54 protein-coding genes, 1 other RNA gene and 1 pseudogene (2 of these 56 running past the window's edge) are annotated in these 56808 nt (G+C 56.0%); 23 read left to right on the forward strand and 33 right to left on the reverse strand.

The genetic code is table 11. From position 1 onward, the window contains the following. From EU557_RS05015 to EU557_RS05030, 4 genes are all read left to right on the forward strand, one after another. Nucleotides 1-719, forward strand: the 3' portion of a protein-coding gene (locus tag EU557_RS05015; RefSeq protein ID WP_135529296.1) for an AraC family transcriptional regulator. The gene continues 208 nt to the left of window position 1, outside the view; only the last 719 of its 927 coding nucleotides appear in the window; its start codon lies off the left edge, out of view; its stop codon occupies nucleotides 717-719. A 143-nt stretch (nucleotides 720-862) separates the two neighbouring features. Then, entirely contained in the window at nucleotides 863-2098 is a 1236-nt protein-coding gene (locus tag EU557_RS05020) for an MFS transporter (protein WP_245326165.1), read from the forward strand. Nucleotides 2099-2268: 170 nt separating this feature from the next. Next, a complete protein-coding gene (locus EU557_RS05025; RefSeq protein WP_135529297.1) occupies nucleotides 2269-2592 on the forward strand; it encodes a hypothetical protein in 324 nt (107 codons plus the stop codon). 288 nt (nucleotides 2593-2880) lie between these two features. Further along, a complete protein-coding gene (locus EU557_RS05030) occupies nucleotides 2881-3963 on the forward strand; it encodes a fatty acid desaturase family protein (protein WP_135529298.1) in 1083 nt (360 codons plus the stop codon). 102 nt (nucleotides 3964-4065) lie between these two features. On the opposite strand, the gene rfbD is transcribed toward EU557_RS05030, so the two are convergent. From rfbD to EU557_RS05055, 5 genes are all read right to left on the reverse strand, one after another. Further along, entirely contained in the window at nucleotides 4066-4923 is an 858-nt protein-coding gene (rfbD, locus tag EU557_RS05035; protein WP_135529299.1) for a dTDP-4-dehydrorhamnose reductase, read from the reverse strand. A 226-nt stretch (nucleotides 4924-5149) separates the two neighbouring features. Then, nucleotides 5150-6085, reverse strand: a complete 936-nt coding sequence (locus EU557_RS05040; RefSeq protein ID WP_135529300.1) for a TIGR03915 family putative DNA repair protein — start codon at nucleotides 6083-6085, stop codon at nucleotides 5150-5152. A gap of 10 nt (nucleotides 6086-6095) precedes the next feature. Further along, nucleotides 6096-6977 (reverse strand): alpha/beta fold hydrolase, encoded by an 882-nt coding sequence (locus EU557_RS05045; RefSeq protein WP_135529301.1) that lies wholly within the window; start codon nucleotides 6975-6977, stop codon nucleotides 6096-6098. A 51-nt stretch (nucleotides 6978-7028) separates the two neighbouring features. Then, nucleotides 7029-7214 carry a hypothetical protein gene (locus tag EU557_RS05050; protein ID WP_135529302.1) on the reverse strand — a complete coding sequence of 62 codons (186 nt, stop codon included), beginning with the start codon at nucleotides 7212-7214 and terminating at the stop codon, nucleotides 7029-7031. 135 nt (nucleotides 7215-7349) lie between these two features. Continuing rightward, nucleotides 7350-8615, reverse strand: coding sequence for a putative DNA modification/repair radical SAM protein (locus tag EU557_RS05055; RefSeq protein ID WP_135529303.1), 1266 nt, complete (start codon nucleotides 8613-8615; stop codon nucleotides 7350-7352). A 221-nt stretch (nucleotides 8616-8836) separates the two neighbouring features. Between EU557_RS05055 and EU557_RS05060 the strand changes: the two genes are divergently transcribed. The 4 genes from EU557_RS05060 to EU557_RS05075 all read left to right on the forward strand — a co-directional run bounded on the left by EU557_RS05060 (nucleotide 8837) and on the right by EU557_RS05075 (nucleotide 13286). Further along, on the forward strand, nucleotides 8837-10750 hold the full coding sequence (locus EU557_RS05060; protein WP_135529304.1) for a BamA/TamA family outer membrane protein: 1914 nt from the start codon (nucleotides 8837-8839) through the stop codon (nucleotides 10748-10750). 142 nt (nucleotides 10751-10892) lie between these two features. Next, entirely contained in the window at nucleotides 10893-11726 is an 834-nt protein-coding gene (locus EU557_RS05065) for a CvfB family protein (RefSeq protein ID WP_135529305.1), read from the forward strand. Between the two features lie 245 nt (nucleotides 11727-11971). Further along, on the forward strand, nucleotides 11972-12634 hold the full coding sequence (locus EU557_RS05070; protein WP_135529306.1) for an NAD-dependent epimerase/dehydratase family protein: 663 nt from the start codon (nucleotides 11972-11974) through the stop codon (nucleotides 12632-12634). Between the two features lie 79 nt (nucleotides 12635-12713). Further along, nucleotides 12714-13286 (forward strand): hypothetical protein, encoded by a 573-nt coding sequence (locus EU557_RS05075; RefSeq protein ID WP_135529307.1) that lies wholly within the window; start codon nucleotides 12714-12716, stop codon nucleotides 13284-13286. 75 nt (nucleotides 13287-13361) lie between these two features. Here the strand turns inward: EU557_RS05075 and EU557_RS05080 are convergent, their stop codons facing one another. From EU557_RS05080 to EU557_RS05110, 7 genes are all read right to left on the reverse strand, one after another. After that, entirely contained in the window at nucleotides 13362-13679 is a 318-nt protein-coding gene (locus EU557_RS05080; RefSeq protein ID WP_135529308.1) for a hypothetical protein, read from the reverse strand. Nucleotides 13680-14041: 362 nt separating this feature from the next. After that, nucleotides 14042-14698, reverse strand: coding sequence for an OmpH/Skp family outer membrane protein (locus tag EU557_RS05085; protein WP_135529309.1), 657 nt, complete (start codon nucleotides 14696-14698; stop codon nucleotides 14042-14044). A gap of 90 nt (nucleotides 14699-14788) precedes the next feature. After that, complete coding sequence (locus tag EU557_RS05090; protein WP_135529310.1) at nucleotides 14789-15865, reverse strand: succinylglutamate desuccinylase/aspartoacylase family protein; 1077 nt, start codon at nucleotides 15863-15865, stop codon at nucleotides 14789-14791. Between the two features lie 330 nt (nucleotides 15866-16195). Next, nucleotides 16196-17140 (reverse strand): 30S ribosomal protein S6--L-glutamate ligase, encoded by a 945-nt coding sequence (gene rimK, locus EU557_RS05095; protein WP_135529311.1) that lies wholly within the window; start codon nucleotides 17138-17140, stop codon nucleotides 16196-16198. Between the two features lie 78 nt (nucleotides 17141-17218). Further along, nucleotides 17219-17683 (reverse strand): ATP-dependent zinc protease family protein, encoded by a 465-nt coding sequence (locus tag EU557_RS05100; protein ID WP_135529312.1) that lies wholly within the window; start codon nucleotides 17681-17683, stop codon nucleotides 17219-17221. A gap of 93 nt (nucleotides 17684-17776) precedes the next feature. Further along, the gene (locus tag EU557_RS05105) at nucleotides 17777-18904 is read right to left on the reverse strand and encodes a PQQ-dependent sugar dehydrogenase (protein ID WP_135529313.1); all 1128 of its coding nucleotides are present in this window, start codon (nucleotides 18902-18904) and stop codon (nucleotides 17777-17779) included. A 120-nt stretch (nucleotides 18905-19024) separates the two neighbouring features. Continuing rightward, a complete protein-coding gene (locus EU557_RS05110; RefSeq protein WP_135529314.1) occupies nucleotides 19025-19309 on the reverse strand; it encodes a 2TM domain-containing protein in 285 nt (94 codons plus the stop codon). 190 nt (nucleotides 19310-19499) lie between these two features. Between EU557_RS05110 and EU557_RS05115 the strand changes: the two genes are divergently transcribed. After that, complete coding sequence (locus tag EU557_RS05115; protein ID WP_135529315.1) at nucleotides 19500-20069, forward strand: O-acetyl-ADP-ribose deacetylase; 570 nt, start codon at nucleotides 19500-19502, stop codon at nucleotides 20067-20069. 89 nt (nucleotides 20070-20158) lie between these two features. Further along, nucleotides 20159-20617, forward strand: coding sequence for a DoxX family protein (locus EU557_RS05120; protein ID WP_245326166.1), 459 nt, complete (start codon nucleotides 20159-20161; stop codon nucleotides 20615-20617). 5 nt (nucleotides 20618-20622) lie between these two features. Here EU557_RS05120 and EU557_RS05125 read toward each other — a convergent pair whose 3' ends face one another. From EU557_RS05125 to EU557_RS05150, 6 genes are all read right to left on the reverse strand, one after another. Continuing rightward, the gene (locus tag EU557_RS05125) at nucleotides 20623-21429 is read right to left on the reverse strand and encodes an alpha/beta fold hydrolase (RefSeq protein WP_167855091.1); all 807 of its coding nucleotides are present in this window, start codon (nucleotides 21427-21429) and stop codon (nucleotides 20623-20625) included. 120 nt (nucleotides 21430-21549) lie between these two features. Next, nucleotides 21550-22104 (reverse strand): DUF502 domain-containing protein, encoded by a 555-nt coding sequence (locus EU557_RS05130; RefSeq protein ID WP_135529318.1) that lies wholly within the window; start codon nucleotides 22102-22104, stop codon nucleotides 21550-21552. 135 nt (nucleotides 22105-22239) lie between these two features. After that, on the reverse strand, nucleotides 22240-23127 hold the full coding sequence (locus EU557_RS05135) for a 4-hydroxy-3-methylbut-2-enyl diphosphate reductase (RefSeq protein WP_135529319.1): 888 nt from the start codon (nucleotides 23125-23127) through the stop codon (nucleotides 22240-22242). 47 nt (nucleotides 23128-23174) lie between these two features. Continuing rightward, nucleotides 23175-23918 (reverse strand): (d)CMP kinase, encoded by a 744-nt coding sequence (gene cmk, locus EU557_RS05140; protein WP_135529320.1) that lies wholly within the window; start codon nucleotides 23916-23918, stop codon nucleotides 23175-23177. 35 nt (nucleotides 23919-23953) lie between these two features. Then, complete coding sequence (locus EU557_RS05145; protein WP_135529321.1) at nucleotides 23954-24349, reverse strand: hypothetical protein; 396 nt, start codon at nucleotides 24347-24349, stop codon at nucleotides 23954-23956. A 15-nt stretch (nucleotides 24350-24364) separates the two neighbouring features. After that, the gene (locus EU557_RS05150) at nucleotides 24365-25048 is read right to left on the reverse strand and encodes a hypothetical protein (RefSeq protein WP_135529322.1); all 684 of its coding nucleotides are present in this window, start codon (nucleotides 25046-25048) and stop codon (nucleotides 24365-24367) included. A gap of 302 nt (nucleotides 25049-25350) precedes the next feature. On the opposite strand from EU557_RS05150, the gene ade reads away from it, so the two are divergent. Beyond that, nucleotides 25351-27006 carry an adenine deaminase gene (gene ade, locus EU557_RS05155; RefSeq protein ID WP_135529323.1) on the forward strand — a complete coding sequence of 552 codons (1656 nt, stop codon included), beginning with the start codon at nucleotides 25351-25353 and terminating at the stop codon, nucleotides 27004-27006. 286 nt (nucleotides 27007-27292) lie between these two features. Here ade and EU557_RS05160 read toward each other — a convergent pair whose 3' ends face one another. The 3 genes and pseudogenes from EU557_RS05160 to EU557_RS05170 form a co-directional block, all read right to left on the reverse strand. Next, nucleotides 27293-27712, reverse strand: coding sequence for a response regulator (locus tag EU557_RS05160; RefSeq protein ID WP_135529324.1), 420 nt, complete (start codon nucleotides 27710-27712; stop codon nucleotides 27293-27295). Between the two features lie 39 nt (nucleotides 27713-27751). After that, nucleotides 27752-28726: pseudogene (locus EU557_RS05165) on the reverse strand (PLP-dependent cysteine synthase family protein); the annotation flags it as partial. 103 nt (nucleotides 28727-28829) lie between these two features. Next, complete coding sequence (locus EU557_RS05170) at nucleotides 28830-30218, reverse strand: erythromycin esterase family protein (protein ID WP_210115982.1); 1389 nt, start codon at nucleotides 30216-30218, stop codon at nucleotides 28830-28832. A gap of 372 nt (nucleotides 30219-30590) precedes the next feature. Here EU557_RS05170 and sucD point away from each other — a divergent pair, with 372 nt between their 5' ends. Continuing rightward, the gene (sucD, locus tag EU557_RS05175; RefSeq protein ID WP_135433193.1) at nucleotides 30591-31472 is read left to right on the forward strand and encodes a succinate--CoA ligase subunit alpha; all 882 of its coding nucleotides are present in this window, start codon (nucleotides 30591-30593) and stop codon (nucleotides 31470-31472) included. A 117-nt stretch (nucleotides 31473-31589) separates the two neighbouring features. Then, nucleotides 31590-32729, forward strand: coding sequence for a beta propeller repeat protein (locus tag EU557_RS05180; RefSeq protein WP_135529326.1), 1140 nt, complete (start codon nucleotides 31590-31592; stop codon nucleotides 32727-32729). A 104-nt stretch (nucleotides 32730-32833) separates the two neighbouring features. Here EU557_RS05180 and EU557_RS05185 read toward each other — a convergent pair whose 3' ends face one another. Further along, nucleotides 32834-33598: a hypothetical protein gene (locus tag EU557_RS05185; protein WP_135529327.1), complete on the reverse strand. Its 765-nt coding sequence runs from the start codon at nucleotides 33596-33598 to the stop codon at nucleotides 32834-32836. Nucleotides 33599-33837: 239 nt separating this feature from the next. Between EU557_RS05185 and EU557_RS05190 the strand changes: the two genes are divergently transcribed. After that, nucleotides 33838-34551: a hypothetical protein gene (locus EU557_RS05190; protein ID WP_135529328.1), complete on the forward strand. Its 714-nt coding sequence runs from the start codon at nucleotides 33838-33840 to the stop codon at nucleotides 34549-34551. On the opposite strand, the gene EU557_RS05195 is transcribed toward EU557_RS05190, so the two are convergent. Continuing rightward, a complete protein-coding gene (locus EU557_RS05195; protein ID WP_135529329.1) occupies nucleotides 34552-35289 on the reverse strand; it encodes a porin family protein in 738 nt (245 codons plus the stop codon). A gap of 147 nt (nucleotides 35290-35436) precedes the next feature. Between EU557_RS05195 and EU557_RS05200 the strand changes: the two genes are divergently transcribed. After that, a complete protein-coding gene (locus tag EU557_RS05200) occupies nucleotides 35437-36828 on the forward strand; it encodes a mercuric reductase (RefSeq protein ID WP_135529330.1) in 1392 nt (463 codons plus the stop codon). A 127-nt stretch (nucleotides 36829-36955) separates the two neighbouring features. On the opposite strand, the gene rny is transcribed toward EU557_RS05200, so the two are convergent. From rny to radC, 7 genes are all read right to left on the reverse strand, one after another. After that, complete coding sequence (gene rny / locus EU557_RS05205) at nucleotides 36956-38653, reverse strand: ribonuclease Y (RefSeq protein WP_135529331.1); 1698 nt, start codon at nucleotides 38651-38653, stop codon at nucleotides 36956-36958. A gap of 127 nt (nucleotides 38654-38780) precedes the next feature. After that, the gene (locus EU557_RS05210; RefSeq protein WP_135529332.1) at nucleotides 38781-39071 is read right to left on the reverse strand and encodes a cell division protein ZapA; all 291 of its coding nucleotides are present in this window, start codon (nucleotides 39069-39071) and stop codon (nucleotides 38781-38783) included. 31 nt (nucleotides 39072-39102) lie between these two features. Further along, a complete protein-coding gene (locus EU557_RS05215) occupies nucleotides 39103-39399 on the reverse strand; it encodes a hypothetical protein (RefSeq protein ID WP_135529333.1) in 297 nt (98 codons plus the stop codon). A gap of 124 nt (nucleotides 39400-39523) precedes the next feature. After that, nucleotides 39524-42520: a M16 family metallopeptidase gene (locus EU557_RS05220; RefSeq protein ID WP_135529334.1), complete on the reverse strand. Its 2997-nt coding sequence runs from the start codon at nucleotides 42518-42520 to the stop codon at nucleotides 39524-39526. A 126-nt stretch (nucleotides 42521-42646) separates the two neighbouring features. Continuing rightward, nucleotides 42647-45082 carry a phenylalanine--tRNA ligase subunit beta gene (gene pheT / locus EU557_RS05225; protein WP_135529335.1) on the reverse strand — a complete coding sequence of 812 codons (2436 nt, stop codon included), beginning with the start codon at nucleotides 45080-45082 and terminating at the stop codon, nucleotides 42647-42649. Nucleotides 45083-45301: 219 nt separating this feature from the next. Further along, complete coding sequence (locus EU557_RS05230) at nucleotides 45302-45949, reverse strand: DUF1684 domain-containing protein (protein ID WP_167855092.1); 648 nt, start codon at nucleotides 45947-45949, stop codon at nucleotides 45302-45304. A gap of 306 nt (nucleotides 45950-46255) precedes the next feature. Beyond that, complete coding sequence (gene radC, locus EU557_RS05235; protein WP_135529337.1) at nucleotides 46256-47020, reverse strand: RadC family protein; 765 nt, start codon at nucleotides 47018-47020, stop codon at nucleotides 46256-46258. 112 nt (nucleotides 47021-47132) lie between these two features. Here radC and EU557_RS05240 point away from each other — a divergent pair, with 112 nt between their 5' ends. From EU557_RS05240 to EU557_RS05265, 6 genes are all read left to right on the forward strand, one after another. Further along, the gene (locus EU557_RS05240; protein WP_135529338.1) at nucleotides 47133-48380 is read left to right on the forward strand and encodes a metallophosphoesterase; all 1248 of its coding nucleotides are present in this window, start codon (nucleotides 47133-47135) and stop codon (nucleotides 48378-48380) included. Nucleotides 48381-48560: 180 nt separating this feature from the next. Continuing rightward, nucleotides 48561-49235 (forward strand): hypothetical protein, encoded by a 675-nt coding sequence (locus EU557_RS05245; RefSeq protein ID WP_135529339.1) that lies wholly within the window; start codon nucleotides 48561-48563, stop codon nucleotides 49233-49235. Nucleotides 49236-49425: 190 nt separating this feature from the next. Then, nucleotides 49426-50067 (forward strand): carboxypeptidase-like regulatory domain-containing protein, encoded by a 642-nt coding sequence (locus EU557_RS05250; RefSeq protein ID WP_167855093.1) that lies wholly within the window; start codon nucleotides 49426-49428, stop codon nucleotides 50065-50067. A 163-nt stretch (nucleotides 50068-50230) separates the two neighbouring features. Further along, nucleotides 50231-51157: a UV DNA damage repair endonuclease UvsE gene (gene uvsE / locus EU557_RS05255; RefSeq protein ID WP_135529341.1), complete on the forward strand. Its 927-nt coding sequence runs from the start codon at nucleotides 50231-50233 to the stop codon at nucleotides 51155-51157. A 37-nt stretch (nucleotides 51158-51194) separates the two neighbouring features. Further along, complete coding sequence (locus tag EU557_RS05260) at nucleotides 51195-51560, forward strand: hypothetical protein (protein WP_135529342.1); 366 nt, start codon at nucleotides 51195-51197, stop codon at nucleotides 51558-51560. Between the two features lie 343 nt (nucleotides 51561-51903). Further along, nucleotides 51904-53238, forward strand: a complete 1335-nt coding sequence (locus EU557_RS05265) for an NAD(P)/FAD-dependent oxidoreductase (RefSeq protein ID WP_135529343.1) — start codon at nucleotides 51904-51906, stop codon at nucleotides 53236-53238. 125 nt (nucleotides 53239-53363) lie between these two features. Here the strand turns inward: EU557_RS05265 and EU557_RS05270 are convergent, their stop codons facing one another. Continuing rightward, the gene (locus EU557_RS05270) at nucleotides 53364-53732 is read right to left on the reverse strand and encodes a winged helix-turn-helix transcriptional regulator (RefSeq protein WP_135529344.1); all 369 of its coding nucleotides are present in this window, start codon (nucleotides 53730-53732) and stop codon (nucleotides 53364-53366) included. A gap of 235 nt (nucleotides 53733-53967) precedes the next feature. Here EU557_RS05270 and EU557_RS05275 point away from each other — a divergent pair, with 235 nt between their 5' ends. Continuing rightward, nucleotides 53968-54564 (forward strand): FMN-dependent NADH-azoreductase, encoded by a 597-nt coding sequence (locus EU557_RS05275; protein ID WP_135529345.1) that lies wholly within the window; start codon nucleotides 53968-53970, stop codon nucleotides 54562-54564. Between the two features lie 324 nt (nucleotides 54565-54888). Then, nucleotides 54889-55269 carry a cupin domain-containing protein gene (locus EU557_RS05280; protein ID WP_135529346.1) on the forward strand — a complete coding sequence of 127 codons (381 nt, stop codon included), beginning with the start codon at nucleotides 54889-54891 and terminating at the stop codon, nucleotides 55267-55269. 139 nt (nucleotides 55270-55408) lie between these two features. Here the strand turns inward: EU557_RS05280 and ssrA are convergent. Both ssrA and EU557_RS05290 read right to left on the reverse strand, forming a co-directional pair. Continuing rightward, nucleotides 55409-55778: a transfer-messenger RNA gene (gene ssrA, locus EU557_RS05285) on the reverse strand. Between the two features lie 219 nt (nucleotides 55779-55997). After that, on the reverse strand, nucleotides 55998-56808 hold the 3' end of the coding sequence (locus tag EU557_RS05290) for a prolyl oligopeptidase family serine peptidase (RefSeq protein WP_135529347.1). Its footprint extends 1361 nt past the window's final position; the window shows 811 of its 2172 coding nt (coding positions 1362-2172); the start codon falls outside the window, past its right edge; it ends in the stop codon at nucleotides 55998-56000.

A 56808-nucleotide genomic window follows, 5' to 3' on the forward strand; every position in this document is an offset into this window, starting at 1 on the left:
GGCAACCCGCCTTTGAATACCTGCCCGGCGAGTCGGTGATAGTGGGAGAGAATCAAACCATGGTGATTGATTTCCCGGAGGCCGATGAGGCTCACCCCACGCAGTGTCTGGCCGTGGCCATTCCTACCGATACCATCCGGCAAACCGTTGACCTGCTCAACGAACAACACCCCCGCGCCGAAGAGCACCTCCCCTGGCAGCTCGACACCACCGAGCATGCTCACTTCCAGAACACGCCCGAGCTTACCGGCACCCTAGAGCGCCTAGTGCAGCTCTCCCGCGACACGGGCCGCGTGAAGGATGTGCTGGCGGGCTTCACTATTCAGGAAATGCTGGTGCGCTTGATGCAAACCCAGGCCCGGCAGCTCCTCTTCCATAACTACGCCCAGCACCTCACCTCCCATCGCTTCGCCCACGTGGTGCAGTACATCAAGCAGCACCTCACTGAGCAGCTCACCGTGGAAAAGCTCAGCGAGCTGGCGTGCATGAGCAAAGCCACGTTCTTCCGGGTGTTTAAGCGCGAGCTAGGCCTCACCCCTGTCGAGTATATCATTCAGGAGCGCCTGGCCGAGGCCAAGCGCCTGCTTCGCAACCCGCTTTCAACCGTAGCCGATGTGTGCTTCCGGGCTGGGTTCAACAACACGGCCTACTTTCAGAAGCTGTTCAAGCAATACGAAGGCGTAACGCCTGGGCTGTACAAAAAGCAGTACGGCGTATAGCACCGGCTTCCGGCTTGCTGATACCAGCTTACCATGTTGGGCTAGGCCACCAAGTTGTTGCCAGCTATAACCTTCTGCGTCAGAAACCTGTTACTGAGGCCACGTAGGCCGTTGCTCTTTCTGCAGCGCCTCTTATTTGCCTCATGAAAGAAGTAGCAGCGGCTGAAGCTCAGCCTGTGACAGAGGACGTACGTCCTACCCCTTCCGCCCCCCTGGCTCCGGCACTGGTTTGGCTCATGGCTATTACCTGCGGCCTGGTGGTAGCCAACATTTACTATAACCAGCCCCTGCTGGCCGAAATTGGCCGCACCTTTGGCTTGTCAGAAAGCAACGTCAGCCTCGTGGCTACCATCACGCAGGTTGGCTACACGCTAGGCCTGTTGTTTGTGGTGCCGCTGGGAGATAAGCGGGAGCGTAAAGGCCTGACGCTGGTGCTGCTGCTATGCTCGGCAGTGTGCATGGCTGGAGCGGCTTTCGCTCCTACGTTTGCCCTGCTGGCCGCGGCCAGCCTGCTCATCGGCATTTTCTCGGCGGTACCTCAGCTCCTGATTCCGATGGCCGCCTCCCTGGCCAGCGACGAGGAGCGCGGCCGGGTAGTGGGCAAGGTGATGAGTGGCCTACTGATTGGCATTCTGCTCTCGCGCACCATTAGTGGGTATGTGGGCGCCCACTTCGGCTGGCGCACTATGTTCTGGGCCGGCGCCGGCGTAATGGTGGTGCTTACGGCCATTCTGGCCCGCATGCTGCCGCGCAACCAGCCTCAGTTTGCGGGTAGCTACGGTAGTTTGCTGAAGTCGTTGGGGACGCTCACAACGGAGCTGCCGGTACTGCGACGCTCGGCGCTGGTGGGCGCGTGCATGTTTGCCGGCTTTAGCGCCTTCTGGACTACCCTAGTGTTCTTCCTGGAAAGCCCCGCCTACCGCTACGGCAGCGATATTGCGGGCCTGTTCGGGCTTATCGGGGCCAGCGGGGCGTTTGCGGCGTCCTTCGCGGGCAAAAGCGCCGACACTAAAGGCGCTGACTACGCCCTCAACCTCGGGATTCTGTTGTTCCTCGGGGCTTACCTGTTGCTGGGCTTCGGGGGTTACTACTTGCTAGGCCTCATTGTGGGGGTAATTATTCTCGACATCGGCCAGCAGATGACGCACATTTCCAACCAGGCCCGCATTTTCACGCTGCGCCCAGAGGCTCGCAGCCGCCTAAACACCGTGTACATGACGGCCTGTTTCATCGGGGCTTCTATGGGCTCCTTCCTGGGCGGTATTGCCTGGGACCATTTCCACTGGACCGGCGTGTGTGGTGTAGGGTTGGGTTTTGTGGTGCTGGCCTACCTGCTAAACCGCTTTTATGGGCGCGCTGCTATTAGCCCGGTGGCCTAGGGCTAACTCTTGGTAGAGAAAAGGCGGGAGTAAGACGATAAAACTGCCCTATTGGAAGAGAAGAAAGGCCGGGAGCCCGCCCTGGGCAAGCACACGGCACACGGCTTGCAAGTAGTCAGGCAAGCACACAGTGCTACTTTCCTTTCCACTTCTTCCTTATTTCTTAAGCCATGAAAGCCTCCCTCTTTTCTCTCGTTGCCGCTCTAGGCCTGTTTGCTAGCTCTGCCTCCTTTGCCGCAGCTGCCCCTTCTGATCCTTACAAAGCCCGCAAAGAAGCCATCCGCTACGACCGCAAAGCCGAAGTAGAGCGGGCCCGGCGCGAAGCCGCTCAGCGCAAGTATGAACTGGAGCGCCAGCGCCAAGCTGCCGCCCAGCAGCGGGCCCGCCTAGAAGCCCAGCGTCGGCAGGAGCAACAGCGTGCCGCCGAGCGCGCCCGCTGGGAAGCCCAGCACCGCCACGATGACCACGGCCGCGACTACGGTTACCGTCGCTAATTCTCCCCATCCCTACTGTAACAGCAAAGCCTCGGCTACTCCGCCGGGGCTTTGCTGTATATAAGCCTGCTTGACCTATCGACGAGGTTGTCTGTTTGTTACAGCCTACTTCTTGCCTTGTGTTGATAGCCACCTATAAGCCTAAAAAACAGCATTGGAACTAGGCAATTTCATAATTACCCGCCCTGCTGGACCTTTCTGGCTACTGTTGGGGTTAGAACCAATACATTTACTCTTCTTAATAATGGGCAAGGCAGTGTGCATTGCTTTAGCATAGCATTGTTCCTGATGACCAAACCCCTCAAATTTGTCAACGCCAACCGCTCAACTTTCTTCGCCACCGTGCGCGAGCGGGTTGATGAGTACTTCCACAGCCAGGAGCTCTCCAGGCACGCCAATGGGGCCATGTGGGCTAAAACTATCTTTTTCCTGGTGGCGTTTGCCGGGCTCTATGGCTTGATCATCTCGGGTCAGTTTGGACCTTGGGTACTGCTAGGCCTGGCTGGGCTGCTGGGGGCTTGTTGCGCTTTCATTGGCTTCAATATTTGCCATGATGCCCTGCACGGCGCCTTTTCAGCTAACAAGCGGGTGAATAAAGTATTCAGCCTGCTCTTCAACCTGATTGGCGCCAACCCCTACGTGTGGACGATTACCCACAACATCGTTCACCACACCTATACCAACATCCCTGGCCACGACGAAGATATTGAGGTGGCCCCGGGGCTGATTCGATTGTCAGAAGAAGAGCCCGTGCGACCCTGGCAGCGTTTTCAGCATGTGTACGCCTTCCCGCTGTATGGCCTAGCGTCGCTCTCCTGGGTACTGCGTAAAGACTACATCAAGTTTTTCAAACCCCAAATCGGGCAGCACCCTACCCCACGGCACCCGCGCAAGGAGTACGTCAATCTGTTCGTTTACAAGGCGCTCTACTATCTGCTGTTCATTGTGCTGCCGTTGGTAGTGTTAGATATTACCTGGTGGCAGTTCATCATCGGTTTTTTAACCCTGCATTTGGTAGAAGGGCTGGTGCTAGGCCTGGTGTTTCAACTTGCCCACGTGGTAGAAGGTACGGCCTTCCCCTCTCCCGATGAAACGGGTGATGTACAGGAGGCCTGGGCCGTGCATCAGCTCCGGACCACGGCCAACTTTGCGCCCCGCAGTGCCATAGCTGGCTTCTTGTGCGGCGGCCTAAACCGGCAGATTGAGCACCATCTGTTTCCGCGCATCTGCCACATTCACTATCCGGCCTTGTCCAAAATTGTGCAGCAAACGGCTCTTGAATTTGAGCTTCCGTACCTGGAAAACCCTTCCTTCCTCTCTGCGCTTCGCTCCCACTACCGCATCCTGCACCAGCTTGGCCGTGCCGCCTAAAGCGAGTGTTGCGCACCATCTTCCAGGCCTCTAGTAGTCCTAAACAGCAAAAGCCCCGGCCATTGGTCGGGGCTTTTGCTTTACTCGATACGCTGAAACTGCCTAGGCCTCTAGGCGGCTAATGCACAGCTCCAGGCTTTCGCGCCAGTGCGGAATGGATACGCCGAGTTGCGCTTTGGCTTTCGACTTGTCCATTACGGAATACGCCGGGCGGGTAGCCTTGGTAGGGTACTCGGACGTACGGATTGGCAGCGTCCGGACGGTGGTATTGCTCAGCTCGAAAATGGCCTTTGCGAAGTCGTACCACGAGGTCAGACCCTCGTTGCTGTAGTGGTAGATGCCGTACTGCTGGTTCTGCGTCTCGGTGATGGTGAGGATGCAGCCCGCTAAGTCAATAGCATAAGTGGGTGTGCCTACTTGGTCCCAGATAACCTTCATTTCGTCCCGCTCGCGGCCATACTTCAGCATGGTTTTCACGAAGTTGTTGGCATACTCAGAGTAGAGCCAGCTGGTGCGCAGGATGAAGAATTTCTCGGTGTACTCGGAAATTACTTGCTCGCCTTCGAGTTTCGTGAGGCCATATACGCTGATGGGCGCGGCCTCATCGGTTTCCGTGAGGGGCTCGTTGCCGGTGCCAGCAAACACGAAATCAGTGGATATCTGAATGAGCGTGGTACCGAACTCGGCGCATTGCTTGCTGAGGTTGGCTACCCCATCACGGTTTACTTTGCGGGCAATGTCAACGTCATCTTCTGCCTTATCTACGGCAGTATAAGCAGCGCAATTGATGCAGTAGGCGGGTTTGTGCTCGGCAAAGGCGGCATGTAATACCTCTGGCTTCAGAATATCGGCCTGCTCCTCGGGCAGAAACACGATGTCAGTAATGCCTCTTTCTTTTGCCACATGCTGCAGGCACTGCCCCAGCTGACCAGATGCACCAAAAACGATTATTTTACTCATTACTGCGGAGAGATTTAGGGTAAGCGTTAGGCCGAGAATACGGCGCAGACGGCTATCCGCATGATGCGGCCATCTGCTATTGTTTCGGCCGCAATTTAGGGTTTTCACCTATCGGCCAACCAGCAAATTTCCACTCTCCTTGTTACGGTTATGTTTAGGCTGCTCCTAGGCCACTATCCTGCGTAGAGCTGGCCACCTGCTATTGTAGCACACAGTGTCACTTCACTTACTGGCCTAGAGCCGGTTGGCTGCCGGGCGGGCGCTTGTTTTTGATGGGCTCAAAGCGCTGCTCCCGGGGCTGCTTTTCACTGAGGTAACGCCAGTAGCGCAAGGGCATGTGACGGCGGTGCAGCTTCATGTTCTTGCGTTCCGGAATGTTCACGTGGTCGAAGTAAGACTGCCAGAGCAGCTTAAACAGCGGCTCCCGCTCATCAAGCACGGTGGCTGAAATATCGGTGTTGCGCTGAGCTGTGTTGGTTTCAAACTCTACCACATCGGTGCGTGTAAGGTCGTAGTAGAGGCCGTAGCGGCGGCGCTTGTCAAATATCAGCCAGCGCTGGTCGGCGTAACGCTTGGTGAAGTGGGGCGCAATGAGCGGCAGCACGTCAAAGTCGGGGTCAATAGTAGCGTGGAAAAGCTCGTCGCTGGTTTTTTCGAAGCGCACAAAGGCCTCCATGCGGTGCTTCTCGCGGTACATCTGCTGAGCAATGTGGGCCACTCGGCGCACATTCTCGTCGGTGTAATTGTCGGAAATGTCGCGGCCGGTGCGCATGGCCAAATCGGCGTAGCGGAAGATGAGCAACTCACGGTCGGGCTGCTCACTGAGGAACGTGTGAAACAGCCGGGTGCGAGCCTCCTGGTCCATGTGCCGTAGCAGTCCCTCCCACACGCGGGTGGCAGTAGCCTCGTCGGTGTCAATTTCTACTGGCTGCGCGAAAAGGCCGCCCTGCACCGTACCAAGTGGCTGAATGGTATTAGGGGCCGCTTTGCGGTCATAAATGGCAAACAGCACCGAAAGCAGCCCTTCAAACGACCCATCATACACGTAGTCCAGCGGCGGATTGGTCAGTGCCGTTACATTTGACCGAGCTGCGCCGCCAGCTCCTGCGGCAGCCGGTGTTGAGGAAGTTGAACGACGGGTTGGCGTGAGAGAACGACTCATGGATGCTGGTTCAGTCAGAAGAAGTAGGCTCTGCAGCCAGAAACTCTAGAAGTAGCTTGTTCACCGCGGCGGGCTCCTCCTGGTGCAGCCAGTGAGTGGCTGTATCGAAGTAGGTCAGCTCGGCATTATCGCACTGGCCTACGCTTAACTGCGCCAGCTCCGGCTCCAGAAAAGCATCTTGGCGGCCCCACAGCATGCGCACCGGAATGGTAATGCGCCCCACCTGGCCTACGCGCTTGGCTTTACGGAAAGCAGCGCGGTACCAATTAATCATAGCGCTAAGGGCGCCACGCCGAGACCATGCGGCTACGTAGTGCTTCAGATCATCGCGGGTAAACGTGCCCGGGCGGCTGGTCCCGCGCAAAGCGCGACGGCCAAACTGAAACTGCCGCCGCCGAAACAGCCGCTCGGGTAGCCAGGGCAGCTGAAAGAAGAATATGTACCAACTCTTAACCAACTGCCCGGGTGCCCGGCGCAGCGCCTGGCCTAGCACCGCCGGGTGCGGCACATTCAGGATAGCTACGCGCTTCAGCCGCTCCGGATGATGCGCTGCCAGCCACCACGTTACAGCCGCACCCCAGTCGTGCCCCACCACAAAAGCTTGTTGCTCTCCCGCCGCATCTAGCAAGCCTAGCACATCGGCACCTAGCTGTTCTATGCGGTAGTCTTGCACCCGTGAGGGCTTGTCAGAGAGGTTATAGCCACGCTGATCGGGAGCCCATACGCGGTAGCCGGCGGCGGCCAGCGCTTCTATCTGATGGCGCCAGCCGTACCAGAACTCCGGAAAGCCGTGCAATAGAATCACCAGCGGCCCCTCGGCCGGGCCACACTGCACCACATGCAGCGTAATGCCGTTGGTGCGAACGAAGGTATAATCAAGTTCATAAGCCACCCTCTCTCCTACCACTTCCCCAGGGCCGGGGTTGCGCGTAGTAGCCGTTTTCTATGCAGCCTCCGAGCGCTGCCCCTGCTTGGTAGCGTGGGCCCGGGCAGCTTCCTGATGCAGCTGCTGTACCAAGGGAAGTAAATCAGCGAGCTTACAGCAACAGGCAATCCGGGCTACTTTCATAGGTTTGGCGGCTTTAGCAGAGGCGGCCGACGCGTCGGCGGCGCGATGAGAGATAGTCATTGTGGTGGTAGTTAGGAATGAGCTACTAGGGTGTTATTGGTGAGTATGTTTTCAGATTACTTTACTGATCAGCCACTTGCGCCTGCGCTCCACCTCTCCTTCTCCTTTACTCTTAGCACATATCCCAGCGGTGGGTCAACTGGCTTGCGCGAACAGGTCTAGCTGCTGCGTTACCAGAGCCGAGCGTACCGAGCCCGCCCCAAACAGAATCTGGCGGCGAATGGTCTGCTCATCGTAGTCGCGCTTCTCCAGGGCCTGGCCGCGGCACGTGATGAAGTAGCGGGCACGCTTGAGCACCACGCCAAACTTCTGCAAGTGGTCAAGGGTGATGGGAGAAAAGCGCCGGGCGGCTACAATGCGCTTAGCGGAGCGGGCACCCACCCCCGGAATGCGCAGAATCATCTCGTAGTCGGCGGTATTGATATCTACCGGGAACACGTGGCGGTTGCGCAGGGCCCAGGCCAGCTTGGGGTCCACTTCCAGGTCCAGGAAAGGATGCTCGGGGTCCAAAATTTCATCGGCCTGGAAACCATAGAAGCGCATCAGCCAGTCGGTTTGGTAGAGGCGATGCTCCCGAATCAGAGGCGGCTGCGTGAGTTGGGGCAGGCGCGCGTCGTCAGTAATCGGGATGTAGCCGGAGTAGTACACGCGCTTCAGGCCATAGCCCTTGTAAAGCGAATCGGTGAGCTGAATGATCTGGTGGTCGTTTTCAGCTGAGGCGCCCACGATGAGCTGCGTGCTCTGGCCAGCCGTGGCAAACTGGGGCACCTTCTTAAATAGTGCCTTCTCTTCCTTATTCTGCTGAATGCCGTCCCGGATTTGCGCCATCGGCGTCAGAATCTCCTGGTAGTTCTTCTCGGGGGCCAGCGTGGTCAGGCTCATCTCCGAGGGCAGCTCAATGTTCACGCTCAGGCGGTCGGCGTAGAGGCCGGCTTCCTGGATCAGCTCCTCCGAAGCACCTGGAATGGCTTTCACATGAATGTAGCCATTGAACTTATGCTCGGTGCGCAGCTTTTTGATAATGCGCACGAGGCGCTCCATGGTGTAGTCGGGCGAGGAGAAAATGCCGCTGCTCAGGAACAAGCCCTCAATGTAGTTGCGGCGGTAGAAGTTCATGGTCAGGTCCACCACTTCGTCCACCGTAAAGGCGGCGCGCTTTACATCGTTGCTCTTCCTCGACACGCAATAGGCGCAATCGAAAATGCAGTGGTTGGTAAGCAGAATTTTCAGCAGGCTCACGCAACGGCCGTCCTCGGTGTAGCTGTGGCAGATGCCCATGCCTTCAGCATTGCCCAGGCCCTTGTTCTCGTTTTTGCGCTTTCCGCCGCTGCTGGAGCACGATACATCGTACTTCGCGGCATCTGCCAAAATACTTAGCTTTTCCTGGATACGCTCGTTCATGCGGGGCGGTTTGTCGGCTTAAAAATAGCAGCTTGCGGCGGATTGCGCAATATATCTTAAGACTAATTTCGTTAGAAATGTTCCCACTACTGTCCGCTTTCTTCCTAGCACTACACAGTTTCTTTAGCAAGTAAAATGCGGTTGGCTACTGCGGGAAATCAAGCATAAAACTGGGTTAAGCTGTACCTTGCATAAGGGTAGCTGCGGGCTATTATTGACCTATGAAGTATCTGGTGTGTTTGGGGCTGTTTTGGTGGCTAGTAGGCCTAGGCCTCCCTGTGCCCGCCGTTGCCCAAACTACCCCGGCTGCCGCTCCCGCCGATACCATTACCCGCCCAGCCGCCCGACGCGACTCTCTGCGCCGCCGCTTCGATGAGGAGCGCATGCTTAATAGCCTTAAAGCCTACACTAAGCGTAAGACCATTGCCGGGAAAGCTGCCTCCGCGCTCTTCAACTTTACGGAACGGCGCGAGGACAAAGCCGGGTTGGATGCCGTGCTGCTGGACCGCCAGTTTGATCAGCACAGCTACAAAATTGTGCGGAGCATCAACATTCGCACCCTCGATGCCTTTGGGTTCAGCATTACCGACTCTACGCGCGTTCCGCGCAACATTCTGGAGAAAACTGGCAATACCTTTCATATCAAGACCACTCGCTCGCGCATCCGGCAGGTGCTGTTATTTCGGGTGGGCGATGAGCTAGAGCCGCAGGATTTGTCGGAATCGGAGCGCTTGCTGCGCCAAACGTCGGAAATTCTGGATGCTCGGGTATTTGTGAACGAGCGCACCTCCACGGCCGACAGCGTTGATATTCAGGTTATCACGAAGGACGTGTTTAGCATCAGCGGCTCTTTTCAGCTGCGCGATGTAGGAGCCGGCGGCATAGGCCTACGCGACATCAACTTCCTAGGCCAGGGCCACCAGATCCGGAACCGCCTAGACTATGGCCGCACCGACACGGGCCCGGGCGCCCAAAGCTGGCGGTACATTGGCAGTTACCTGGTGCCGTTTCGCAGCTTCTTTTATGGGCAAGCGTTGTATCGTAATGAGACCCGCAACGAGGAATCTACCCTGCGCTTCAGCCGCGACTTTTACTCGGTAAATACGCGCTACGCCGGCTCAATCAGCTACCGGCGCGTGAACGGCCTGGTGGCCACCTCCGGCGACGGCTCCGAGGAAGACCCTTACGTTTTCAAGGCCCAGCGCTACAACGTGCAGGACGCCTGGCTGGGCCGGGCCTTTCACCTGCGCAGCTACGATTTGGGGTACGAGAACCCCGGCCGCCTGATTGTCTCGGCTCGAAATATCCGCACCAGCTTCGACAGCCGCGCCTATCCCAATGATTACAACTCCAACCTGATGTTGGGCACTATTGGGTACAGTGTGCGCCGTTACTACAAGGATAAATACTTGTTTGGCTTTGGCCGCACCGAAGACATCCCCACGGGTACGCTGGCCAGCCTCACCACTGGCTATGAGTTTAATGAGCGCAGCAACCGCCGATACTATGGTGCCCGACTGGCCTACGCCCGCTACAGCCCCCAGCATGGCTACCTCTATGTGAACGGAGAAGTAGGCAGCTACCAGCGCGTGTACGACCAAGACTGGCAGCAGGGCTCGGTGGGCTTAGAGCTGCTGTACTTTACGCGCCTCTACCACACCGGCAACTACCAGTGGCGCCACTTCCTCTGGACGCGCAACATCATTGGGGTTAACCGGCAAGTAGGCGAGCGGCCCCTAAGTATTGAGGGCGAGCATGGCCTACGGGGCTTCCGGCCGGGGGAACTGTTGCTGGGCACCAGCCGGGTAGTGCTAAACTACGAAACGACCATGTTCACGCCGGTCTCGTTTTTAGGCTTCCGGATGGCGGCTATTGCCTTTGCCGATATTGCCTGGCTGAACGCCAAAGACCCAGAACGGCCGCTGCCGCTTTATGATGCGCCCTACACGGGCTTCGGGATAGGCCTACGGTTCCGGAATGAATACGCCGCGCTGCGCACCTTCCAGATTTCCTTCGGTTTCTACCCGCGCGGCATGAGTACGCCTAATGGCATCCGCATCTTCGAGAACTCGCGGCCGTACTACGACTTCAGCGACTTCAGTTTCGGCCAGCCAGGGGCAGTGCGCTATCAGTAGCAGGCGTAGATTAAACCGGCCGGTCGGGCGGGCGTAGGCCTGTAGTGGCCTAGGCTGCATTCCTCATTTTCAAAAGTACCTTTGCCCAACGGCTCAGGGTGCAAGTAGCACTTGTGAGCTACCGAGCAATAATCGGAGAACTATGAACCTTGGTGATTTCAACGAACTGGAAGTAGCCCGCGAGGTCGACTTCGGCATGTACCTTACTTCTGACGACGGCGACCTGCTGATTCCACGCAAGTACATCCCCGAAGGCACCCAGGTTGGCGACGTGCTGCGCGTATTTGTGTACCGCGATTCTGAGGACCGCCTTATTGCTACCACGCTGGAGCCGTATGCCCGTGTAGGCCAGTTTGCTGCCCTCACCGTCCGCGACGTTACTTCTACCGGAGCTTTCCTTGACTGGGGCCTGGAAAAAGATCTGCTCCTCCCTTACAGTAACCTACGCCGCAACCTGCGCCCCGGCGAGCGGGCCACGGTGTTTGTGTACCTCGATGACACATCTGACCGCATTGTAGCCTCTGCGAAGTGGGAGTGGTTTCTGAGTGATGCCCCCTTCCCTGGCAAGGAGGGCGATGCCGCAGAGCTTTTTGTGGCCGAAGAAACCGATTTGGGCTATAAGGTGATTGTAGATGGCACCCACCAGGGCCTGCTCTACCACAATGAAGTGTTCAAGCCCCTACGCCTCGGCGACGTGCACACGGGCTACATCCGTCAGATCCGGCCCGATGGCAAGCTCGACCTGAGCCTGCAGCGCATCGGTTACGACGAGGCTCTAGCCGCTGCCGACACCTTGCTTGATGCTCTGCGCCAAGCCGGCGGTACCTTACCCCTCGGCGACAAAAGTGAGCCCGACGCTATTTACCGGCGCTTAGGTATGAGCAAGAAAGTCTTCAAGAAAGCGCTGGGCACTCTCTACAAGCGTGGTCAAGTGCAACTAGAGCCCGAGCAAACGCGGTTGGTTGCGGGCAAATAATGTAAGAAGGGGCTTTCATATTAGTCCCTACCTGGCAGCGAGGGTACACCCGGAATAGTTGTTCGGGTGTACCCTCGCTGCCAGGTAGGCCACTTGCGGCTGACTCGAGCCCGGAAATTCACGTGCAGGCAACGCTCAACTGACTTTCCGTATCTGCCGGGGCAATGGCGCACCGATCTGCAGTCGGTTTACGTAGTCCTCATACGCGCCGGAAGTCACTTCATCACCGCCGTGCGCGGGTTGTCATGCAGAAAACCGCTCTCATTGCCGGGGCTAGTGGCCTAGTGGGCAGTCAGCTCCTGCCCTTGCTCCTTGCCTCCGACCGTTATGCCCGCGTCATTGCCGTTAGTCGCCGCCCGCTTCCTATAGTGCACCCCAAGCTGGAGCAGCGCATCTTCGATTTCGAGCAGCTGGAGGAACACCGCCTGCAACTCATTGCCGATGATGTGTACTGCTGCCTGGGCACTACGCTGCGGCAGGCGGGCAGCAAGGAAGCGTTTTACCAAGTAGATTTTTTGTATGTAGTAAAGCTAGCTGCCCTTACGGCTGGCAACTTTGCGGCCCAGTTTTTACTTGTATCTGCTATGGGCGCCGATGCTACTTCGCATTTCTACTACAACCGGGTGAAGGGAGATACGGAGGAGGCCGTGCGCCAAGCTCCCTTCCGGGCCATCCATATCTTCCGCCCATCCTTACTGTTGGGCCAACGCCCTAAAAAGCGCCTTGGCGAGCAAATTGGTGCTATTCTACTCCGCGTTCTGCAACCCGTTTTGATAGGCCCCTTGCGCCTTTACCGGGCCATTAGCGCCGATGCCGTAGCACGCGCCATGTTGCGGGCCGCTGAGGATGATGGAGGTGGTATCCGTATTCATTCCTCCGAGGCAATTGCTCGCGAAGGAGATAGGTAGCGAAAAGAAGTGGGTGAAATTCGAAGGCAACTTGTACTTTTGCCGGAAGTCCACTTTTCCTCTTTATCTATTTTCACGCATGAAGCGTCTGGTTTTAGTTTTGTTGTTCCTGGGTTTACTGGGTAGTGTTGAAGGAGCGTACGCGCAGAGCAAGAAAAAAAGCAGCGGTGGCGGCGGAGCTGGCTACAGCACGGGCATAGGCCTACGCGGCGGCGGCTGGTCGTCGGGCTTAACGTTCAAACACTTTTTGAGCGGCAAAAACAATGTGGCTTTCGAAGGCCTTCTGACGCGTGAATACGCTGCCCGTGGTGGCCGCCTGACGCTCCTGCTGGAAAAGCACGTGCCGGTTTCTGACTTCAAAGGCCTGCAGTTCTACTATGGCGCCGGAGCCCACATTGGCTCCTACCAAGGCCGCTACTACTTCACCGACTCCCGCTATCTGCGTGGCAAAAAGTACGATTACTATCGTAACTACTGGTACGATGACACCAACTACATCGTGGGTGGCGCCGACCTGATTCTGGGTCTGGAATACAAAATGGAAGACCTACCCTTCGTGATTGGTGTTGACTACAAGCCTTTCTTCGAAGTATTTGATGGCTACACCGGCTTCTACAACGACGCTGCCGTGAGCCTACGCTTTGCTTTCTAGGCCACTAAAGGCTACTCTACAATCAAACAAAAAGCCCTCCTGCGCTTGCAGGAGGGCTTTTTGTTTCACCTTTACTTACCTCACGCGGTAAGAACGGTGCGGACGCACATTGTAGCTATTGTAGTAAGGCCGTTGGGCCGGCACTACCACTTGGCGGCGGGGCTGCACCATTACTGGCCTACGTGGCTCAACCACTACTACCCGGGCTGGGCGCGGACGGTAGTAGGGCCTAGGCCTATAGGGGTAGCCATACCCGTAACCATAGCCGGGATATGGTGTGGGGGCTGGCCCTACTACTACGCCAGGCTGAGCGGTGGCTACGCAGCCGGTGAGAGTGGCTGCGGATAGTATAAGAGCCAGAAACAAGGCAGGAAATTTCAGGTAGTTTTTCATAGGGCAGAGAGGTCACCTAATGAGTGACTGATCTACCTGTTAGACGACTGGAAAATCCTGGGGTTTAATGGCATAAGCTAAATTTCATAGCTTAACCCTCTGGCTATTACCTCGGCAGAAGCCCTTCTAAACAGTATGCCTTACCCATCCTGAAATTATATAACATACTCTATATAGCGCCTCTGTGCAATTAGCCTAGAGGGAATAAGGCTTTCTGCTCCATTCTTTGACACATTATTCTGATCATCAGCACGCTACGTATTCTATAATAACATTAAGCAAAACCTATATAAATCAAGAAGCCGAGGCCTACACTACGTGTACACCTCGGCTTCTAAACGAGAACTACCTTATAGTAGGGCTTATTTCTTCTTGCTGCTATACTCAGCATTCAAATGCTTGAGCACTGGAGCAGTTATGTCTAAATCTTTGCGGCCGTAGGCAATGGTGCCGCTGGGGGCAGCAATCAGAATGAGGCGGTACCCGTTCTGCTTGCCGTACACTTCAACTTGCTTATTGATGCGCTCCAGCACTTGCTGGGTCATTTTGCCTTCTTCTTCTTGGGCTTGGCGCTGCAGTTTTTCCTGCTCTTGCGCCACCTGCACTTGGCGGCCCTGCAATTGCTGCTCGGTGCTAGCGCGCTGCTCGGCCGTCATGCCAGCCGCCTGCTGCTGATACTTCTGCACGGCGCCTTGGAAGCCTTGCACCAGTTTCTGGTTTTGGGCTTCCCAGCGTTTAGCTTTTGCCTCAAAGCTGCGGCGCGCATCTTTCATGCCTTGGTAACCATCCAGCAACTTGCCCGACTCTACGTAGGCCACCTTGTCGGTGTCGGCTACCGCGGTGAGGTCGGCGGGCTCTTCAGTGGTAACGGGGGTAGCCGTTGAGTCATTCGTTTTTACTGCGGCCACGGGCTTACGGGCGGGGGCAGCGGCAGGCTTGTTGGCAAAGTGCAGGTAAAATAAAACCGCGACGGCCAAGACCAGTACCGCGTTAATTACCAGTTGAAGAGAGTTTTTCATTCGAGAAATAAGAGAGAAACAAAGCTGCTCCGTAAGCAGCGCTGGTCAAAGAAACGAAAAAAGCCCCGCTGATTGTACTAGGCCGGAGTTTCAATGTCCATCTGCGGGCTCCTCGTCCTCATCCGACTCCTCCACTTCCAGAGGCTTCATGGGCTTCTCATCGTAAGGCGCTGCCAAATCAACCCGGCTCGGCGACAGATCAGTGCGCCCTACGTGTACCAGGGCATCACCCTGGTTTACCACTGGCATATGGTTGAGGCCAATGATGTAGCCCGTTACCGGCGACTCTAGGCGCACGGAGTTTTCCCCGTACGGGTCCGCCACTGAGCCATACACTTGTCCTTTCTCGATGTAGTCGCCCAGGTGCACATCGCTGCGGAAAAGCCCCGCGTAGCGTGCCCGCAGCCAAGTAGAGCGCATGCACACCACGCTGGCCGCTGCCGCAGGCGGGGCATTTTCTACCATTCCCAAATGATGAAGCACCCGGAACGTACCGGCAATGGCCATCTCAATTCCCGCCTCATCTAAGCGCAACGACTCACCCGTTTCGTACACAATAATGCGGCGGCCTTCCTGCATGGCGGTTTCGCGCAGGGAGCCGGGCCGCAGGGAAGCATGCAGGGTGAAGGGAGCCGCAAATGCCGCAGCCAGGGCGTCGGTTTCCTCGTCTTGGTGCAACAGGCAGCGCACCTGTGAAATGTTGGCCCGGGCCGCGCCTCCCGTGTGAAAATCAATGCCGTAATCTATAAGGGGCATGATTTCTCGCATGAAGCGATGCGCCACACGACTGGCCAACGACCCCCGTGGGTTCCCGGGAAACGACCGGTTCACATCTTTACCATCGGGCACTTCCCGCGAGAAGTTCAAAAACCCATAGATGTTGAGAATAGGAATGGCAATGACAGTTCCGCGCAGGGGGTGCAGCAAGTTGCGCCGGATCATGCGCCGGATGGTTTCAATGCCGTTTACTTCGTCGCCGTGCATGCCGGCCATGAGCAACACCGTAGGGCCCGGCTCCGTGGAGCGGAACACATGCACGGGAATGTCAATTACGGTGCCCGATGGCAGCCGGGAGATAACCAACCGAGTAAGCACAGACTGCCCCGGTTTGATGACCAGACCATTGAGCAATAAATCGGTAGGCGCGGCAGAGGAATCAGTTACCAAAGCAGTACAGGGCAAGGTGTAGCACTACAGCTCACACCAATTCGGTGAATATACCGAAGCTGAACTGTTGAGCAGACCTTATCAGCGTCAATTATCATTCCAACCGAATATAGGCCTAGGCCAGTAGCTTGTCAGCCTGAACTTGTAGTAGCTATTTGTGCCAGCTATGAAGCATATCATCCCAAGCAAAAGCAATGCATCTGGTTAGGGTAGCACGAGGCGCTAGGCCAGTTGTACTACCCTTAACCAGATGCATTGCTCTAGCTCAGGATGACGTGTTATTGCTTTAGCTAAAGACTATAGCGGCTCCTGTAGGCCTACCTTTCCTGGCTAGTCCGCCTGAGTGTCAGGCAATACCTCCGGAGTAGAGGTGGTAACCGCTTTAGGTTTCGACTTCTTTTTCTGGGAGAGTTGCTCGGTGTACTCAATGATTTTGCCGGCAATATTGAGGCCAGTGGCTTTCTCAATACCTTCTAGGCCAGGGGAAGAATTTACTTCCAGCACCAGCGGCCCACGTTTGCTCTGCAGCATGTCTACGCCCGCAATACCCAGGCCTAGCGCTTTGGTGGCGAGCAGGGCGGCTGCCTTCTCGGCCCGCGAAAGTTTTACCAGCGTACCGGAGCCGCCGCGGTGCAGGTTGGAGCGGAACTCGCCCTCCTTACCCTGGCGCTTCATGGCGCCCACCACTTCCCCATTCACCACGAAGGCCCGGAGGTCGGCCCCCTTGCTCTCCGCAATAAACTCCTGCACAATAATGCGCGCCTTCAGGTTGTGGAACGCCTCAATTACCGACTGCGCCGCTTTAGCCGACTCAGCCAGTACTACGCCCAAGCCCTGGGTACCTTCCAGTAGTTTAATGATTACCGGCGCGCCACCCACTTGCTGAATCATGGCGGGCACTTCATCGGAGTAGTTGGTGAAGGCCGTTTTGGGCATGCCCACGCCGGCCCTACTCAAGATCTGCATGGAGCGGAGCTTGTCGCGGCTGCGCACAATGGCCTGGCTTTCCACGGCCGTGCGCACCTTCATCATTTCAAACTGCCGCACCACGGCACAGCCATAAAACGTTACGGAAGCTCCAATGCGGGGGATTATAGCGTCAAAGCCTTCCAGCTTATTGCCTTCGTATATGATACCAGGCTTACCTTTTTCAAGAACCAGGTTACAGTGCAGATGGTCTAGGACCACTGCCTCGTGGCCGCGTTGTTCAGCGGCTTCCACGAGGCGCGTCGTCGAGTATAGCTTCGGCTCACGCGAGAGAATCGCCAGTTTCATTAGATAGATGCTTGGAGGAGGATAGTAGAGCAGAAGCGCGCCGCAAAGATACAGGGCGCCCCGCAAGCGGCACGGCTTCTAGCCAGCAGCTATTTGACTTTTATACGACAGATTCAAACGAGCTACATCGACCACTAAACGGGCCTGACGCAGCAACACACGCCCAATAAGCACCGGATACTTCATATCGGAGCGGTCAGAAAGCGAAAACTCCGTGCTATAGTCTTGCCCAAACAGCCGAATAGCGGCCTGAATTACGTACCGTTTCTGCACCTCGCCATTGGAGCTCCGAATGTCGCGCAGGGAGAAGTTGGCGAATTTCATGTGCATGCCGTCAAAATTGGGATGCAGCGTATCAAGCAGCTGTACGTGCAGGTAGTGCTGGCCATCTGGCAGGGTTTCAACGCGAATGTTAGAGCAATGAATAGCTCCGGTATAGGCTCCGGTGTCCACCTTGGCCTCCACTCCCCACAACTGGAAAGCAGGAAAATCAACCAGTTCCCGTCGCCCCACCATTCGCTTCGGCTCACGTTGCTTTTTCATGAGCGGCAAGTAAGGGTGAAATTGTGAGATGGTGAAATGGAAGTGGTGAGTTTACGATGCAGCTCTGATGAAGAGGCCTAGGCCACTACCTGCTTACCCTTTGTAGCTAATACGATAAACGGCATCGTTCTGGTCATCAGAAACGAGCAAGGAGCCGTCGGGCAGCACCAGCAAACACACGGGGCGCCCCCAGGCTTGCTTACCCTGCAGCCAGCCTTCGGCAAAGGTCTCGTAGCTCTGGGCTTGCTTGCCCGTAGCGTCAAGCCGCACCAAGCTGATGCGGTAGCCTAGCTTGGTGGTGCGGTTCCAGGAGCCGTGCTCAGGAATAAAGATTTGGTTGCGGTACTGGGCTGGAAATTTCTTGCCGGTATAAAACTTCATACCTAACGCAGCCACGTGAGGCCCCAGTTTACGGGCGGGCTTAGCGTACGTAGCCACCGATTTACCCTTGCCTAGCTCGGGGTCCTGCACATCGCCGGCGAAGTAATACGGAAAGCCGAAGTGCAGCCCGGGCTTGGGCGCTCGATTCAGCTCATCAGCGGGCAGATTGTCGCCTAGCATGTCGCGGCCGTTGTCGGTAAACCACAATGCCTTATCCTGGGGGCTCCAGTCGAAGCCTACCGTGTTTCTCACACCATATGCAAAGGTTTCTAGGCCAGTGCCATCGGGGTTGAGGCGGTTGATGGTGGCATAGATGGGCTCTTCTGGCAGGCAGCTGTTGCAGGGCGCACCTACCGGCACGTACAGCTTGCCATCGGGCCCGAAGGCGATGTAGCGGTAGCCGTGCCAGTCTTTATTGGGCAGCTTATCATAGACCACCGCCGGCTTGGGCTTCTGCTTCAGGCGCTGAGCTATGTTGTCGTAGCGCAGAATGCGATTGATTTCAGCTACATAGAGCGCCCCATTGCGCACAGCCACGCCGTTGGGCGAGTTCAGGCCGGTGGCAATGGTAACTACTTCATCGGCCCGGCCATCTTTGTTGCGGTCGGGCAAGGCATATACTTTATCGTCTTTGGTCCCCACGTACACGGTACCATCGGGGCCTACCGCCAGTTCGCGGGCGCTTTTTACGCCCTGGGCAAAGTAGCTGATAGTGAAGCCGGCGGGCAGCTTGATCTTACTGAGGTTTACATCAGCGGCAGGAGTGGCCGGCTTGGGAGCCAAAGCCGTGAGGACCAGTGGAGCCAGCAGCAGGGGAAAGAAACGGCGCTTTATCGTCATACCAACCCAACCCTCAGCCCAACCGGAAGGTTGCAGGGCGGCGGTAGTTTGTGGCCTAGTCTACACCAAGTGGCCCGCCCCGCACAGACGGAACGGGCTGGTCTGAAGCCTTGCCGATTACTACAGCTGGTTGGAACGCTGGCGAAGGAGCCGCTCGTATTCCCGCTCCGAGAGTTGCCCCCGCTCCATGTTGCCATAGGTAGAGAAGCCTTGAATGGCCACCCCAATACCCCAGAACAGAGTAGACCACACGGGCCAAGGAAGGGGGCTGAAGCTACGGTCGGTCAAGGCCCAGATGCTCCACAACAGCAGGTTAACCGTGACGTAGGTAAACAGATGTGATTTGAAGCGGGCACGGGCTTTAGCCATACGCCACAGGTGGGGGTCGCGAGCAGGAGTTTCCATGAGTAGAGGAGTTTGGCGTGGTTGAATGCTCAAACCTATAGGTTCCGCCTTCATTCCAGAATTCATAGTTAACCAAGCAGCAATACTGACACCTGAAGTGTTGAAAAACTAGGTTGAACCGTGGAAACGCCACCTTAACCAACGCCAATTACCCCGTCGTATATGGCTACACAACCTCATCTCCCACCTCATGCCTACCCCCTCTCCCGCTACCAACTGGCGCATCCAAGCACGTTCCTTCGGCCGTATCCTGCTGCACCGCGGCGACATTACCCGCATCGATACCAAGGCCATTGTGAATGCGGCCAACTCTAGCTTGCTGGGGGGTGGTGGCGTTGATGGGGCTATTCACCGGGCCGGGGGCCCCGAGATACTTGAGGCCTGCCGGAAATTACGTGCTAGCCACTACGGGAGTGGCCTAGTTACCGGCGAGGCCGTACTTACTACGGCTGGCCGCTTGCCCGCGCGCTACGTTATTCATACGGTAGGGCCCGTGTGGAACGGCGGGCACCTGCACGAGCCAGAGCTACTGGCCAACTGCTACCGCAACAGTCTGCAACTGGCCCAAGAGAAAGGAGTAGCCAGTGTAGCCTTTCCCAGCATTAGTACGGGCATCTATGGGTACCCCAAGCCAGATGCTGCAGCCATTGCCGTGCAGGAAGTCAGGCAGTTTATGAGGCTGCACGCGCAGCCCCAAGAAGTGGTATTCGTGGTCTTCGACGAGGAGAGCTTTACCTTATATGAGCAGGCGCTTCAATAGCCTAAGCGGTTCTTTTTCACGATTTTCTTTGCGCAGAAAATGGTAACTTTAGAAACCACCCATCAACCACCCTCTAACCTTGTAGCGCCATGGAAGTCTCCAATCCCCACCCAATGGCCGAACGTAAAAACAGAAACAGCGCCAGCAATCCAGTTTGGATGGACGGCTTGCGCATTCTGCTAGGCCTGTTTCTGTTCGTTAAAGGCGTTTCTTTTCTAAACAACTCCAGCGACGTCTTCTACCTGCTCAGTCAGCAGGAAAGCCTGGCCCACCTCAGAAAAGCCTCCCTCTTTTTCAGCACCTTCCACATCATTGGCGGGCTCATGATTGCCTTCGGGTTTCTAACGCGGTTTGCGCTGCTTATTCAGATTCCTATTCTGATTGGCGCCGTTTTCATTGTAAACACCCAGAATGGCTTAACGCTGGGTAACATTGAGCTGTGGGTATCCGCCGCCGTATTAGCTCTCATGCTGTTCTTCATGATTGTAGGTCCCGGCCGGTATTCCATCGACCACCGAATTCTTCGGCACAAGCCCAGCGAGCTGTAGCCCTGCTAGGCCACAGCCACACGAGGCATAAGCTGCGGATGCTGACGTAGGTAGGCTGTCACATCGTAGATAAGTCCCGCATGGCCGGTATTCAACAGAATGGTGTCTGCTTTCGATAAAGTAGCAGCAAACTGCTGGATGCCGGCTGGCGGAATCACCCGGTCGTGGCGCCCTAAAAAGAAGGTAACAGGTATAGCGTGCTGGTTTAGCACGCGAGCCAGCCGCTTCAGGTCAAACGTTAGCCCCCGGAAGGCAGTCCAGCTCCGGTAAATGCGCAGGCGCTTTTCGCGGCTATCGAGCTGCCACTGAGCAAAGTGCACGAGGTTGGGGTCGAGCAGGCGGCGCTGCCGGAGGGTATTGAGGAAGCGCAACAGGCGCTGGGGCCGCAGAACCGCTCGGCCCAACAAGCCTCGCATCCACGGCGGCCGCATAGCTAGCGTGTACCATAGCTGGGACCCAATACCATCGGGAGCAATTAACCACACGCCTTTCACCCGCTCGGGGAAATACTCAGCGGCGGTCAGGGCAAACTTGGCACCCATGCTAAAGGCCAGCAGGCTGAAGCTTTCAATGCCCTGCTCAGCGAGGAACGTCTGAAGCAGCTCAGCAAGCCGCTGCTTGGTTAGCGGAGAGTCTTGTTTAGCTAATCGGCTGCCGCCGTGGTAAAACAGATCAAAGGCATACACGGTCACCTCAGGGCCCAGCAACTGGATCAGGCCCCGCCAGTGTCCTTCGCTTTGCCCGTACCCGTGAAAGGCTAGTACAACCTTCGGGCCGGTGCCATATTTACGGTAGTTTAGGTGCGTTTTCAACAAGGTATAAACACCGTCGCTACCCTGTAAGTGCCCACAAAAGCTATTGCATTTAATAGCAGAAAGTCGACAGCAGGTCCGCTAGGCCACTGCGTGGAATTGTGGCTTGGCTGTGCTTAGCTAGGTTAGGCGCGACACGCCGCCCGACACGATAAACTTCATTACTTCGCTGCTGGGCAGATCAAGGTAGGTGACGTGGGTGGGTGGCACCAGCACTAGCTCGCCGGAAAAGTTGTAGGAGTGCGGGAAATACACCGCCAGCAGGTCGTCGCGGTGAATAGCAGCCATGGTGGCCTGGGTTACGAAACCCATTTTGAAGGTCTGCTCGGTGGCACTCATACGCACCAGCACCGGCCGGTTAAACTTCTGGTTGTCGCCCACAAACGCGTCAAACAGATCTTTCAGGCTGGAGTAGATGATGCTGACCAGCGGCGTGCGGTGCAGCAGCCGCTCCATGATAATCAGGAAGGGCCGCACCAGGAAGGATTTCGCCACAAAGCCCACTAGCGTAATCAGCACAACGGCCACTACTAGGCCTAGGCCAGGTACATCAAAGCTCAAGCCCGCAAACAGGTCGTTGAGCCAGCGAAGTAGGGCATACAGAATATAGAGCGTGAGGCCGACCGGCGCCACAACCAGAAATCCGTTGAGAAAGTAGTTGAATAAACGACTCATGAGCGAAGCTAGTGGCCTACGGAACAGGCGCGGGCCGAGCACCGCAAGTTACCCCGCCCTCCTTAAAACAGCAGCGGCCCACCCAGAAAAACCGGGTGAGCCGCTGTTCTATTATCGTATGGGGGCAGGAAGAAGCTAGGCCAGCTTCATCTCTGTCACTTCTTCAATACGGTCCTTCACGCGCTGCATCAGCCACATGGGGGTGCTGGTGGCACCACAGATACCGACCGACTCCATGCCCTGAAACCACTCATCCTGCAGCTCCTGCTCGTTTTCCACGAAGTAGCTGCGCGGGTTGGTTTTGTTTACTACCGAGAATAGGGCCTTGCCGTTGGAGCTCTTACGGCCGCTCACGAAGACGATTACGTCATGCTGGACGGCGAATTTGGCCAATGCCGGCTCGCGGTTACTTACCTGCCGACAAATGCTGTCGTTGGCATCGAAGGCCTCCAAAGAGCCCCCAGCTGCGGCAATACGCTCTTCAATCACCTGCTTCATGTGGTAGAAGCCAGCGGTGCTTTTGGTGGTCTGGCTGAAGAGCGTAACCGGGCGGGCGAAGTCAATCTGGTCCAGGTCGGCCTCTGTCATCACGATGAGGGCCTGGTTGCGGGTCTGGCCGGTAAGGCCAATGACCTCCGCATGGCCGGGCTGCCCATAAATCACTACCTGTCCGTTTTGGCGCGTGGTGGCATCAAAAGCGTGCTTCACGCGGTTCTGCAGCTTAAGCACTACCGGGCATGAAGCGTCAATGAGCTCAATATTGTTGCGCAGAGCCAGGGCATAGGTTTCCGGCGGCTCGCCGTGGGCCCGGATGAGCACCTTGGCGTCGTGCAGCTCTTCCAGCTGCTCTCGGTCGATGATGCGTAGGCCTAGCGCATGCAGGCGCTCCACCTCCATGCGGTTGTGCACAATATCGCCGAGACAATACAAGATGTCGTCGTGGGCCAGTTCGTCTTCAGCCATCTGGATGGCAAACTCGACGCCGAAACAGTAGCCAGAATTTTTATCGATGGTGACGTTCATGTGTTCTCTTAACAAAGCAACCGTCGAACAGGTGCAATTATCGGGCCCTACTCCTTAACAACCGCTTCGCCGCCATTCCGTTCGGAGCTATCCGCGTCGGAAGTAACGGCTAGGGTAAATAACTTCGCCGATACCCGCTCCAGCACGAAATCAACCTGCTCGTCGATCATCATGTGAGTGGTATCCAGCAGCACAGCATCGGCGGCGCGGCGCAAGGGGCTTTCCGTCCGAGTAGAATCAATGTGGTCACGCTTGCGCAGGTTCTCCACTATCTCATCCACGGGTACGTGCTCGTCCTTCAGGGCCAGCTCCTCCTGGCGGCGCTCCGCCCGCGTAAGCACATCGGCGGTCATAAACACCTTCACCTCTGCATCAGGAAATACGGTGGTGCCGATGTCGCGGCCATCCATTACCACGCCCCGCTTACGGCCCATGCGCTGCTGCTGCCGCACCAAGGCGTGGCGCACGGCTGGAATCACCGACACCTCACTCACGGAGTTAGAAATGCGCATCTGCCGGATTTCATCCTCTCGGATTTCACCATCAAGACAGAGCTCATTGCGGCCGGTTTTGCGGTTACGCTTAAATGAGATGTGCATGTCATGCAGGGCCTGCTCAATGCGGGGCAAATCGTCGAAGCTGATGTTGTGCTCCAGCAGGTAAAGGGTTACGGCGCGGTACATGGCGCCGCTATCAATATAGGCGTAGCCCAGTTCAGCGGCCACAGCCTTAGCTGTGGTGCTTTTGCCGCACGAAGAGTAGCCATCAATGGCAATGACGATTTTCCGCATGACAAAGTCGTTGGGTACGGTTAGGCTTAAAGGGCTCACGAAATCCAGTTTTTGCGCACGGGCTTAAGGGCCAATCGCTCAGGAATGCCCGCGAAGAACTTCACAACCGACTCGGCTTCACCCTTAGCCAGCTGCTCGCTCACGCGGAAGAATGGGTTAAAAAAATAAGCGCGGTTGATGCCCACGCCGGTGGTTTTATCGGGGCCCTGAGCCCAGGTGCCGCCGTAGGTATCTACCAAACACTGGCCTAGGAAACACCCCAGCGCCGTAACTACTCCTTGCTTCTCCGAGTCTTTAATGCTAGGGCGCTGCTGCTCAATAAAGTCGGCGAGCCGTTGGACGGCCGCGGCATCAAAGGCATTCACCTGAAGCTGCTGGCGTACACCTTCGGCGGCGGCACGGAGTGAGGCAAGGGGCGATTCTGAAGGCATAGGCAACTGTAGTAGTTAAGGACGACCCACTGTTCCAACGGCGCGCAACTGCTGCGTCACGCGGGAATCAGCGTAATCTGTGAGCAATCGGGCGGCATCCCGCCCCGGACGCAGGCGACCGGTTTTGAGTTCCGCTACACTCCGTGCATCATCGGCCAGCAGCGTCAGAAACAGTTGTTGGAACGCATTTTTCGACCGAGGCACTTCTTGCCAAGGGCCAGCGGCTTGCCGGATTGTTAGAGTCGGCGTCCCCACCACGCGCTCCAGCAGGCTGCGGCGCGTGTAGCTGTAGTCAACCATCTGCAACCCCGCCCCGCGGAACTGCTGCATGCCAAACACCCCGCCGCGTAGCTTCGAGTGGCTGGCTAGGCCAGTCAAAGAAACCAGGGTATCGCCGGGGTATTTCACGAAGGCCTTGATTTCGCGAGGCAAATACGCTTGGTAGGTATTGCCCTCGGTGTTCATGTAAACTTTATAGGCGGTGTACTCGCCTATTTGCACGGCGTGCCAATGGCCTTGCAGGTCTTGAAAAGATCCGGCGTGCCCATCCGTCTGGCGTACCTGCGTAGGGTCGGGCGTAAAGGGGTCGTAAGTGCCTGGAGCCGGGAAAGCCGCCGGCTTAGTTTGAGCCACTGCCACAGGAGCCACCATTCCTAACCCCGCCATCGTCAACAAGCTAAACAGCAAAGTTTTTTTCACGTGCTTGGTGGATAGAGGATGTTTTGTGTGGCAAAGCGCCCTGCTGGTAGTGCAGTGCGTTAGTGGCTTTCACAAGGGCAAGGCATTTTGCCCAGCTTGGCTTTCCGCTTGAGGGATGAAGTTTTCTTCTGCTGGGGCGTGCGGCTGGCGCAGCCCGTTGAAGCTAGGCCAGTGCCTCCAATTAAGGCAGCTAATAGCAAAGTCACAATCTTTCTCACAGCGCAGATTTTCGGCAAATATACGGTTCTTTACCCGTTAGCCGTCTGCCCAACTCAACTTTACCTTCGCATTTCTCCTGCCCTATGCCCGCTGATTTTCAACTCCAGGCCAACGTCATCGACCTGTTTGCCAATACGATAACCCCCGCCACGCTTCACGTAGCTGCTGGCCGCATCCAGCAGATTGCTCCCACCGGTGCTCTCAACCCCGACCCCGCGCTACCCTATGCGCTACCCGGCTTTGTGGATGCCCACGTGCACGTGGAAAGCTCCCTGCTAGTGCCCTCTGAGTTTGCGCGCCTAGCCGTGGTGCACGGCACCGTAGCCACCGTATCAGACCCCCACGAGATTGGAAACGTGCTGGGCGTGGCGGGTGTGAAATACATGCTGGAAAATGGCGGGCAAGTACCCTTCAAGTTCTGCTTTGGGGCCCCCTCCTGCGTACCCGCTACGCCCTTTGAAACCGCCGGCGCCGAAATAACCGCCGCCGACATTGAGACGTTGTTCAAGGAGCACCCCGAAATTGGTTATTTGGCCGAAATGATGAACTGGCCCGGCGTGTTGCACCGCGACGCCGACGTGATGGAGAAAATCCGGCTGGCCCAGCAGTACGGCCGCCCTGTAGATGGCCACGCTCCTGGCCTACGCGGCGAAGACGCCCGCCAGTATGCGGCCGCCGGCATCAGCACCGACCACGAGTGCTTCACGGCGGAAGAGGCCCTGGATAAGCTCGCCGTGGGCATGAAGATTCTGGTGCGCGAGGGCTCCGCCGCCCGCAATTTCGAGGCCCTCATTGACCTACTCCCCGAGCACCACGAGCACATGATGTTCTGCTCTGATGATAAGCACCCCGACACCTTGGTGCTAGGCCATATCAACCAGCTGGTGCAGCGGGCAGTGGCGCGCGGCCAAGATGTGCTACAGGTGCTGCGCGTAGCTTGCCGCAACCCCGTAGAGCACTACAACCTGCCCGTAGGCCTCCTGCGCGCCGGTGACCCCGCTGATTTTATCGTGGTAGATAACCTCACCGATTTCAGCGTTCAGCAAACGTATCTGAATGGTGAGCTGGTGGCTGAAAAGGGCCAAACGCTGATTCCTGCTGTGCCCGTAGCGGTGGTAAACAACTTCCACACTACTCCCGTGCAGCCCGCCGATTTCCAGGTGGTAGCCCCTCAGGCAGCGGCCACAGTGCGCGTTATTGAGTGTTTCGATGGGCAGCTCATCACGGCCCGCCACGATTTGCCGGCCCGCGTGGAGAGTGGCCTAGTGCTGCCCGACATAGCGCAGGATGTGCTAAAGCTCACGGTAGTAAACCGCTATCGGCCGGCAGCCCCGGCGGTATCGTTCATTCAGGGCTTCGGGCTGAAGCGGGGCGCCCTGGCCAGCAGCGTAGGCCACGACTCCCACAACATCACTGCCGTAGGCTGCGACGATGAAAGCTTAGCCCGCGCCGTGAACTTGGTTATTGCGGCGCAGGGTGGCCTAGCCGTCGTGTCGCCTGATGGCGAGGAGCTGGTGCTTCCTCTGCCTGTGGCTGGCTTAATGTCGGATCAGGAAGGTTACCATGTGGCAGAGGCCTACGCCGCTGTAGATGCCCTATCCAAACAGCTCGGCTCGCCCCTCCAGGCCCCATTCATGACGCTTTCCTTCATGGCCCTGCTGGTTATCCCCAGCCTCAAGCTCAGCGACAAAGGCTTGTTTGATGGCGAGGCCTTCCGGTTTGTAGAAGCGGTGGTGTAGCCAAGCAGAAGTATCCTATTTATATCTGCACGTCATCTGAGCTTGCGAAGGATCTTATTAAGCAAGAACGACTGGCCTAGCGCCTCGTGCTGACGTGAAAAGATCCTTCGCAAGCTCAGGATGACGCGCTTTCAGGGATGTTGCCATTGCAGAGTAAGCACGCGAGATGTCTCAACAAGCTCGACATGACGGGCTGTAGTATTACCTATTCGCTAGGCCACTTCAACAACAAAAGCCCCGTTACCAGATGTGGTAACGGGGCTTTTTACTTAGGAAGTGGAAGCCTCTAGTTGTTCACGAAACGCTTTTCCAGTAGCTTCTGCATCTTCTCTTCCGTGAGAGGCTTAGCCAGGTACTCTACGCCTTCATACTGCGCAACACGGGCGGTGTCGGCGGCATGCATGGAGGTGGTGAGCACGGCCATCACGGTTTTCTCGCGCGAGCTGGCGGGCAACTCGTTGTAAAGCTTCAAGAACTCAAAGCCATCCATGCCGGGCATTTTCAGATCCACGAATACCAACTCGGGTACATCCTTCGATGGGTTATCGGCGGGGTTTTCGCCCCACAGGAACTGAAAAGCCTGATCCGCTTTGGAGAAAGTGTGAACCTGATCGGCTACGTTGAGCCGGCTCAACAATCGGTTATTTAGGAAGCTGGTAGTTTCATTGTCGTCTACCAGTACAACATTACGCAGTTTGCGAGCCATAGCTTTCGGAGTTTAAGAGGCACAAGTGTAACTGGCCTAGAGCCAGCCTTGTTCGCGCATCCAGTCGTCGTTATAGATTTTACCTAAGTAGCGAGTGCCGTGGTCAGGCAGGATAATGACCATCGTATCGTCTTCCTTCAGATGCTCCTTAGCATATTCCAAGGCCCCGAATACTGCCGACCCACAAGACCAGCCTACGAATAAGCCTTCCTCTTTGGCCAACCGCCGCGTCATGACGGCAGCATCTTTGTCGGATACTTTGATGAAAAGATCAATCAGGTCAAAGTTAACATTCTTAGGCAGAATATCTTCGCCGATACCCTCGGTTTTGTACGGGTAGATTTCGTTTTCGTCGAAAATACCGGTTTCCTTGTACTTCTTGAATACGGAGCCATAGGTGTCGAGGCCTACCGTCACAAGGTTAGGGTTCTGTTCTTTCAGGTATTTGGCCGTACCACAAATGGTGCCACCGGTGCCCACACCCGCCGCAAAGTGGGTGATTTTGCCTTCCGTTTGCTCCCACAGCTCGGGGCCAGTGGTTTCATAATGCGCCGCCGAGTTCGACATATTGTCGTACTGATTTGGGTACAGCGAGTTCGGGATTTCGGCGTTCAGCTTGCGGGCCACCGAGTAGTAGCTGCGTGGGTCGTCGGGGGCTACGTTGGTGGGGCACACGATTACCTCAGCACCTACTGCCTTCAGAATGTCCTGCTTCTCCTTGCTTTGCTTGTCACTCATCGTGAAGATGCACTTGTAGCCCTTCGCAATGGCGGCCAGCGCCAGGCCCATACCGGTATTGCCGGAGGTACCCTCAATGATGGTGCCGCCGGGCTGAATCAGACCGGCTTTCTCTGCATCCTCAATCATCTTCAACGCCATCCGGTCTTTCACCGAGTTGCCGGGGTTGAAGTATTCTACTTTCACCAATACGGTGCCTTTTATGCCTTCGGCAAGCTTGTTGAGCTTTACCAAAGGCGTATTGCCGATGGCCTCAACGATGTTGTTCAAGTACATGGGGGTGGGGTATGCGGTTTGTGAGAGAGGACCACAAAGGTACGCATTTCGGTTGGGAGCCTTAAGCAGATAGCTACTTTCCTCTCTGACTTTACTACCCGGCCTAATAGTTCGCGGCCCGCTGTAGTTGCGCCATTACGCTACCAGGTGCCGAAGCCGCCGTTCGGCCTCCGGTGGTGTTGAGGGGATGTAGGGCCTGCGTTTGATCTGTGAATAGAAAGGCATCGTACCGGTTGGGCAAGTCGCTCTGCACATAGTTGCCAGCTTCCTGACTAGGGTTATACACTACTCCAATGGCGCGGTGGCCTCGTTTATTGGTTAGAGCGGCCTCAGTACGCCAGGGCTGTAGCAGAATCAGCTTGTTGCGAGGCTCCTTCTGATGTAGGGCCGCTTCCCAAGAGTCTGTCCTGGCAGCCGGCACCTGCATCACCGTAGTAGCGCCGCCCCAATATGGCGAGGCAATCACCGTACCCTGGTAAGTACCCTGGCCTACAATAAATACGCCTTCGGCAGCATGCTGCTCGCGCACAAGCTGGCCTACATTTATCTCTCCGTACTGCGCCATATCAGTGTAGCGAGCATCGCCTACGTGGGTGTTATGCTCCCACACAATGATTTTGGCTTCCGGGCCGTGAAAGCTCATCAGCCGGTTGATGGTTTCCGTCATATGCCGGTCGCGGATGTTCCAGGATTCGGCGTTGCTGCGTACTGCCGTGCGGTAATAGCGTTCGGCATTCACAGCAATCAGCGCATTTTGCTCGGCATTGAATGCGCCTATGTGGTTATTGGGCAAGCTTTTCATTTGATTCCGCACGGCCGCCAGCACGTTGTTTATCTCCGTAACACACGTGGCTCCCTGCAGTGTAGCTCTTCCATAGGCCTCCTCATTGCGATTATAAGATTGCAGGCACGCCAGAGCCTCCTCAACCGCACTGAGCGTTACTTGATCGGCTTCGGCAAAATCAGTCCGGATTCTTTCCAAGGAGGGCCATAGGCTGTACACGTCTAACCCGAATATCCCTACCTGGCGAGCTGCGGGCTGTGTTTTATTATAGGTGCGCAGCCATTCGGCCAGGTCTGCCACTTCTTGGTTTGCCCACAGCCACGTAGGCCACCGATCAAACCGCTCCAGCACTTGCCTTGCTGAAGTGGCTGTACTAACGCCCTTCACATAGCGATTCAGCTCATACAAGTCAGGCCAGTCGCCCTCCACAGCAATCATGGTGAAGCCCTTCTCCTGAATCAGACGCTTGCTCAGGGTTGCTCGCCAAGTATAGAACTCCGCAGTACCGTGGGAGGCCTCGCCTAGCAACGCGTAACGGGCGGTTCCCAGCTGGTTAAGCAGCGGGTCCAGATCCTGGGCCGTTTCCAGACGAGATATTCCAGCGTCCGGAAGCGCAAGAGTGTTGCTCGGCGATTCAGAATCTTTATCGGAGCAGGCTGCCAAGCACCACCAGAAGCTTAAAAGCAGCGCAAATCGCAAGGTTTTCATGACCCAATAATTTGTATGTGTTGGCTTCTATCCCTGGCGCCGAATACCGCGCAGCTATCCAGCGCGCCTAGCCCTTAGCATGCATTAGCTTGCTCTTACCTTTCTTCAGAAGCCGTTTTTAACTTCTCCCTGAAACTCAACCCAATAAAAAAAGTTATAGATGAGCACCAATAAATACTATACATTGGAGTACCAGTAGGTTGCCTTGCTTTAGGTGAAGCAGGCCAGAATAGGCCTAAGCCTGTTACTACATAGTTCGAAACGGTAACAGGCTTGCCTCCGCCCCAAAAAAGGCTACTTTTGCACACCGCTAGCCTTCGGCTGGCGGGCATTCCCCACCCTCAACCCGCATCTTCCTCTAACTCTTCTTCTATGAGTGTTCTGGTTAACAAGGATTCCAAAGTGATTGTGCAGGGCTTCACCGGCTCGGAAGGGTCGTTCCACGCCCAACAGATGATTGAGTACGGCACCAACGTGGTAGGCGGCGTAACCCCCGGCAAAGGCGGCACCCAGCACCTCGACCGTCCCGTGTTCAACACCGTAGCCGAAGCAGTAGAGCAGGCGGGTGCTGACACCAGCATCATCTTCGTTCCCCCAGCTTTCGCCGCCGACGCTATCATGGAAGCCGCCGACGCAGGCATCAAAGTTATCGTGACCATCACTGAGGGTATCCCCACCAAGGACATGATTGCGGTGAAGGAGTACCTGAAGGGCCGTGAGGGTCTGCGCATGATCGGGCCAAACTGCCCTGGCGTAATGACCGCCGGCGAGTGCAAAGTGGGCATCATGCCTGGCTTTATCTTCCAGAAAGGTAAAATCGGTATCGTTTCGAAGTCGGGTACCCTGACCTACGAAGCTGTTGACCAGCTCACCAAAGCTGGCCTAGGCCAGACCACGGCCATCGGCATTGGCGGCGACCCGATCATTGGCACCACTACCAAAGAAGCCGTGGAGTTGCTCATGAACGACCCCGAAACCGAAGGCATCGTGATGATCGGTGAAATCGGTGGCGGCATGGAAGCCGAAGCTGCTCGCTGGATCAAGGAAACCGGCAACAAGAAGCCCGTAGTTGGTTTCATTGCTGGCCAGACGGCTCCTCCCGGCCGCCGCATGGGCCACGCTGGTGCTATTGTAGGCGGCGCCGATGACACGGCTGCGGCTAAAATGGCCATCATGCGCGAGTGCGGTATCCACGTAGTAGACTCTCCCGCCGAAATTGGTGACACCATGCTGCGCGTACTAGGCGGCAAGTAATTGCTAGACCAATACCAGATATAAAAAGCCCCGACGCGCGTCGGGGCTTTTTTGTTGGTTAAGCTTTACCAGCCCATATTTGGCTCTTATTACTCAGTTCACTATTCCGTACGTCTTATGCACAGTACTACTAAATTATTACTCGCCATCATCGGGGTTGCCGGCGCAACGGCGTGTACCAAAGAGGTTGAAAAGATTGTGGTGCAAGAACCCACCTACAGTTGGTCGGAGGTAAAGCAACTCAGCGGCAGCCAAAAAATTATCATCCAGCTCACCACGGATAAGAAGACGCTTTTTTTGCAGCAGCCGGGCATTTTTGGCCACGTTACGCCGCTGGCAAACGTTCCTAGGCCACCTGATCAGGGCTACTTTCAGATTAAGTCGTACACAACTGACCCGCTGCCTTACGACATCAAAAACCGCTTACCCATGAACGCCAGCTTATTTCTGAAGCCGACACAGGTAGGCGACTCTGTTTTGAATGTGTACACTACGGCTAACCCGCCGTTTTCTAACGAGATATCAGAGATTCGTTTGCGACGAATCGATAAAACGGCGGATAGATTCGTCAACAACCGTTATAGCCCTTATGCTGCTTTCGGAGCCATTAGCAGCAACAATTATTCATTGGTTGGCTATACCACTATTTCTGGAGATAGAGCTCTGCATTTTGTTCTCAGCAAGCTCACGTTACCCACCCGAACCCGGGGCCCCGTCGAAGTCACATCGCGCACGGTTTCTATACCACTTGATAATACCAGCGACTTCTATACAATTTCAGTTATCGATGATTATTTCCTGGTTTCTAATGCGAATGATGGAATCTATAAAATTCGCGAAAACGGGACAGTACGGAAAGTGGTCAATTCCCCACAAACGTTTACCACTGCCTATTACAAAGACCGTGGTACTCTCTATGCCATACAGGGTGATTATCAGTACAGCATTTTGACCTCAACGGATGACGGGGAGACTTGGCAACGTAGTACAGGACTACCTAATTATTTTCGCAGTAGTACTTTCTACCCTGTCGGGGATAGTATAGTAGGCGTTTCACACGGAGCAACCAATAACGTATTGTACACTCTTCGCTGGCAGGGCGCTAGATATCGGGTGCGCGAGTTGAAAAGCGACGGATTGAACCAAGCTGACTTTACTGACCTAGTTCAGCTTGGCGATACGGTTTACCTGGGAACTACGAACGGGTTATTTAGGCAGCCTCTCAAAACCTTCTTTGAGAGCAAACCAAAGCAGTAGTGCCCTTGGCATCTTGAGCCTGCTTCCGCGCTCAGCGGTGCCTTTCTAGGCCAGTAGCTAAAACAAGCCCGCATCGGCTTTCGCTGAGGCGGGCTTGTTACTCTTTATTCTGGGCTCTGAGGTTGATTACGCTTCCAGAAAAGCTGCGGCCGTACTACCACTCCGGCACTTATCAGCATAGTAGTTGGCGTAATATTTCGCCGGTCCTGATTTTGGCGCTCCGCATGGCCCGGTATAGAGAAGCCCAAAGTGCCTAGCCCTTGCACTGCCCCTTCGCCAATGCGCACAAAGCAGGTGGGCTCCAGAAAGAAGCGGTTGGAAGACGGATGAGGCTCATCGTTGCGAAGCAGCTTGCTGTAGCTTACAAACGTGTTTCTTAGAGACAAGCCATAGCTCCGCCCAGCGCTTTGCTTGGCAATGTATAGTTGGCCGTAGTAACGGGTGTAATTGGCTTCATAGTGAACCAATGAGCCAAATAATGGTAGAAGCACGCTCCCACTAGCGTCATAAATATTAGTGCGTGCAAACCCTACTCCGCCAATAGCGCCGAAGTAGGTAGCTTTGTCCTTCCCAATCATGCGGTACATACCCAGGCCTAGCCCCGCTTGCCGGTGCGAGTTACGGTAGTTGAACGTTGCGTTGTTGCGCGTTTCGCTGCCTTGGCTACTCTGCCCGGCCACTTCGCCCACCACCAACAAATGCGACACAGGCGAGTACGCAGCGCTTCCTTCAAAGCTGGTTAAGCCACGCACTGCCGCTGTAACCTCGATATCTCCCTTTTCCTTCAGCAACGGCGTACTGGGTACAGTGGGCACGTACACAGCACAACCGGTAAGCGCAATCCAACACAGTGATAGATATCTTTTCATAAAAGTTAATTGCTATATAAGCTAAGTACTCAGATTGGCCGCTCATTCAGAAATTAACGTCTCCTTGGGTTAGAGTTTATCTGAGTAAGCTAACTCACGCAGAAACTCATGTAACGGCTTAGTTTAGCAGCTTTATTAAGACTGTAATTAGACTTCAGAAATAATCAGGCGTTCTATGCTATTCTTATAAAAGCCGCCCTAGCTGCAACCTCTCACCAGCTAGTTTAGCTCACTATTATATGAGGTATTGTTTCTTGCTCACTGGCCTAGCGCTGCTTGTTGCCCACATAGGTTACGCTCAGGTTGCACCCATTGTGGCATTACCTGATGTTAAGGTTAGCAACCAGAGCAGCCACTTGGTGGTGGCGTCTGGCCGAGGCGACCGTAAAAACTGGCACCTTACAGCTCCAGGTGGTGCTACTGCAGTACGGTTTCTCGCGCCCCGAGAGAAGTACCACGAGTTGCGGCAGATACGCCTGCACTTACGGCACACAAATCAACTACGCGAAGGGCAATTGCAGATCCGAATTGCCTCTGTAGCCACCACTGGCATTCCTGCCAATGACAACCTACTGCCAGTTAGCCTGTTGCTCTCAACCGCTGACTTACGCCGCGCCCGCAACCACCTCACCTTAGAGTGGCCTACGGCGCACCTAGTAGTACCAACGGGAGGTTTCTTTATTGTGATTGAGTGCCTAGGCCAGTCGGCTGATGAATACGCTAGTCGGCTACTACCACCAGAAACTGATGGTAAGCTCCGCATTGAAATTAGTCACCGTACGCAACCTAACACATCTACTCGCATAGCAGATGCCAGCGGCTTCCCTGTACTGCAAGCCACTCAACCTGACTCTTCTGCCGCCGAGAGCTGGTACCGCGATACCGCGACGCAGCAGTGGCGCCGCAACCGGGTAGGCCAGTCAGGAATATTACTTGATGCAGTTTTTGAATAGTTATTTCTTGCCCTCTTGCCCGCCCACGTTCACTACAATACCAAACTGAAACACCGAGTTAGCTGCCTTCAGGTACTTCCGGTGGCGTAGGCCAAAGTTGCTACCGCTGATAAGCTGAAACTGCAACGGCCCCACCAACTGAATACGGGTGTACGTAATAGGCTCGAGAAAAACATTGTCTTCGGGGGCGTGTGCTTGGCCATCGAGCCGAAACTTATCAAGCTGCATGTAACTGATGCGCAAGGCGGTACCGTAGTTAACGGGCCAGTCGCGCCCCAGCACATGGAAGCTCTTGTGGTCTTTAGAGGTATAGTTGGCCTGGAGGAAGTACTTGGTCAGGTTGCCCTCCAGCGTACGTGTAACGCCTTCGTCGGGCGTGCGCTCAATGCGCTTCGTTTTGCCTACACCCACGCCTCCGTAAAACTCCAGCACCCGAGTATCCCGGATGCGGGTGTAGTAGCCGAGGCCTACTTCGCCAAAATCGTGGTCTTCGGCCCGTTTCTTCTTATCAGTATGCAGAAAAGAGGCCGAGCCCATGATGCCCAGGTGGTTGGTAGCGGCGTAGGCTCCTTGCACACTGGTGTTTTGGCTGAAATTAGTCTGCAAGCTGCCGCTCCACTCGCCCTGCTGGGTGAGCAACGGTACCTGGGGCGGCGGCGGGAAGTACAAGGAGGAGCAGGCACTCAGGCACGGCAACACAACGAATAACAACAGGCGCAAGTAACGCGAAGCAAGCATAGGCTGAAAAAGACCAGTAATCAGGGGCAGAACGGCAAGTGAGCGGTTTCGTTGTGTAGTCATCAGGGCGGCCAGGCCGTATAGCCAGTAGCTGTTCAGCTTCAGCGCACAAATACGACAACTCAAAAGCCTTAAGTTCTGCTTTTTATGCCTATTTCCTACGACGCCCTGATTATTGGCTCCGGTCAGGCCGGAAATCCTCTTGCTACCGCCCTAGCCAAAGCCGGACGCAAAGTAGCCATAGTGGAGAAATACTTGCTGGGCGGCTCCTGCATCAATTATGGCTGCTCACCAGTCAAAGCCATGCTGGCCTCCGCCGAACGGGTGCACCAAGTAGCCACCGCGCAGGAATACGGCGTACATGCTGCTCCGCCCGAAGTTGACTTCAAGGCAATTATGGCGCGCAAAGACACCATCATTCAGGAAATGCGTGATGGAGTACGCAAGAACCTGACAAAGGAACACTCGGGCATCACTGTGCTACACGGGCACGCCACCTTTACGGGGCCTAAAACGGTGCGCGTAACGGGCCTCGATGGCCAGGTGCACGACTTGAAGGCACCACTCATCTTTATTAATACCGGCACTGAGTCGGCTATTCCGCCCATTGAAGGCTTAGCTGACAACCACTTTCTGACCAATAAGAGCATTCTGGAGCTACAGGAGCTGCCAGAGCATCTGCTTATTCTGGGGGGTGGCTACATTGGCCTGGAGTTCGGGCAAATGTTTCGCCGCTTCGGCAGCCGCGTTACTATCATTGAACACGCCAAGCAACTGCTTGAACGCGAAGATAATGACGTTTGCGAAGCCATGCAGGAGCAGCTAGGGGCCGATGGCGTAGAGTTCGTGCTAGGCGCCTATGTGCAACGCGTTTCCCGCAATGAAGAAGGTGCCTACACCCTCACGGCTCATACTGCGGCTGGTGAGCGGCGCCTGCGCGGCTCTCACTTGCTGGTGGCCATTGGCCGGAAGCCCAATACCGATGATCTAGGCCTAGAAGCTGCGGGCATTGAAACCAACGAGGAAGGGTATATCCTAGTTAATGAACGCCTGCAAACCAACGTGCGCGGTGTATATGCTCTCGGCGACGTGCACCCCGGCCCCCAGTTCACCCACCTCAGCTACGACGATTACCGCGTAGTACGCGACAATATCATCCATCGCAAACGGCGCTCCGCCAAAGATCGGCCCCTGCCCTACGTAGTGTTTACTCAGCCTCAGCTAGGTCGTATAGGCTTATCAGAAAAACAGGCCCAAGAGCAAAAGCTTGACTACCGTGTAGCAACTATGCCCGTGCAATACGTGGGCCGCGCCCGTGAAACCGGTAATAAAGAAGGCTTCATGAAGGTGCTGGTAGATGCGCACAACCACATCATTGGGGCCACTATATTTTCGGAGCAAGGCGGCGAAATCATGTCAATGATTCAGCTCGCTATGGCTGGCAAAATCACGTGCGACCAACTTCAGAACATGGTATTTGCCCACCCTACCTGGGCTGAGTCACTGAATAACCTATTTGCAAAGTTGGAGAAGGCCTAGGGTAGACCAGCGAAAGAATATCTCTTAGTTGAGAACTAAGACTAGTAAACCCCAATACGAAAACCGCCCCTACAGCAAATAGCTACAGGGGCGGTTTTCGTATTACAGCTCTAGGCTGACTGTGTATCTACTTAGCGTAGGCCACGGCGCGCATTTCCCGGATAACCGTGATTTTAATTTGGCCAGGGTACTGCATTTCCTTCTCGATTTTCTGCGAAATCTCGTAGCTCAACTCGGCGGCACGCTCGTCGGTTACGTTCTCGGCGTCTACCATTACGCGCAGCTCGCGGCCGGCCTGAATAGCAAAGCACTGGTTCACTCCTTTGAAGCCGTTGGCGGTTTCTTCCAGCTGCTTGAGGCGCTTGATATAGCTTTCCATCATCTCGCGGCGGGCACCTGGCCTAGAGCCGGAAATGGCGTCGCATGCCTGCACTAGCGGCGAAATCATGGCGGTCATCTCAATTTCGTCGTGGTGGGCACCAATGGCGTTTACCACATCGGGATGCTCCTTGTACTTCTTGGCCATCTCCATGCCCAGAATGGCGTGGGGCAGCTCGGGCTCTTCGGTACTTACTTTTCCGATGTCGTGGAGAAGGCCGGCGCGTTTGGCGTGCTTCACGTTGAGGCCTAGCTCTGCGGCCATCGTGGCGCAAAGGTTAGCTACTTCGCGCGAGTGTTGCAGCAGGTTCTGACCATACGAGGAGCGGAAACGCATCCGGCCCACCATCTTGATCAGTTCGGGGTGCAGGCCATGGATGCCCAAGTCGATGATAGTTTTCTCCCCGATTTCCACGATTTCCTCGTCGATGTTCTTGCGGGTTTTAGCCACAATCTCCTCGATACGGGCGGGGTGAATACGGCCATCCTTCACCAGCAAGTGCAGGCTCAGGCGGGCCACTTCGCGGCGCACGGGGTCGAAGCCCGAGATGATGATGGCTTCGGGCGTGTCGTCTACAATGATTTCAACGCCGGTAGCGGCTTCCAGCGCCCGGATGTTGCGGCCCTCGCGGCCGATAATTTTGCCTTTAACGTCGTCGGACTCGATGTTGAACACCGATACGCAGTTCTCAATGGCGTGCTCGGCGGCGGTGCGCTGAATAGTTTCCAGCACTACTTTCTTGGCATCTTTGGTAGCCGTCAGTTTAGCCTGGGCTACTACATCTTTGATGTAGGAACTGGCCTGAATCTGCGCTTCGTTCTTGAGCGACTCAACCAACTGCTCGCGGGCTTCAGCGGCCGTCAAACCCGAAATGGCTTCGAGCTGCTGCAGAACCTGCTGCTGCTTGGCGGTTAGGTCTTGGGTGCGCTCTTCCAGCTCCTGCTCCACCTCCTGCTCACGCTGCTCTAGCTTGGCCAGTTGGTTTTCGAGAACGGTACGACGCTTTTCTTCCTGAGCCTCCAGCTTTTCGCGCTGCTGCTGCGCCTGCGTTTCAATTCGTTCGCGGGTAGCTTCTAGATCTTTTTCTTTACGCTGAATCTGCTCTAGCTGCTTTTGGGTGGTGAGGGTGAGCTGCTTAATGCTCTGCTCCTGCTCTACTACGGCAGCACGGCGGTCGGTTAGTTCCTGTTCGAGGGCCTGCTTCTGGCGGCGGCTCTCCTGCTCAAACTCCTGCTTAAGGTTGCGAAATTTATCCTTCGATTGCTGAATCCGCTCGTCGCGGGTACGGGTGGCTTGCAGTTCTGCGTCCTGCAGAATCTGCTGGGCCCGGGCTTTGGCGTCGGCTTCGTGGTCCTGCCGGGCCTTTCCGGCCAGCAGGCGCCCCACCACGATGCCGACCACAAGGGCCAGCACAGCGGCGAGAACAATATAAACAGTGGTGGACATGAGCTATGGTTTTTGGAAAGGTGAACCCATAGCATGAAAGCACAGCCAACGCCCGCGCGACCGGCAGAGCCGATTGCCCTGCCCCGCTTCGGGCTCACTCTTCGCGCCGGCCCTGACCAAGTTGGGGTCAGACCAGCACCACTCCCGACAGCAGCTCGTCCAGGCGCGCGAGGCGCTCAGTCAGGGCCGCATCGGTCCCGTCCTTTTCCTTGCTGACCTTCAGGCGGTCAGCCATTGTAGATAGGGCAATCATGGCCAGCAGATCCTGCTTGTCCTGAATGCCGTACTGCTCCCGAAATTCCTTCAGCCGCTCATTGAGCAGGCGGCCTGCCATGCGCAGGCGTTCCTCGTCCTGGGGGCTTACCCGCATCGGATAATCCCGGTCAGCCACGCGGATTTTAATGGATAGATCAGACATCAGTACTATAGGGCGCGGTGGGTTTGGTGGGTTACTCCCTCAAATAGGCAAGGCACTTATCTATTTCGCGGATGTATTCGTTAAGGCGAAGTTTCAGCTCGTTGGTGTTGGCAGGTTCTCCTGCTATGGTATTGACAAGTTTAACAATATTCTCCTGATTCTGGAAATCCTTCAACTGCCGCTCCCGGTCCCGCACATCGGCCCGTAAGTGCTGAATGGTGGTCTGGGCATCGGCTAGCTCCTCGCGCAACTGCTGATAGGCAGCCACTAAGGTGGTCACCTGCCGCTCCAGGCGGTCGAGTTGAGCAAGCTGCTTAGAAGAAGCCATTGGCAGAGAGAAATTTTTTGGTGAAGGTAACAAACCTCAACCGCACAAACACTCTCCCCAGATCTGGCGGCTCCCGCAGGAAAACGCTAAACCCAAGGAGAGTGTTCAAGTGGCCTACGGTTTCTTACTTGCCTGACTTTCGCTTGGTCTTCACTTTTTGGCCGTTAGCATCCTCTGTTTTCGTTTTGCCCTCGGGCATAGCAGCAGGCACTACGGCAGTTGCGGGAGTGGCCATGGCCACAACATTGTTTGTGAAGCTAGTCTCAACAACATCGTAACCTAGTTGCCGCAGCTCAGGCAAATACTTCCGGTCACCAACCACTACAATATACATTTTGTCAACGGGCAGGTTCTTTTGGGCAGCGGCCTGCACGTCAGCCGCCGTGAGCTGGCGCAGAATAGCTGCTTGCTGCTCCACAAAATCGGGCTTGAGGTTATACTCCAGCATACGGCTCAGGAACTGGGCCTTCTGGCGGCCAGTTTCATACTTGAGTGCCTCACTCTGGCCCACAGATGCCTGCAGAAACTGTAGCTCATCGGCCGAAATGCCCTCTCGATAGTTGGTAAGCTCCTTCATCATTTCGCGCACGGAGGCAGCAGTAGCATCAGCACGCACGCCGGCCTGGGCTGTAAAAGGTGCGGCGAAACGGGTGCTATTGAAGTCAGTGAAGGCACCATAGGTATAGCCTTTGTCCTCGCGCAGATTCAGGTTTACACGGGAATTGAAGGCGCCACCCAGCAGGTAATTAGCCAAGGTGGCGCGGTAGTAGTCGCCGGTAGCATCATAGGGCAGGGCCGTGAGGTATCCAATGCGGATTTCTGACTGCGGCGCGTTTTCCTTGGCTACAAAGTAGAGTTTGGTTTTATCGGGCTGCGGAGCGGCAGGTGCGGTGGCTAGGGCCGGCACCTCATGGCGAGGCCATGCCTGCAGGAACCCTAACTTTGGGGCCACCTGCTGCTGCGTTACGTCGCCGACGATGGTCAGGAAGCTGGCATTGGGCGCGAAGCTTTGCTGATAAAACTGCTTTATATCATCGAGCGTGATGCTGGTGATGCTAGCAGGCGTACCTGCTACTGCCACCCCCGTTACATTACCGGGTCCGTAGGCCAGTCCGTTGAATACTAAATCGGCTACCACGCGGGCTTGGCTCTGGAAGTCGTTCACCATGGCCAGCTGCTGCTTTTTCAGGCGCTCGAAGTCGGCGGGGTCAAAGCGAGGGTGCAGTAGCCGCTCCTCTACCAGAGCCAGCGTAGGGTCCAGATTTTTCGTCAGGCTTTGCACATACACCTTAATATCGTCGTCGCCAGCAGTAACATATATGCTGCTACCAAGGGCTTTCAAACGCGCTTCCAGCTCTTCTGTAGTGTACTTCTGAGAACCTTCATTCACCATCTTGGCCGTCATTTCGGCTAAGCCTACCTTATCAGGATGCGCCTGTAGCAAGCGCTGTCCGCCCTGAATAGTGAGCAACATGGTTACGGTAGGCACCTCGTCGTTGCGGGTTCCGATGACGCGTAGACCATTAGGCAACTCCTGCTGCCAGTATGCGGGCACCTTCAGCACAGGGTTGGCGCCCGGCTTGGGTTGCTTGCTACGGTCGAAGCTGTCTTTGGCCTTCACGTACTTAAGGCCCGCGTACTCATCCGTGGGGGCTTTGTAGCCGGCTTTGTCTATCGTGAAGTTGTCGGCGTGTGCTATCAATTCATTTTTCCCTTTAGGCACTACGCTGAGAATAACAGCAGGCTTGCCCTTTAGGTATTTGTTGTAAGCAGCCTGAACCGTAGCCGGCGTGAGGGCACGCAGGCGTTGCAACTGCAGAGGCAGCATGTTGGGGTTGCCGGCCAACGTTTGGTACTGAGCCAGTCTGCTGGCTTTGGAGCTGACGCTACTGAGACTATTGATCAGGTTAACTTCAGCCTGAGTCTTGTAGCGCTCCAGATCAGCCGCAGAAATCCCTTTCTTCTCGAACTCCACCAGCGTGCGGCGCACCCGGGCTTCGGCGCTGTCGAGGCGCTGCCCTTCAAAGGCCATTACGCCAATTACAAACTCGCCAGCCAGCTCCGAGTTGCTTTGGTAGCAAAAGGCCTCGGGCGCCAATTGGTTCTTTACCAGGTTTTTGTAGATCAGGCTGTTTTTGTCGCCGCCCAGCATGTCAGCTACAGCATCCAGAGCCACTTCATCGGGATGGTAAACTGGTACTGTGGGCATCGACAACATCAGCATGGGCTGGGTAATGTTGTCTTCGTAGCTTACATACCGGTTCTGGCCTAGTACCGGCGCGGGCAGCTTCACGTTGCGCACGGCCGGGCCGCGGTTAATGGGCCCAAAATACTTCTCAGCTAGCCGCACGGCCTGGGCAGGCTGCACATCGCCAGCAATAGTGAGGGTAGCATTGTTGGGACCGTACCAACGTAGAAAGAAGTTCTTGAGGTCGTCGACGTTGGACCGGTCCAAGTCGTCGAGGTAGCCAATAACTGGCCACGAATACGGATGCCCATAAGGAAACGTGGTACGCCCAATTATTTCGTAGGCTCGGCCATAAGGGCGATTATCTACATTCTGGCCGCGTTCATTTTTCACCGTAGCACGCTGGGTCTCAAACTTTGGCTGGGTCACGGCATCCAGCAGGAAGCCCATGCGGTCAGCTTCCAGCCACAGGCCGGTTTCCAGCTGGTTGCTGGGTAATGTTTCAAAGTAGTTAGTGCGGTCCTGGTTGGTAGTACCATTCAGGTCGCCGCCAGCGGCCGTTACCAGCTTAAAGTGCGCTTCATCGGCCACGTGATCGGAGCCTTGGAACATCATGTGCTCGAAGAAGTGGGCAAAGCCTGATTTCCCAACTTGCTCCCGGGCCGAGCCCACATGATAGGTCACGTCTACGTGTACCAGCGGGTCAGAGTGGTCTTCGTGCACAATGAGGGTGAGACCATTGGGCAGGACGTACTTCTCGTAGGGAATAACCAGTTCGTTTCCCTTGCGCGTTACTTTCTCTACCAACCGTGTACCGGTGGAAGAAGCTGCCGCTGCTTTAGAAGTGGAAGAGTTAGCAGGCTTTTGCTGCGCCATAGCAGGACCGACCGACAGCACCAAGCCTAGTAGGCCTAGAAAGTAACGAGATGACATACACACGAATTAATAAGACAAAAAAATACCCGTCATCTGCGACAGACGACGGGTAAATAAACTGGTTTCTATTGACTTATACTAAGACAGCCATTGAATAATTAACGCCTTTGCTAGGCCTGCTTTCTACTTCCGAATCAGGGCCCCGGCCTGCTTCTCGAACTGCGCAATCAGGCGTTGCATCACGCCATCGATGGCTTGGTCGGTGAGGGTTTGGGTGGGGTCCTGGAGCAGGAAGCTCACGGAGTACGACTTCTTATCGGCACCCAGGTTCTCGCCTTCGTATACATCGAATACGTTGAGGCTCTGCAGGAGCTTCTTCTCGGTGCGGCGGGCAATCTGCTGGAGCTGATCGAAGGTAACAGTCTTGTCTACTACCAATGACAGGTCGCGGCGCACCTCCGGGAACTTATGCAGCTCACGGCCTACCAGGGCGTTCTTGTACTTGCGCATCAGCCAGTCCCAATCCAGTTCGGCGTACCACACGGGCTGCGACACATCGAGGCGCTTGAGTACTGCGTTGGATACCGCACCCAGTTGGGCTACGGGCTGGTTCTGAGCCTGCAGCGTGAGGCCACCGGCCAGGTATGGGTGCTGCACCGGCTGCGACGTGGGGGCCGGGAAGCCTAGCGAGGCCAGCACCTGCTGCACCGCCCCAGCCAGCTGGTGGTAGGTAGCTTTCTCCGACTTCTGCTGCCAAGTTTCGGCGGCGGTGTTGCCAGTTATGTAGATGACGAGCTTGTTGTTCTCTTGATAAGCACCATCGGCAAGGCGGTGGTAGGTTTTGCCGAACTCGTAGAGCTTCAGGTCACGCTGGCGGCGGTTCACGTTGTAGCGCACCACTTCTAGGCCACTGAGCAGCATGGTGGGGCGCATCACGTTCAGCTCGGCGCTGTTGAAGTTCAGCAGGGGCACCAGCGTTTCGTCCGTCTCACCCTCCTTCTGGAAATATAGGGAGTTGGTGATGGAGTTGGTGATGATTTCGGAAAAGCCCTGCCCGCTGAGCAGGCGCGCCGTGTTCTGGCGGATGATTTCCGGGTCCGGGTTCGGGAACTTGGCCAGGAACGATGCCGAGTTGTGAGGCCGCAGGGCTACGTGGTTGTAGCCGTAGATGCGCAGAATCTCCTCAATCACGTCGGCCTCGCGGGTCACATCTACCTTGTGCGGCGGCACCGACAGAATCCACTCGGCCTGCCCTTTCTCGTCCTGCAGCTCTTCCGCAATGAGAATATCGAGGTCAGTGAGGATTTGACGGATGCGCTCCGGCGCAATGTACTGGCCTACGAGCTTCTCTACGCGGGGCAGGCGCAGGCGCACGGGCATGTGCCCAATGTGGGTGGGGTACACGTCTACCACGGGGGCGGCCACGGTGGCGCCGGCCACTTCCTGCAGCAGCAAGGCGGCGCGCTTCAGGGCGATTGGCACCATGTGCGGGTCGGTGCCACGCTCGAAGCGGAATGAGGCGTCGGTTTTGAGCTGGTGTACTTGGCCGCTCTTGCGCACGGCGGCTGGCTGGAAGTAGGCGCTTTCCAGGAAGATGCGGGTGGTCTGGTCCGATACGCCGGAGGTTTTACCCCCAAACACACCGGCCAAGGCCATGGGCGCGCCATTGGCATCAGCAATAACTAGGTCTTCGGCCTTCAGGGTGCGCTCTAGGCCATCTAGGGTCACGAACTTCTCACCGGCTTCGGCCCGCTTCACCCTGATCAACCCACCGGTAATCTGGTCGGCATCGAAGGCGTGCAGGGGCTGGCCTAGCTCATGCAGCACAAAGTTGGTCACGTCCACCACGTTATTGATGGGCGAAAGGCCAATGCTGCGCAGGCGGCGCTGCAGCCACTCAGGCGAGGGGCCTACGTGCACATTCTCCAGCAGCAAGCCGGCGTAGCGTGGGCTAGCCTCGGCATCTTCCAGCTCTACCCTGATGTTCTGGGCCGCCTCAGCGGGAGCGTGGAACTGGCTGATATCGGGTAGGTGGCAGGGCTGGCGCAGCAGGGCGCGCAGTTCCCGGGCCACCCCGTAGTGGGAAGCCGCATCGGCGCGGTTCGGCGTCAGGCCAATTTCGAATACAGAGTCGGAGCCCAGGCCGAAGTAGTCGGCGGCGGGGGTGCCATTGGGAAGCTCGGTGTCAAGCTCCATAATGCCGGCGTGCGAGGTGCCTAGGCCTATTTCATCCTCGGCGCAAATCATGCCTTCGGAGGCTGCACCCCTGATTTTCGACTTCTTGATTTTGAAAGGCTGCCCTTCGGTGGGGTGCAGCTCGGCCCCTTCAAGGGCTACTACCACCTTCAGGCCGGCGCGCACGTTGGCGGCACCGCACACGATCTGGCGGGGAGTGCCGTCGCCTACATCTACCGTGGTGAGGCTGAGCTTATCGGCATCGGGGTGCTTTTCGCAGGTGAGTACGGTGCCGAGTACCAGGCCGCGTAGGCCACCCGGCACGCTCTCCAGCTCCTCAATCCCTTCCACTTCCAGCCCGGAGCCAGTCAGCAGCTTGCCGATTTCCTCGGCGGGTTTATCGGTGGGGATGAGCGTACGGAGCCAGTCGAGGGATATTTTCATGATGGAGTTACCAGTTGTCGGTTGCCGGTTGCCAGTTTCCTGGCGCAGCAAAGGTACGGATTTGGGTTGGCGGCCGAAAAGGTGGCCTAGGCCTATTGCGGAGCAGCGGGCTGGAGTGGCCTAGGCCACTCTGTCATTCCGAGCGCAGCAAAGAATCTGGGGTATTCCTCTTAACTAATTGCCCCTGATTCCTCGCTGCTCCCGGAATGACAGTTCTACCTAATGCCCTTCGCCTTCCGCGTGAGTGGAGTGGTCGTGAAATTCCTGCTCGCCGGCTTTTATTTCAATGGGTAGGCGGTTGTCGGTGGGCGGCACGGGGCAAGCGTACCCGCTGTTATAAGCGCAGTACGGATTATAGGCCTCATTGAAATCGAGTACGATGTCGGTGGCGCCGTTTTGGGGCAGCGCCGCGTCGAGGTAACGGCCCCCGCCGTAGGTAGTAAACCCGTTGGTGCGGTCAGTGAACGGGATAAACAGCGTGGAGTCTTTGCCGTCGGCTTTCAGGAACATTGTGAGCTTATACTCCTGCTTGTTCAGAATAAAGGATGCCCGACCCCAGCGCAGGTACTTCTCGGCCTTGCCATCGGTGAGCGTCATGGGCACGGTGTCGCGCTGGGCAAAGGCTTCTAGTTGTGCCTCAAACCGGTACTCTTTATTGGGAGTGAAGTAACGCAAACTATCAAAGGCTTGGCGCTGCTCAGAGCTGAGCGGTGAGCCTTGCACCCGGCGGTAGCCATCGTCCTTTTCCTTGCGGGCCTTGCGCAGGCGGGCCGCGTACTGATCATCGTTAAAAACCAGATCCTTGAAAAAGTAGCCGAAGACAATCAGCAGCCCGATGCCGATAAGAAGTTTGGGATTAATGCGCATAAGCGCAAAGGTAGCGGGTAGATGCGGGTTGCTAATTGTTAAGTAATGACCATCATGTCGAGCTGGCTGAGACATCTCGCGTGCTGACGTTCGTTCTCAACAGCACGTCATCCTGAGCACAGCGAAGGATCTACTCGCGTGAGCACAAGACACTAGGCCAGTCGTTCTCTCATGACAAGATCCTTCCTTCGTCAGGATGACGTGCTAGTAGGCTGCTCTAGGCCGGCCCGCTGTTTACTACTGCAACATCAGCACGCGAACTGTCTCTACCAGCTTGATAGGACGTCCTGGTTGCCCGACACTGGCCTAGAGCATTCCTTCATCCGCGAAGCTGAAGTAGCCTTGGTCGGTATAGATGAGGTGGTCGAGCACGGGCAGGTCGAGGAATTGGCCGGCTTCTTTGAGCTTGCGGGTGAGGGCAATGTCGGCGGCGGAGGGGTTGCGGTTGCCGCTGGGGTGGTTGTGCACCAAAATGATAGACGAGGCCAGCTGCTCCAGAGCCTCCTTGAAAATCAGCTTCGGATCTGCCACGGTGCCGGCTACTCCGCCCCTGCTGATGCTCACGCTGCGCATCACCACGTTGGCGCGGTTAAGCAGAATCACCCAGAACTCCTCGTGGGGCAAATCTTGCAGGTGGGGCCGGATGAGCTGATGAATATCTCGGGAGCTGGTGATGGTAACGCGGGCGGCGGCATCGGCCTCTTTGCGGCGGCGGCCCAGCTCCAGCGCGGCCACAATGGTAATGGCTTTGGCCTCGCCAATGCCCTTTTGGCGCATCAGCTCCTTAATAGGGAAGCGAGCCAACGTGTTTAGGTCGTTGTTGGCGGCATTGAGCACCAGCTTGGCTACATCTACTGCCGAGAGCTTGGCGGTGCCAGAGCCGAGCAGGATGGCCATAAGCTCAGCATCAGATAGGGCGGCCCGCCCCTTTTGCATAAGCTTTTCCCGGGGCCGGTCTTCCTCGGCCCAGCTCTTGATACCAAATGCGGAAGGGGTTTCGTAGCGAATAGGAGCGGCGGAGTCAGCGGGGGTATCGGATAGATTTTCAGCCAGATTGTCAAACTCTTGCATAAGGCACTCTTGTTGTAACGACCGGAAAATAAAGCAAAAACCTGACTCCATCGTCTGCGTTCATACGCGCGGCCACAAACTAACTGCCGCTCCTGGAGTTTCTATCCTCACTATGTCCCGTTCCCTTTCTAGCATTTTCTTTCTGCTGCTGATTGTAGCGGCGGAAGTGTATGGCCTACAGGCCGTTCGTACTGCGCTACAGAGCGCCACTCCGCTGGCCCGCCGCAGTGCCAGCATTATCTACTGGCTGCTAACCGTGAGTATTTGGGTCCTGGGCATCTGGGCCATTATGAACCGGACTCAGCACGCCTCTTTCCGCTCCTATTTCGGTGGGCTGCTCTTGGCCATGATTGCGGCCAAAATTGTGATTCTGCTACCGCTGCTGCTTGAAGACCTTGTGCGCGTGGTGCGGTGGGCCGCCCAATCCCTGGGCAATAGGCCTAGCGGTTCTCCCGAGAGCCCCGCTATTACCCGCAGTGAGTTTATCAGCCGTCTGGCGCTGGTGTTGGGCGCTATTCCCTTCGTGGCTTTGATTTGGGGCATGGTGAAGGGCGGCACCGACTACACCGTGAAGCGCGTGACGCTGCGCTTCCCTAACCTGCCCGCTTCATTCGATGGCTTCAAGGTGCTGCAGATTTCCGACCTGCACACTGGCTCGTTCCAGTCGAAAGAGCCCCTGCAGCGTGCCGTGGCCATGATCAACAAGCAGAACGCCGACCTCGTGTTCATGACCGGCGACTTGGTAAACAACTACGCCCATGAGGTGGAGGAGCACATTGAAACGCTGGCGGGCATCAAGTCCGATCTGCCGATCTACTCCATCCTCGGTAACCACGATTACGCTGACTATATCAACTGGGCCGACCAGGGTGGCCTAGCCGCGAAGCAGGCTAACCTGCAGCGCCTGATGCAGAACCACGCCAAAATTGGCTGGAAGCTGATGATGGATGAAAGCCACCACATTGAGCGCAACGGCGAGAAGATTGCCATTATTGGTGTGCAGAACTGGGGCGCACGCATGGGCTTCCCGAAGTACGGCAACCTCGCCAAAGCCCACGCCCAATCTGATGCGCCCTTCAAGATCCTGCTCTCCCACGACCCTTCTCACTGGGATGGCGAAGTGCACCAGTACGAGGACATCGACCTGACGCTTTCTGGCCACACTCACGGTATGCAGTTTGGCGTGAACCTGCCCTTCCTCAAGTGGAGCCCGGTGCAGTATGCCTACCGGCAGTGGGCCGGGCTGTATCAGCGAGGTAAGCAATACCTGTACGTTAACGCTGGCTTGGGCTTTATTGGCTATCCGGGCCGGGTGGGCTTCTTGCCCGAGATTACCGTGTTTGAGCTGCGCCGCGCCTAGGCCACTCCCCTGCATTTAAATAGTGCGTTTATCATCCGGAAAGGCCTCTCTTCATCTGAAGGGAGGCCTTTCTTGTGGGCCGTTACGAGGTATGTAGCAACCAGAGCAGAACAGTAGGCGTATATCTCGCATTATTAATTTTCTCTCCCTCCCAGTTCCTCTCTCAACTCTCTCATTCCCATGAAAAAGACTCTGTTTTTGCTTTCGTGCGCCGTAGGTCTCACGATGGCTTCGTGCTCGCAGAATAAAACCGAAGACACCGCTACCACTACGGCCCCCGACGGTACTACCACGACCACCACAACGACGACTACCACATCGTACTCAGAAGATGCTATTCAGCGCCGCGCCGACCGCATGGCCGCCGACATGGCCGCCAAAATGAAGCTCGACGATGCTACCCGCACCAAAATCCGGACGGTATACATCACGCGCGGCCAGCGCATTGGCGAGTTGCAGCAGAAGTACGCCACCGACACCACGGGCATGGCCGCCGCGATGCGCGACGTGTACACCTCCTCCGATGCAGAAATGAAATCGGTATTTACCGATCCGACGCAGTACTCAGCGTATGAGTCGAGCCGCATGGAGTACATGGATGACCGGTACATGGACGACGATATGTCGGCCTCATCCAGCATGGATTCCTCTTCCATGAGCAACTCGGCTACTAGCAGCACCAGCAGCACTACCGAATCGGGTATGGCAAGCGGCAGCGGCGATGGCAAAGTAAAAATCAAGCGCGACGGCGACGTGAAGCTGAAAGACTCAGAAGGCAACAAGGCGAAGATTGATGCCGATGATGCCACTATCAAAACCAAACCAGCGGACGGCGGCAAAACCGTCATCAAATAGCTAACTCGCTAGGCCACCTTATTGGCTAGTATCCATTTTAAAAGCCCGCACCTGCAACGGTGCGGGCTTTTTTCGTCTCCCTTATGCACTTGTCCGTCGACCGAACCTGGCTTATTGTAGGTTGCAAGTGAATTTTACCGCCTGGTCTGCGTTAGTTTGTGCGTTGATGTTATTTGGATTCACTCATAGTATGTTTCGCCGCTGGCTATTGCTGTTCTTGCTTATGCTGCTGGGTGCGGGTGCCGCTAAAGCGCAAGTCCGCGTGACGGGTAACATTTCTGATGCCACTACGCGCAAACCGGTGCCGGGTGCCTCCGTTGTTATTCAGCGCAACCGCCAGGGGGTACTGGCCAATCCTGAGGGCGACTTCAGCATTTCGGCGGCCAGAACCGATACGCTTATCTTCCGGGCCGTAGGCTTTAAGCCGCAGCGTTTGCCCCTGGGAGGCACCGGCCTTTCTCAGCTTATCGTGCAAATCAAGCTTCAGCAAGACACGGTGCAGCTCGGCGAAGTGCGCGTGACAGAGGGCCGCCCCGACCGCGCCGCCATCAACAAAGCCCTTCGTAACATTAAGCGGCCTAGCACCGCCCCCACTAGTGCCGTAAAGCGCCCACCAGCGCCAAAACCGCTTTTCCCCGTCGATTCTACGGCACCTAAAGCGCCTACGCCCACTATTGGTAGCCCAATCAGCCTAATCTATGAGCAGTTCTCGCGGGAGGGCAAGCAACGCCAGAAAATGATAGAGATTCAGGCCCAGGAAAACGCCGAAAAGGCCCGCCAGGCCCGCCAGAAGTACAACAAGAACTTCAAGGACAACCGCGGGTATGAGTGATGCGATGACAAGGTGAAGTAGTTAAGGAAATAGGAAGTAAAGTGTTACTCCGCGGAATGTCGTGCGTCCTCGCAATGACATACTAGGCCACTTGCCTCCTCACCAGCTCACTTCACCACCTCACAAACTCACCATTTCGCTATTTCTTACGTACAGCCGATATATGAAAATCGGCTATCCTTGCGTAAACGAGTCTCTGGACTGCACTTCTACCAGCACATTTCGGCTGGCTTCTTATACCGATGAGCGCCTGGAGCTCACAGTGCGTAATAACCTGAACTGCCTGTTGCGCATTCTGGAGTTTAACGTAGCCCAGGGTATGCTCTTCTTCCGCATTGGCTCGGGCGTGGTGCCCTTTGGCTCCCACCCCGTCAATACTTTTCCCTGGCAGACGCACTTCGCAGCGGAGTTTAGGGCGGTGGGCGACTACATCAAAGCGCACAATATGCGCGTGTCGTTTCACCCCGACCAGTTTGTGGTACTGAACTCACCCGATGCGGGCATAGTGGAGCGGAGCATTGCGGAGCTGGTTTACCAGGGCTCCATGCTAGACCTGATGGGCCTCAATAGCACGCATAAGCTCCAGATACACGTGGGTGGCTTATACGGCGACCGGGAGCTGGCCATTTCGCGCTTTATTGACACGTACCGGCGCCTGCCGGAGGCCGTTACGGCCCGACTGGTTATCGAGAACGATGACCGGCTATTTAGTCTGCAGGACTGCCTGCGGGTGCATGAGGCGGTGGGTATTCCAATCTTGTTCGACAATTTCCATCATGAGTGCCTGAACCACGGCGAGCCAATGTCCGAAGCCCTGCAGCTGGCGGCCAGCACCTGGCACCCGGAGCGCGACGGCACCATGATGATGGATTATAGCTCGCAGGCTCCTGGTGAGCGGAAGGGCAAGCATACATCCTCTCTGGTGGAGGAGCTGTTCCGCGAGTTCCTTACGCACTTGCAAGGCGTAAACCCCGACATCATGCTGGAGATAAAGGACAAGGAAATTAGTGCCCGGCGCGCCGTAGCTATTCTGCACGAGCTTGGCTTGGCATCTCCTACTTCTGCCACCCCGCAGTCATTACCTATCTAACTCACTTTCTTACCGACCTTTCTTTCTGACTTCCCTCATGGCGAAATCCTCGAATACCCCCGATACCAAACAGCTTGACGATACTCTCCGCGCCCTGCAGGGTGGCCTAACCAGCATTCCGCTCAGCACAGCTAATACTACTATTGATGATTGGCAGGAAGTGCTGCAGCAAAGCGGCATTCCGGCCCTGCAAGACATCGACCGGGAGTTGGGCAACCTGCAATCGATGCTTAGCGTGGGTGCCAAGGGCCTAGATGGTAAAGCAATCGGCCGCTCCCTGAGCATGCTCGGCAGCCAAACTACCCAGGTAGCAGCCACCGCCCAAGGCGACTTGCGCTCCTCCCTTACTGCCCTAGCCGACTTCCTGCTAAGAGCTGGTGGCGACTTAGAGCAAGACGCTTAACCTACCCTGTTTTACAGCCCAACGGCTTCTGGTGCACTGCATCAGAAGCCGTTGGGCTGTATAGGCCTAGGGCCGCGGCGTGGAGTAGTGGTTTTACGTTGAGAGGATTAGCTGTGAGGCGTAGGTAGAGGCTCCTTGTCTAGGCCACCCATTAACCTTCTTCACAGTGGCTTATAGCGTTTACAGCCTGTGCACAGCCTAAAAGGTATCGTTTTACGCTAGGCCACCGTAAGCAGTTGAGCTATGTAGTAAGGTGCTATGCATTAGCTTGCAGCCGTGCTACTTTGGTACCCACCCTCTGCATTTCTCCCCTTACCCTACTGTACTTGCGCCCGCGTTGTTTATGGATAGCTTAACCAAGATTGAAGACCTAGGCAAACCGCGGGTAGTTATTGTGGGAGGTGGGTTTGCGGGGCTAGAGCTGGCCCGGGAGCTGCGGCACGCCCCCGTCCAAGTTGTGCTTATCGACCGTCAGAACTACCATGCATTCCAGCCCTTGCTGTACCAGGTGGCTACGGCAGGCCTAGCGGCCGATAGCATCGTGTCGCCGTTTCGCAAGATTCTGGATGGGCAGGAGAATTTCTTCTTCCGCATGGCCGAGGTCCAATCAGTTGATACCGAGCAGCACCTGCTGGAGACATCCATCGGCATGCTGCGCTACGATTATTTGGTGCTGGCTACTGGTGCCACTAGCAACTTCTTCGGCGATGCCCAGATGCAAAAGCACGCCATTACACTCAAAAGCGTAGCCGATGCCATTGAGCTGCGCAACACCGTGCTAGCCAATTTTGAGCAAGCCCTGCAGCTCGGCGACATGGAGCAGCTCAACAGCTTGCTCGATTTTGTAATTGTGGGCGGTGGCCCCACCGGAGTTGAAATTGCGGGTGCCCTCAGTGAGTTGCGCACCCACGTATTCCCGCGCGACTACCGGGAAATAGACTTCAAGGAGATGGATATACACCTGATCCAGAGCGGCCCAGACCTGCTGAAGGGCATGTCGAAGGAGGCCTCCCAAAAGTCGTTGGAGTATCTGCAGCAGTTTGGAGTGCAAGTGTGGCTAAATCGGCGCGTGAAGTCCTATGATGGCTATACCGTTACGCTCAACACCGGCGAAAAACTCATTACTCGCACCCTCATTTGGGCAGCTGGCGTTACGGGCAGCCCCATTAGTGGCCTACGTCCCGAGAGCTTGCTGCCCAGCAACCGCTACCAGGTAGATGAATACAACCAGGTGGCCGGCTACGACAACATATTTGCCATCGGCGACATTGCCGCCATGCTAAGTGAAGCCTACCCCGACGGGCACCCCATGGTAGCGCAGCCCGCCCTGCAACAGGGCAAATTACTAGCTCAGAACCTGACCGAACACTTGGCTGGCCGCCCCCGGCAGCCCTTCCGCTACGATGACAAAGGTGGCATGGCCACTATTGGCCGCAACCACGCCGTAGCCGATGTCAAGCTCTTTGGCCGCGAATACCATTTAGGTGGCCTACTAGCCTGGATAGCCTGGAGTATTGTGCACGTGCTGTCGTTGGTGAGCTTCCGCAACCGCCTCGCGGTGTTTCTGAACTGGAGCTGGAGCTACTTCAGCTACGACAAAGGCCTCCGCTCCATCATTGGCGGCAGCAGAATCAGCCAGCCCTTGGAGCAGCCACACGACGACAAAGCCATTACTTAGGCCTGGCACTTTACAGTGCAAAGATCTTGAAAGCAAGAGTTAGTTGGGGCAGACTGGCTAGGTTCAGCTAGTTCTCTTCTCGCCTTATCACCTTTATTAAGAGCAAGAGTTGCTCTTGCTCTGGGTTAGCTCGCAGTTGTCGATGCTGCCTGAAGAGTTTCCAGCCGCTGCTGATGCTGCATACCCCAGGCTTTCAAGACCTCAATAACGGGATCAAGTGAGCGGGCATAGGGTAAGACGTGGTATTCTACCACTACCGGAGGGCCAGGGTGCACCGTGCGGGCAATAAACTGATGCGCTTCCAAATCCTTCAACTCCTTGGCCAGCACCTTGGTGGAGATACCTGGCACGCTGCGCTCCAACCCGCGGAAATGCCGCGTGCCCGTGCTGAGCGCTACAATGATCTGGAGTTTCCATTTACCATTAAGCACCAGCAACGCGTTGCGCAAAGCCTGCATCGTTAGGGCACACTCAGAAAGTTTGTGGGCAGTCATAGGAGTAGAGAATGCTATCAGGAAGCGCCATTGTTCCTGGTTACCTACTGGTAATCAGACTACGGCCACGTAATCTGTAGTTGCGGCAAGATACTAACAATCGGATGGGTTGATTACTTGAGGTAATCTGAGTACCAGAAAACTCGCTTTGGTACTCAGTGAACGGGCAGTTGCTCTTGGCCAATGTACCAAGGACGGGTAGCCCTACAGTGTCAACCTCATTTACCCTCACCTCATGCAGATTTTGCACATCATTTCCAGCGCCCGCGGGGCCGAGTCCTACAGCACGCAGCTCAGCCAGGGCATCATTGACAAGCTTACCGCCGCGCACCCCAACAGTACGGTTGTTGCACGTGACTTGGCCAAGGCCCCTTTCCCGCACCTTGAAGAAGCCCACCTACAGGCTTACTTCACACCCGCCGAAGGCCGTTCGGCTGAGCAGCAGGAGGCCGTGCGCCACTCCGACGAGGCAATTGCGCAGGTAATGGCGGCCGATACTCTCGTTATTGGAGTGCCGTTCTACAACTTTACCATTACTTCCTCGCTCAAGTCGTGGCTCGACCACCTGACGCGGGCAAACATTACGTTCCGCTACACTCCTACCGGCCCGGAGGGACTTATCACGGGTAAGAAAGTGTACCTGGCTATTGCCAGCGGCGGCATCTATTCCGAAGGGCCTATGCAGCCCTATGACTTTGCTACGCCGTATCTGCGCTGGATGCTGGGATTCCTGGGCATGACCGACGTGACCGTGGCCCGCGCTGAAGGCGTGAAGCTGCCCGAATTCCAGTCCACTGCCTTACAAAAAGGTCTTGACAGCGTAACCGTTTGAGTCAAGCCAGCTAAATTCAGTAATTAGCTGACTTGCCAATCAAGAGCGTTCTGTGGAGCTTATTGTAGCATTATACCTGCAGTGCCAACTTGATTTTCACTGCAGGTGTAATGTTTCAATAAGCTCCACATGGTCGTTTTTCGACTGCTTTAAGCAACCACGTTAGCTAAGATTAGCCCTTGCTAGCAACCATTCCCCAGCTTATCTGATAATAACCCCAGGGCGCAATTCTGCCCTTTAGGCTCCAATGGAAATACCATACCTTAGCCCCTCCGCCATTGTGCAGTACCGCACCAACCGGCGCTATTCTATCCTATGCTCCTCATGCAAGCATTAACTGACCTTCCGTCGCTGCAGCAAGTAGCGGCCTCCCTCACCGAGTACTGGTCGCCGCGAGTAGTGGCTGAGTTTGACGACTCTTACGTGAAAGTGGCCAAAGTACACGGCTCCCTGGCTTGGCATAGCCACGAGCACGAAGATGAAGTCTTTTTCGTGTTGAAAGGCCACTTGCGCATTGAGCTGGCGCAGGGAGCCGTTGAGTTGCCGGAGGGCGCCCTCTACGTAGTGCCCAAGGGGGTTGAGCACAATCCCGTGGCCGAGCAAGAGTGCCACATCATGCTGATAGATAAGAAGTCAACCCTACATACAGGTAACGTTACTACGGAGAAGACCCGCTCTTTGAACGAGCAGCTCCGTCCTCTATAGCACGATAATACAGTTCCTAAAAGCCGCTTGACTCGCATTTTGAGCCATCGGTAGCGGCTGATTAGTCTCTACACCTCTTCCATCGGGCCTGAAAAAACAAAACCCGCATTTCTGAATCAGAAATGCGGGTTTTGTTTTTGGGTGGAGCTGCAGGGATTCGAACCCTGGTCCAGACAAGGAAGCCGTCGAGCTTTCTACGTGTGTATCTATGCTTGAATTTTCGAGACATTCCAGGCGCACATCAGGCCCTTGGTTTGTCCTTATCTGCTTTAGTTTCGCCGAAGGGTCGCAGCGCCCCCAGGACTATCCTACTACTTACGACGCCCCGAACTCACCCGTGAGAAGGAGGACGGATGCGGGACGATGACAGTGCTTAGTACCTAGACTAGGCAGCCATGGCGTAGCTATACTCGCCGGTTGTTGTTTGGATGAATTTTTGGCGGGAGATTTATCCAACTCCCGACACGCTTACTCGCGACCTGCACAAGCTGTCAATTCCGGTCAGCCCCAATTTAGAAAGAACGAGACCCGCCACGAAAGGCGGGGTGCGAATGTACGCACATCAGGGAGAAAACGTTGCTTGGGGCCGAAAATGTTCCCGCTAGGCCACTTCATTCGGTGAAAAGCAAGGTGTGTAAAGTGGCCTAGAAATTTGGTAGAGCACCTGTAAAAAGCCCGTTATGCCTCGTCTGCGCTCGGCATAACGGGCTTTTTACAGGTGTTGCCAGCTACTTCATAGTGGCGCTTTTGGGCTGAAAGCCGGGTTGCCCAGTTTGCCAGAGGCCGAAAGCCAGCAGATCCGCCATGACTTCGAACTGCTTCTGCTTGGAGTCGCCGATGCCGTGGCCGGCTTCGTAATCGGTGAAGAACAGCACGGGCTTGCCGGAGGTGGTGCTGGCTTGCAGGCGGGCGGCAAACTTGGCGGGTTGCCAAGCAATAACGCGGGGGTCGTTGAAGCCCGCCGTAACCAGCGTGGCCGGGTATTTTGTACCAGGCTGCAAGTGTAGGTAGGCATCCATCTCCAGTAGTCCCTTGGCCTCATCCTCCTTGGCCATGGTCCCGAACTCAGGGATATTGACCGGGCCGTTGGGGGAGTTTTCCATGCGCACCGCGTTTAGGCAGCCCACTTCCGGAATAGCAGCGGCAAACAGATCGGGCCGCTCGGTCATGGCGCGGCCAATCAGGATACCACCGGCACTGCCCCCGTTGATAGCAATATGACCGGGGGCGGTGTACTGGTTTTTGACCAGATACTCAGCCGAAGCAATAAGGTCTTTCCAGGTATTGGGCTTAGTGGTTTTCTGGCCGGCTTTGTGCCACTCCTCGCCTAGCTCGCCCCCACCGCGCACGTGGGGCACGGCCAGAATACCACCCTGCTGTGGCCAGAGCAAATACGACGGCATCAGGGTGGGCTCTATCGCCCGCGAATACGCCCCGTAACCAACCATCAGGGTAGGTGCGCTACCGTCGCGCTTCAACCCTTTCTGGTAAATCAACGACAGGGGCACTTGCACGCCATCGTGCGAGGGCACCATGAGC

Source organism: Hymenobacter wooponensis, assembly GCF_004745865.1.
GTDB lineage: Bacteria > Bacteroidota > Bacteroidia > Cytophagales > Hymenobacteraceae > Hymenobacter > Hymenobacter wooponensis.

Bases quoted from the DNA above. Each gene is read 5' to 3' on its own strand.
- EU557_RS05180 (WP_135529326.1), top strand. From the start codon at position 31,590: ATGCACAGTACTACTAAATTATTACTCGCCATCATCGGGGTTGCCGGC.
- EU557_RS05170 (WP_210115982.1), bottom strand. From the start codon at position 30,218: ATGAAAACCTTGCGATTTGCGCTGCTTTTAAGCTTCTGGTGGTGCTTG.
- EU557_RS05040 (WP_135529300.1), bottom strand. From the start codon at position 6,085: ATGAGTCGTTCTCTCACGCCAACCCGTCGTTCAACTTCCTCAACACCG.
- EU557_RS05075 (WP_135529307.1), top strand. From the start codon at position 12,714: ATGAAGCGTCTGGTTTTAGTTTTGTTGTTCCTGGGTTTACTGGGTAGT.
- EU557_RS05200 (WP_135529330.1), top strand. From the start codon at position 35,437: ATGCCTATTTCCTACGACGCCCTGATTATTGGCTCCGGTCAGGCCGGA.
- EU557_RS05085 (WP_135529309.1), bottom strand. From the start codon at position 14,698: ATGAAAAACTCTCTTCAACTGGTAATTAACGCGGTACTGGTCTTGGCC.
- EU557_RS05145 (WP_135529321.1), bottom strand. From the start codon at position 24,349: ATGCCTTCAGAATCGCCCCTTGCCTCACTCCGTGCCGCCGCCGAAGGT.
- EU557_RS05190 (WP_135529328.1), top strand. From the start codon at position 33,838: ATGAGGTATTGTTTCTTGCTCACTGGCCTAGCGCTGCTTGTTGCCCAC.
- EU557_RS05195 (WP_135529329.1), bottom strand. From the start codon at position 35,289: ATGCTTGCTTCGCGTTACTTGCGCCTGTTGTTATTCGTTGTGTTGCCG.
- EU557_RS05065 (WP_135529305.1), top strand. From the start codon at position 10,893: ATGAACCTTGGTGATTTCAACGAACTGGAAGTAGCCCGCGAGGTCGAC.
- EU557_RS05185 (WP_135529327.1), bottom strand. From the start codon at position 33,598: ATGAAAAGATATCTATCACTGTGTTGGATTGCGCTTACCGGTTGTGCT.
- EU557_RS05030 (WP_135529298.1), top strand. From the start codon at position 2,881: ATGACCAAACCCCTCAAATTTGTCAACGCCAACCGCTCAACTTTCTTC.
- EU557_RS05020 (WP_245326165.1), top strand. From the start codon at position 863: ATGAAAGAAGTAGCAGCGGCTGAAGCTCAGCCTGTGACAGAGGACGTA.
- EU557_RS05275 (WP_135529345.1), top strand. From the start codon at position 53,968: ATGCAGATTTTGCACATCATTTCCAGCGCCCGCGGGGCCGAGTCCTAC.
- rny (WP_135529331.1), bottom strand. From the start codon at position 38,653: ATGTCCACCACTGTTTATATTGTTCTCGCCGCTGTGCTGGCCCTTGTG.
- EU557_RS05120 (WP_245326166.1), top strand. From the start codon at position 20,159: ATGGAAGTCTCCAATCCCCACCCAATGGCCGAACGTAAAAACAGAAAC.
- EU557_RS05100 (WP_135529312.1), bottom strand. From the start codon at position 17,683: ATGAAAAAGCAACGTGAGCCGAAGCGAATGGTGGGGCGACGGGAACTG.
- EU557_RS05055 (WP_135529303.1), bottom strand. From the start codon at position 8,615: ATGAACGAGCGTATCCAGGAAAAGCTAAGTATTTTGGCAGATGCCGCG.
- radC (WP_135529337.1), bottom strand. From the start codon at position 47,020: ATGCAAGAGTTTGACAATCTGGCTGAAAATCTATCCGATACCCCCGCT.
- EU557_RS05240 (WP_135529338.1), top strand. From the start codon at position 47,133: ATGTCCCGTTCCCTTTCTAGCATTTTCTTTCTGCTGCTGATTGTAGCG.
- EU557_RS05250 (WP_167855093.1), top strand. From the start codon at position 49,426: ATGTTTCGCCGCTGGCTATTGCTGTTCTTGCTTATGCTGCTGGGTGCG.
- EU557_RS05115 (WP_135529315.1), top strand. From the start codon at position 19,500: ATGCCTACCCCCTCTCCCGCTACCAACTGGCGCATCCAAGCACGTTCC.
- EU557_RS05080 (WP_135529308.1), bottom strand. From the start codon at position 13,679: ATGAAAAACTACCTGAAATTTCCTGCCTTGTTTCTGGCTCTTATACTA.
- rfbD (WP_135529299.1), bottom strand. From the start codon at position 4,923: ATGAGTAAAATAATCGTTTTTGGTGCATCTGGTCAGCTGGGGCAGTGC.
- EU557_RS05265 (WP_135529343.1), top strand. From the start codon at position 51,904: ATGGATAGCTTAACCAAGATTGAAGACCTAGGCAAACCGCGGGTAGTT.
- pheT (WP_135529335.1), bottom strand. From the start codon at position 45,082: ATGAAAATATCCCTCGACTGGCTCCGTACGCTCATCCCCACCGATAAA.
- EU557_RS05130 (WP_135529318.1), bottom strand. From the start codon at position 22,104: ATGAGTCGTTTATTCAACTACTTTCTCAACGGATTTCTGGTTGTGGCG.
- EU557_RS05060 (WP_135529304.1), top strand. From the start codon at position 8,837: ATGAAGTATCTGGTGTGTTTGGGGCTGTTTTGGTGGCTAGTAGGCCTA.
- EU557_RS05215 (WP_135529333.1), bottom strand. From the start codon at position 39,399: ATGGCTTCTTCTAAGCAGCTTGCTCAACTCGACCGCCTGGAGCGGCAG.
- EU557_RS05220 (WP_135529334.1), bottom strand. From the start codon at position 42,520: ATGTCATCTCGTTACTTTCTAGGCCTACTAGGCTTGGTGCTGTCGGTC.
- EU557_RS05280 (WP_135529346.1), top strand. From the start codon at position 54,889: ATGCAAGCATTAACTGACCTTCCGTCGCTGCAGCAAGTAGCGGCCTCC.
- EU557_RS05050 (WP_135529302.1), bottom strand. From the start codon at position 7,214: ATGACTATCTCTCATCGCGCCGCCGACGCGTCGGCCGCCTCTGCTAAA.
- EU557_RS05270 (WP_135529344.1), bottom strand. From the start codon at position 53,732: ATGACTGCCCACAAACTTTCTGAGTGTGCCCTAACGATGCAGGCTTTG.
- EU557_RS05245 (WP_135529339.1), top strand. From the start codon at position 48,561: ATGAAAAAGACTCTGTTTTTGCTTTCGTGCGCCGTAGGTCTCACGATG.
- EU557_RS05135 (WP_135529319.1), bottom strand. From the start codon at position 23,127: ATGAACGTCACCATCGATAAAAATTCTGGCTACTGTTTCGGCGTCGAG.
- EU557_RS05230 (WP_167855092.1), bottom strand. From the start codon at position 45,949: ATGCGCATTAATCCCAAACTTCTTATCGGCATCGGGCTGCTGATTGTC.
- rimK (WP_135529311.1), bottom strand. From the start codon at position 17,140: ATGAAACTGGCGATTCTCTCGCGTGAGCCGAAGCTATACTCGACGACG.
- EU557_RS05260 (WP_135529342.1), top strand. From the start codon at position 51,195: ATGGCGAAATCCTCGAATACCCCCGATACCAAACAGCTTGACGATACT.
- uvsE (WP_135529341.1), top strand. From the start codon at position 50,231: ATGAAAATCGGCTATCCTTGCGTAAACGAGTCTCTGGACTGCACTTCT.
- sucD (WP_135433193.1), top strand. From the start codon at position 30,591: ATGAGTGTTCTGGTTAACAAGGATTCCAAAGTGATTGTGCAGGGCTTC.
- EU557_RS05070 (WP_135529306.1), top strand. From the start codon at position 11,972: ATGCAGAAAACCGCTCTCATTGCCGGGGCTAGTGGCCTAGTGGGCAGT.
- ade (WP_135529323.1), top strand. From the start codon at position 25,351: ATGCCCGCTGATTTTCAACTCCAGGCCAACGTCATCGACCTGTTTGCC.
- EU557_RS05160 (WP_135529324.1), bottom strand. From the start codon at position 27,712: ATGGCTCGCAAACTGCGTAATGTTGTACTGGTAGACGACAATGAAACT.
- EU557_RS05210 (WP_135529332.1), bottom strand. From the start codon at position 39,071: ATGTCTGATCTATCCATTAAAATCCGCGTGGCTGACCGGGATTATCCG.
- cmk (WP_135529320.1), bottom strand. From the start codon at position 23,918: ATGCGGAAAATCGTCATTGCCATTGATGGCTACTCTTCGTGCGGCAAA.
- EU557_RS05110 (WP_135529314.1), bottom strand. From the start codon at position 19,309: ATGGAAACTCCTGCTCGCGACCCCCACCTGTGGCGTATGGCTAAAGCC.
- EU557_RS05025 (WP_135529297.1), top strand. From the start codon at position 2,269: ATGAAAGCCTCCCTCTTTTCTCTCGTTGCCGCTCTAGGCCTGTTTGCT.
- EU557_RS05105 (WP_135529313.1), bottom strand. From the start codon at position 18,904: ATGACGATAAAGCGCCGTTTCTTTCCCCTGCTGCTGGCTCCACTGGTC.